Below are 52,985 nucleotides of genomic sequence, written 5' to 3'. Positions count from 1 at the left end.
CCGCCTTCGGCGTTTCGGTGATCCCTTGCGCTCCCGTCCTGCAAACCCAAACCCTGCCCTGGCGCAGCCAGGGCGGTTTCGCGTTTCCTGTCCACGCATTCGAGCAAGCTGGCGCGCTGGCCTTCGAATCCCGGAGGCGTAACGAAAAAAGCCACGTGATGGATTACCTCACCGCCTTCGGCGTTTCGGTGATCCCTTGCGCTCCCGTCCTGCAAACCCAAACCCTGCCCTGGCGCAGCCAGGGCGGTTTCATGCCCCTGGTCCCCGCGAACAAGCAAGCTTGACGCGGTTGCCAGGAATGGCAACCCCCTAACCATGCAGGCCATTTTCCAATTTGGCGGTTGGGCCTGCTGAAAACGGGATTACCTCTCCGCCTTCGGCGCTTCGGTGATCCCTGAAGATCCCGTCCTGCAAACCCAAACCCTGCCCCGGCTGCGCCAGGGCGGTTTCGCGTTTCCTGTCCACGCATTCGAGCGAGCTCGATGCGTTCCCAGAAAACACGAAACCCCGCCGGGAACCCGGCGGGGTTTGGGTTTGATCGTGGAGCCGGAGGGATTCGAACCCTCGTCCAAACAAGCAATAACAATGCTTTCTACATGCTTAGTTTTTGATTGGTTGTCGGCGCGCAACTGACCAAAAACCGCCTATTGCGCACTTAGCTTCTTTGGTTTTATACCGTTGCCGAAGCTACATCGGTACTATGTTGACTTTTATGGTGCCCCCTTGTGGGTCGCCGCCAACAAGGGCTACCCGGGGACATTTAGCCTTCCCGCCTTGCAGGAAAACGCCATGACTTACTGTAATTCAGTCAATTAGGCAGCTAAAGCGTAGTTAGACTCGCCATCTAAAAAGGTTGAGTCATGAGATTAACGAGCTGTATCCCAGCGCTCGGCATGCTTACATCGCCATTGGTCTCGCTGTCAAAACCAGTCGGCCCCAGAGTTTCAAAGATCGTTCCTGCCATTTCGGCTATTGCCTTTTACAGGATCAGGTCCGCCTTTGCAAGGCTTTGGCGGACGGGGTTGCAAAGATACCATTTTTTTCGCCAGGCGTGACCGGGGAAGTACCCCGGGGCCCATGGATTTGCATACCCTTTCAATTCCGCCTATTTTAGCGCAAATTTCATACCAAACCTGCTGATGAAATTCGGATTGATCAGGGAACGCAAGACCCCCCCGGACCACCGGGTAGTACTATCGCCCGCGACCTGCCAAAAAGTCGTGGCTAAATTTCCGCAGGCCGAAATCGCGGCCGAGGCATCCCCGATCCGCGTATTCACGGATTCGGAATATCGCGAAGCGGGGATTCCCGTAGTGGAAGATATGGGCGAATGCGATGTCTTGCTGGGGGTGAAGGAGGTTCCGGTTTCTGCCCTGATACCCAACAAGAAATATTTCTTTTTTTCCCATACGATCAAAAAACAACCCTACAACCGGGAGTTGCTCCGGGCCATCCTGGAACACCGCATCGAGCTTTACGACCACGAAGTGCTGACTAACCCCAGGGGGCAACGCCTGGTGGCGTTCGGCAGGTATGCGGGGATTGTTGGGGCCTACAACGGATTTAGGGCCTATGGGCTCAAAACAGGGGATTACAGCCTTCCCAAAGCCTCCACCCTTACCGATCAGGAAGCCTTGCTAAAAGAACTCAACACCCTGGACCTCCCCCCGATCAAAATCCTGCTGACAGGTAAAGGCCGCGTCGGCAGCGGGGCCCGGGAAATGCTCGATGGCATGGGGTTGGAACGGGTTTCCGTGGCAGACTACCTCCACCGGGGATTTGACCACCCGGTTTACTGCCAGATCGACGCCTCCCATTACAACAAGCGCAAAGACGGGGTGCGCGGCAGCAGGGAGGATTTCATCGCACACCCGGAAGCCTACCAGTCCGATTTTTTCCGGTTTGCCCGCGTTACGGACCTCTTTATTGCTGGGCACTTTTACGGGGAGGGGGCGCCTTACCTTTTTACCCGGGAAGATGCGCGCCACCCCGATTTCCGCATCCGGGTGGTGGCAGATATCAGCTGCGATATCGACGGCCCGGTGGCCACTACCCTTAGGGCTTCCACCATTGCCGACCCGGTCTATGGGTATGATCCTGTAACCGAAAAGGAGACGGATTTCAAACATCCCAATGCCATTGCCGTTATGGCGGTGGACAACCTGCCGGCGGAATTGCCCCGTGATGCCAGCGAAGGGTTCGGGGAGGCGTTTTACAGGCATGTGATCCCTGCCTTCTTCGATGGGGATTCGGAAGGGATCCTGGAGCGGGCGCGGATGACCTGCGATGGGAAGCTCACCCCCCGCTATGCCTACCTGCAGGACTATGTAGACGGTAAGGCTTAATTCCCCGGATGGGCGGGGACCACCACTTTCCAGGAAATTACCGGGTGTTCCTTAGGGGCCGTATAGGCCCCCAGGGCCTTTAGCTGCAATTCCAGGGAATCCCTGATTTCCAATGTTTTCACCTGCAGGGTATAGGTTCCCCGGGAAGGAATTTCAAAAACAGGGGAGCTGCTGTAAAACGTGTACGGCATGGTGTTCTCAAAGAGGAGGTCTGAACTGGTCTGGTTTTCCAGCACGATTTTCAGGATCTGCGACCCCGGGAGGTACCCGGCTTCCTTTATGCTCACGCTGGCCCGGAGCAGGGGCTGGAGCCATTCTTCCCTGCCGACCCATAACCCGTTGTATACGGCTACGGTGCGTTTGGCAAACAAGGCTTCCTTCAGGCTCTCCGCATCCCGTGCTTTGGCGAAGACCAGGGTGATGGGCCGGTGGTTCCCTTTTTCTGTATAGTCCCAGTCGATAAGGCCATGGATGTCGCTGGTTCCCAGGATTGTGAGGCCTTCTTTCAGGGCAAGTTCCAGGGCTTCTTCCGAATAATCGGTGGTATTGATTACCTCGATCCCGTGCAGTTCCCCGTCGCGGATGCGCGCTTTCTGGAAATCGCTTAAAACCGGATTCCCCTGCGGACTCTGGGCGTACCAGGCCGGGTGGTTCCAAAATATAAAGGCCCCCTGATTCTTGGCTTCCCGGAACGGGACCTCCGGGGCCCCGGCCAGAAGGGCATTGGCGTCGGTGATAAATATGGCATTGCTATGCCCCATGGGGGCGCTTCGGGTGATTTCAGACCCGTGGATGAGGATCAGCTCGTGGTCGCGGGCTTCCTCCATCGCGATTTCGAAAGAACGGTTCCTGTCGGGGTGGGGGATATCGGCCTGGTGCGGCTGGTATTCGAGGTGTTCGGTCAGAGAGATGGCATCCAGGCCTTCCCTGAGGGCCTCCATGACCCGGATGTCGGGCCAAACGCTCCCATCGGAGAACACCGTGTGCTGGTGGAGGTCAGTGGTCAGGGTAAGGTACCCGGGGATGTCCGGGAATTCAACAGGCGTGGCCGCCTGGTGGGTATGTGCCTGGGAAAAGCCTGCGATAGGCAACAGCAGCAGGGCGCAAAGGCCCAGGTAGGGCAAGAAGAAACGCGGCATGGGTTGGTGTTTAGAATCTCAAAAATAAGCCCCTGGATTGACATGGATGGAAATTTGGCATTAAGAAATGGTTTCCCCGCCAAACAAAGTCCACCCCCGTGGGGGCAAAAAAATGGTTCCCTTGAGATACATGAAATGAATTTTACTATCTTATCGGGCTATTTATTGTATTGACTTGCATTTTCACTGGATTTTTCAAGAAGGGCAGCAGCGGGCAGACCAAAGGTTCCTCATCGACCTGGAATACCGGCTCAGGCCCAGGATTACCCGGTTTTTGATGGACCGGCTGGGGATGGACTGTTGTGAGGACTTTTCATGCTTCCATTTTGAAGTGGATATGGTGCAGCGCGAAATCCGGATCTCGGATCAAACCCCCGAGCGGTACACCCGGTTGCTTTGTGTTGATTTCCAACGGGAGATCAGTACAGACTGTTGCTAGATGAACCCAGCCGAAGCCTATATCCTCGGGCAACAAGAGCCCTTCCGCACCCTTTTGCTCCAATTGCAGGTGCTTATTGAGCAGGGCGTGCCCGGGGCAACCCTGAAGTTCAAATACCGCATCCCTTTTTATTACCTCCACGGAAGCCCCTTTTGCTACCTGAACCAGTCCCGTGACTATGTGGATCTTGGATTCTACCGGGGAGCCTGGCTTACCCGGCATACGGAATTAATGGAATGCCGCGGCCGCAAAGCCGTGAAGTCCCTGCGCTATCGGCGCCCGGAAGACATAGACCCCGGGGTGCTTATTGAAGTGCTCGGGGAAGCTGTCGGGGTACAGTCCCGACCCTGGAAAAAACATGCCTGAAACCTCAGAAATCGTTAACCGTTTGCCGCAGGGCGGTCAGGCGGGTGAGCAGCCTTTCGAGCTGGTCGAGGGGCAGCATGTTGGCCCCGTCGCTTTTGGCGCTGGCCGGGTCAAAATGGGTTTCGATAAAGATTCCGTCAACCCCGGTGGCAATCCCCGCCCGGGCAATGGTTTCGATCAGTTCCGGACGCCCCCCGGTAACCCCTGAAGCCTGGTTGGGCTGTTGGAGGGAATGGGTGACATCGAGGACCACCGGCGCAAATTGCTTCATTACCGGGACCCCCCGGAAATCGACGATCAGGTCCTGGTATCCGAACATGGTCCCCCGGTCAGTGATCAGGACCTGCGAATTGCCGGAGTCGGTTACCTTGGCCACGGCGTGCTTCATGCTCTCCGGGCTCATGAATTGTCCTTTTTTCAGGTTAACCACCTTGCCCGTATTGGCCGCTGCCACCACCAGGTCGGTCTGCCGGACCAGGAAGGCCGGGATCTGGAGTACATCCACGTACTCTGCAGCCATGGCCGCATCGTCGATCTCATGGATATCGGTAACCGTGGGCACCCCGAAGTGTTCCGATACTTTTTTCAAGATACGCAGGGCCTTTTCGTCGCCGATCCCGGTGAAGGAATCCACCCTGCTGCGATTGGCCTTTTTAAAGCTGCCTTTGAAAATATAGGGGATTTTAAGGCGGTCTGCGATGCCGGTTACGGTTTCGGCAATCTGCATTGCCATGGCCTCCCCCTCAATGGCGCAGGGCCCGGCCAGCAGGAAAAAATTCTTTTCAGCAGTATATTTTAATTGCGGGATGGCGGAAAGGTCCATTTCATAAAGTTTTCGCAAAGATAGAAACTAATGGGGGAGCTTTTAATATCTTGAAATCCAAACCCTGAAAAACGATGGGCTTGCGATTTTTTGTCCTGTTGTTCATGATTCCGGTTGGGGGCATGCCCCCCCTCCCCATATCTAAGATAATCAGGTTTACTGCAAAAACCCCGCACCCGTCAACCTTCTTCCTGCCTTCATCTCCCAGTTGATTCAGGTCATTTCAAGAATTGCGCCCACAACCTACATTAAGGCCTCTAAAACGTGAGATATGAAAAGGTTAAATGACAAGGTGGCCCTTGTTACCGGGGCTGCCGCAGGTATAGGCAGGGAGACGGCAGCAATATTCCTGAGGGAAGGTGCCCGGGTAATGCTCGTGGATGTTAATGAGGAGGCTTTACGGGCCACCGTGGAGGAGTTAGGGAAGTTGAACACGGCGTATTGCGTAGCCGACGTATCGGATTCCGACCAGGTTAAGAAGTATGTAAAGGAGACCCTGGATGCTTTTGGCCGGATCGATGTGTTTTTCAATAATGCCGGCATCGAGGGAAACTCCTACCCGATGGCCGAATATCCGGAAGCGCTTTTTGATAAAGTCCTGGCGGTTAATGTGAAGGGGGTTTGGCTGGGGTGCCAGCACGTGCTCCCAGCCATGTCGGAAGGCGGTAGTGCTATCATTACCTCATCGGTAGCAGGCCTGAAGGGCATGCAGGGGTTGGGGGCGTATGTGACCAGCAAGCACGCCGTTATCGGCATAATGCGGGTGGCAGCCCTTGAATTTGCCGACAGGAAAATACGCGTCAACACGGTGCATCCGGGGCCGGTCAATACCGGGATGATGGAGAGGATTGAAGCCGACGTCTCTCCTGAAGATACCCGGAAGGCAAAACAAGGCTTCGAAGCCATGATTCCACTGAATCGTTATGCCGAAGCGGGGGAAATTGCGGATCTCGTCCTGTTCCTCGCGTCTGACGAAAGCAGGTATATTTCGGGAAATACCTATGTGATCGACGGGGGGATGATGGCGAAATAGGCCTTAGGCAGTCGCCGGGCATGGAATGAACCCCCCGGCCGCCTACATAACTGCAGGCGGCCTGGGGGATGTTGTTGAATCTGGCTGCCCTGGCAGCAGGGGGTGCAACCCCCTCCCCATTGCGAAGATAACCTGATTTCCTGCAGGAACCCCGCACCCTGTAAATGGTGCCGGAAGGGGCTAATGATACCCTTTCGTTAAATAAAACGGCACAATGGCAATTCAAGGAGAATTAGGCGTATCTTTGCGCGCTTAAAATCAGTGCCATGGCCGAGATAAAGAACATTGCCATTATCGCCCACGTTGACCACGGAAAGACCACCCTGGTAGACAAAATCCTCCATTTCTGCCAACTCTTCCGCGAGAATGAGCATACCGGGGACCTGATCCTCGACAACAACGACCTGGAGCGTGAAAGGGGAATTACCATTGTTTCCAAGAATGTCTCGGTGACCTACCGCGATACCAAAATCAATATCATCGATACCCCCGGCCACGCCGACTTCGGTGGCGAGGTGGAAAGGGTGCTTAACATGGCCGACGGGGTGCTGCTGCTGGTAGATGCCTTTGAAGGGCCTATGCCACAGACGCGTTTCGTCCTCCAGAAGGCGATCAGTATGGGGTTGAAACCCTGTGTGGTCATCAACAAGGTGGATAAGCCCAATTGTACCCCCGACGAGGTCCATGAAAAAGTTTTTGACCTGATGTTCGAACTGGGGGCCGAGGAATGGCAATTGGATTTCCCGACGGTCTATGGTTCCGCCAAGGAGAACTGGATGTCCCAGGACTGGAAGCACCGCACAAATTCCATTGCCCCCCTGCTCGACATGGTGCTGGAACATATCCCTGTTTTTGTACCTGAAGAAGGTTCCACGCAGATGCTGGTGACCTCCCTCGATTATTCCTCCTATACTGGCCGTATCGCCATTGGCCGCCTGCAGCGCGGGAGCCTGAAAGAAGGGCAGGATATCGCCCTGATCAAGCGCAACGGCAAGCAGGTGCGTTCCCGGATCAAGGAATTGCACACCTTTGAAGGGCTTGGGCGCACCCGCGTTTCCAGCCTTCAAGTGGGGGACATAGGGGCCCTGGTGGGCCTGGAAGGCTTTGAAATCGGGGATACGGTGGCCGATGTGGAGCGCCCGGAAGCCCTGGGCAGCATCGCCATCGACGAGCCTACCATGAGCATGCTGTTTACCATCAACGATAGCCCGTTCTTTGGCAAGGACGGGAAATTCGTAACCTCCCGGCATATCAAGGAACGCCTCGAACGCGAGCTGGAGAAAAACCTTGCCCTGAGGGTGGAGGAGACCGACAGCGCAGAGAAATTCATGGTCTATGGCAGGGGGGTGCTGCACCTTTCCGTGCTTATTGAAACCATGAGGCGGGAAGGGTATGAATTGCAGATCGGGCAGCCGCAGGTGATCCTGAAGGACATCGACGGGCAGCAGTGCGAGCCTGTGGAATCCCTGACCATAGACCTGCCTGAGGAAGTTTCCGGAAAGGCTGTGGAGATGGTCGCCATGCGCAAAGGTGAAATGACCCGGATGGAGTCCAGGGGCGGGCGGATGGTATGTGAATTCATCATCCCCTCCAGGGGCATCATAGGCCTTAGGAACCAGCTGCTGACGGCTACGGCCGGGGAAGCCATCATGGCCCACCGGTTCCTGGAATACCAGCCCCTGAAAGGGAACATCCCACAGCGACAAAACGGTTCCATGGTCTCCATGGAAATGGGTAAGGCCATTCCCTATTCCATCGACAAGCTCCAGGAGCGGGGCCGCTTTTTTGTGGATCCGGGCGAGGACATTTACGAGGGGCAGGTCATAGGGGAGAATTCCCGGGGCGACGATATGGTGGTGAATGTGACCAAGACCAAGAAACTCACCAACGTGAGGGCCTCCGGCTCAGACGATAAGGCCCGCATTGTACCCGCAATCAAGTTTTCCCTGGAAGAAGCCCTGGAATATATCCAGAAAGATGAGTATGTGGAGGTGACCCCCAAACACATCCGACTGCGAAAAATCCTTCTGAAGGAGACCGACCGGAAGCGGGCTAAGCCCGGTGCCTGATTACTGGAGGTAGAGTTCCGGGTGGTCGGCCAGGCAGGCCGTTGCCGCCCCGATAATGCCGGCCTGGTTCTGTAACCCGGCGGGGATTACGGGGGTTTCGATCCGGATGTAGCGTTGGTATTCCTCGAAATCCTTGGAGGTTCCCCCGCCCAGGATAATGGCGTCTGGGTTTACGACCAGTTCCACCAGTTCCAGGAATTTATTGAAACGCTTGCCCCATTTCTTCCAGGTGAGGCCTTCCCGCTCCTTGGCGGAGGCGGCGGCCCAGGTTTCGATTTTGTCGTATTTTTTATAGGGAATCTGCCCCAGTTCGAAACTGGGGATAAGTCGGCCGTCCAGGAAGGCCCCGCTGCCCAGGCCCGTGCCGATGGTAATCATGATCACAAACCCCTTCATCCCTCTTCCCACGCCGTAATTCATGGCTGCGTAGCCGGCGGCATCCGCATCGTTGATGACGGTAAAGTCGTTTCCCGAGGCCTTTTTGAAGAGTTCTTCCACGTTAACCTCAAGCCAGGAAGGATCGAGGTTCCCGGGGGATTTACACACCCCTTTTTTGATCAGGGTGGGAAACCCGCATCCAACCGGGCCCTGGTATTCGAAGTGCCGGACAATTTCGGCGACCACCCGGGCCATAGCCTCGGGCGTCCGCGGTTCCGGGGTGGGGATGCGGTAGCGTTCCGTAAGCATTTCACCGGTTTCCATGTGGACCAGGGCTCCTTTGATACCGGAACCACCCACGTCTATGCCAAGTACTTCCATGGAGGGGATGTTGTTTCGGCCCGCAAAATACAAAAAAGGATCTACTCCCTGCAGGTCATTGCAGGCCCCCCTTTTTTTGAAGGAAGTCAAAGACCAGCTGGTCAACCGGGGCCAGCAGGTCCCTGTCGGGGTAAGAGAGCCAAACGAGTTCCTCGATTTCAGCCGAGGGATGCAGGGTACCGGTGTACCTGCCCGTATAGCAGCTCAGGCGCACCTGGATGCCCGGGGGTTGCCCGTCTGCCTGGGCCTCAAAGACCCCCAGGGGCTCGATGCTGGGCCCGACCAGGCCAACCCCGAGTTCTTCCCGTATTTCCCGCTGCAGGGCCTGGACCTCGCTCTCATCCGGAAGGCGCTTCCCCCCCGGGATGTAGTACAGGCGCTTGCCCACGCTCCGGCTGCAGAGGATGCGGCCGTCCTCGAGGTGTACCCAACTTACCGCTTCAATGACCTGGCTGCTGGGCTCTATGTAATAGTCGATGGAATTCAGGGAGTGGTTGGGGTCAATGCGGTCCAGCAGGGCATCGATGGCCCTTCCGAAAGCGGTTAGGGTACCGTTGCGTTTGTTCCGGCCCAGGGCGTTGCTGATCGTTTCGTCCCGGTTGCCGAAGGGATAGCCCCCCCGCCTGACCCATAGCACGTTCAACAGGTGCTGCATCAGGACATTGCCCAGCTGGTCAATGGAAATGGCAACCTGCAGGAGGTATTCCCCGAGGCCCCTGAAGCCCTTTTTGAAAGTGCTGTGGAAAATCCCGTACAGGAACCCCAGGGGTCCGGTAACCACCAGCAGGACGATGGAGATCGCGAAAAGGAGTAACCCGATCAGGGGCGGGGTGCGGGTATCGGGCTGCCGGGGACGTTTTCTGAAGATCATGGGCGTTCGAAGGGGTGAGGTACCTTCCTAACCCGCCTTCTGGATGACTTCGAATACCTTGTTGCCATCGCATTTCAGGGTTTTGGAAGGGTATTTCAGGATCAGGGCGTAGTCGTGGGTGGCCATCAGGATGGTCCTGCCGGTTTTGTTGATTTCCTGCAGTACCTTCATGACCTCCACACTCGTCTGGGGGTCCAGGTTGCCCGTGGGTTCATCGGCCAGGATCAGTTCCGGGTCGTTGAGCAGGGCCCGGGCAATGGCGATCCGCTGCTGTTCGCCCCCGGAAAGTTCGTGGGGGAATTTAAACCCCTTGGTTTTCATCCCTACCTTGTCGAGGACGGCCTCGATGCGCTCCTTCATTTTTTCAGCGTCCTTCCAGCCGGTTGCCCGCAGCACAAAAAGCAGGTTGTTGAAGATGTTGCGGTCGGGAAGCAGCTTGAAGTCCTGGAAAACAATACCCAGTTTCCGCCTCAGGTGGGGGATATCTTTTTCCTTCAGGGTCTTCAGGTCGAAGCCCACGATTTGCCCTTCCCCGTGACCCAGGGGGAGGTCGGCATAAAGGGTTTTCATGAAGCTGCTTTTCCCGCTGCCGGTTTTCCCGATCAGGTAGACGAATTCCCCTGGCCTGATCTCCAGGGAAATATCATTGAGTACCATATTCTCCTGCTGGTATACGGCAGCATCTTTAAGGGAGAGCACGTTTTCGGCCATAGTCTGCTTGTTGATATAAAAGTAAAAAGTTCCGGGCAATCCATTGGCCATCTGCCCCAAAATTCCCTTAATTCGCCTCAAGGTACATACTTGCCTGCGGATATTGCCGTTATTAATGGAAATTCGCTAACTCCTGAGAACACTATGCGAAAACGACTCACCCTGTTGCCGGTGCTCCTGCTCGCTATGGCTTATGGCCGGGGACAGGAATCCCTGATTTATACCCACCCCGGGAGGGAATTCCAGCAGGCCCTCGACCTGTACCACAACAGGCAGTACCAGGCGGCCCAGAACCTGTTTCAGCAGTTCCTGGACCAATCCAGCGATGCGGAAACCCGGGCCGATGCGGCCTACTACATCGCCAATGCGGCCGTGCGCCTCAACCAGTTGGGGGCCGACCACCTCATGGAAGCCTTCGTGGAAAACCACCCGGAGTCCCCCCGCAGGAATACGGCATACCTGGATGTGGGCAATTACTACTTCGACCAGGGCCGGTATCCCCAGGCCCTGAAATGGTTCCAAAAGGCAGATCCCGGAACCCTCGACCGAAAGGAGCGGGAAGCATTTGATTTCCGGATGGGGTATGCCCTGTACAGTTCCGGCAGGCCGGGGGATGCGGAGCCCTACCTGAAGCGGGTGGCCAATTCCGGGCAGTATGGTTCCCAGGCAAAATATTACCTTGGGTACATCGCCTATGAGCAGGACGATTATAAGCAGGCCAACGAGCGCTTTGACCAGATTGCCGACCAGGAGGTACTCAGGGAAAAGCTTTCCTATTACCAGGCCGACATGAATTTCAAGCTCGGCAATTTCGAGCAGGCCATTGAGCAGGCCAAAAAGCAGCTCCCGAAGGCCGATCGCAGCGAGGCCTCCGAATTGAACAAGATTATTGGGGAGAGCTACTTCAACCTGGGCCAGTACGGCAACGCCATCCCCTACCTGGAACAGTACCAGGGGAGGCGCGGCCGCTGGTCACATACCGATTATTACCTCCTTGGGTATGCCTATTACCAGATGAAGGACTACCCGAAGGCCATTGGGCAATTCAACAAAATCATCGACGGGCAGGACGCTGTGGCACAAAACGCCTATTACCACCTGGCGGAATGTTACCTGAACCTCGATCGGAAACAGGAAGCCCTTAATGCGTTCAGGAATGCCTCGCTCATGGAGTTCAGCCCGGAAATCCGAAAGGATGCCCTGTTGAACTATGCCCGGCTGAGCTACGAAATCGGGAATGCCTTTGAACCGGTGCCCGTTGCCCTGCGCGGTTACCTCGAGGCGTATCCGGGTGACGCCAATGCAGACGAGGTGCGGAAATTGCTGGTGGATTCCTACCTTACCTCCCGCGATTTCCAGGGGGCCCTGGAGCTCCTGGAGGGGTCCCGCGGCGCTGCCCGGGATGAAACGTACCAGAAGGTAGCCTTTTACCGGGGGGTGGAATATTTCCTGGAAGACCAGCCTCAAGAAGCGCTGACGCTTTTCGGGAAATCCCTGGACGCGGCCTTCGACCCCATTTTTGAGGCCCGTGCCCGGTTCTGGCAGGCAGAGGCGGCCTATGCGCTGGAACGATATGAGGAGGCCCTGGCCGGGTACCTGCGTTTCCGGGACCTCCCCCGGGCCTCTTCCCTTGAGGAATACCAGGGGCTGGAATACCAGATCGGGTATGCTTATTTCAAGTTGAAAGAGTACGGGAAGGCCGCCGGGCATTTCCGCACCTTTTCGGGCAGGGCCCCAGCCGGGACCGCGAAGGCCGATGCACTCATGCGCCTGGGGGACAGCTATTTTATGGGTCGCCAGTACCGGGAAGCCATGGCGGCCTACGAAGACGCCAAGGGATCGGGAAGCCCTGAGAAGGATTATGCCGATTACCAAAAAGCCCTGGCCCTGGGTTTCCTCGGCCGGGAAGGGGAGAAGCAGAAGGCCCTGGAGGCTTTCACCCGGGCCTACCCAACCAGCACCCTTAAGGATGATGCCCTTTTTGAACTGGGCAACTCCCGCGCCCAGGAAGGGGAAGATGTGGCGGCCATACAGGCTTACGACCAGCTTTTATCGGAATACCGCATGAGTTCCCTGGTCCCGGCTGCCCTGATGCGCAAGGGGCTGGTGTACTACAACAGCGGGAGGAACCAGGAGGCCCTGGGGGTCTTCAAGGAGGTGGCTTCGCGCTTCCCGGGGACCCAGGAAGCCGCCCAGGCCGTTCAGAGCGTGAAGCTTATCTATATGGACCTGGGGGAGGTGGACCAGTATGCCACCTGGGTCAGGGGCCTGGGCTTTGTGGAGGTAAGCGACCAGGAACTTGAGGCCGCTTCTTTTCAGGCCGCTGAAAAACAGCGCCTCGAGGGGAATGCCCAAAGGGCCGTGAAGGCTTACGCCGCCTACCTCGAACAATTCCCGGGCGGGCCGGCAGCCCTGGAAGCCCGGTTCAGGCTGGGCCAGTTGTATTTCGACGGGGGCGAGCCCGAAAAGGCCCTGGAGCAATTCAAGGTTGTTGCCCAGTCGGGAAGGGGCGATATGGCAGAGCAATCCCTTACCCGGATTTGTGAGGTCCTCCTCGCGGGCGAGGATTTTCCCGCAGCCCTTCCCTACCTGAAGAAGTTGGAGGAAATGGCAGATATCACCCAAAACAGGACTTTTGCGCAATCGAACCTCATGAAGGCGTATTTCCGCGAGAAAGACTACCAACAGACTCTTTCTTATGCCCGAAAGGTCCTGGAGAATCCTTCCCTCGACCCAAGGATCCGTTCCGATGCCCGACTGATGATCGCACGGTCCGCCCGGGAGACCGGGGACCAGGAGGCCGCCAGGGCTGCCTATGCCGAAGTCCTGGGGGAAGCCTCCGGGGCCGCAGCCGCAGAGGCCCTTTATTACCAGGCTTATTACAGCCGGCAGGATGGGGACCTTGAGGCCTCCAATGCTGCGGTGCAGCAGTTGGTACGCGATTTTTCGACCCATAGGGAATGGGGTGGGAAAGGGCTGCTTTTGATGGCGCGGAATTTTGATCAACTCGACGACGTGTTCCAGGCCACCTACATCCTGGAGAACGTGGTGAAAAGTTTTACGGATTTCCCGGACCTGGTCTCAGAGGCAGGGGAGGAGCTGGCCAGGATCAGGGCAAGGGAAGCCAGCCCGAATACCCCCGGGAACCCCCAGGGAAATTAACCAAGTATGCACCGAATGAAAACAAGCCATTTATGCTGCCTTTACGCAGTATTCCTGTTTGCGGGGGGACTGACCGCCCAGGAAAAGGACCTGGGCACTGAAACGGTTACCGTTGTGAGGCCCTATGATCCGGCGGTAGCCGATGCCGCGAAAATCCGCCCCCTGCCACAACTGAGCGACAGCATCCTCGGAAAGAAAATCGCGGTGGCCTACACCATATATTCTGTGCCGGTCGCTTCCACGTTTACCCCGGCCAAGGGGAGGGCGGCAGAGGTGGCCCGGACAGCTCCCGAAAAGCTTTACAACACCCAGGCCACGATGGGCCTGGGGAATTACAACAATGCCCTGGCAAGCCTGTACACCAGCCGGGATTTTGACCGGGGCAAACAGCGACTCGACTTCGGCCTGGACCATTTTTCATCCAGGGGGGAGATCGAAGGGACCCCGTTGGACGCCGATTTTTACAATACAGCCCTGGACCTTGCGTATTCCAGGAAAGCGCGTGACCTGGACTGGAAGGTGGGGACGGCCCTTGAGCACCGCCGATACCATTGGTACGGCGCCCCGGAAAACCTTTTGGACGACCCGGACCTCCTGGGGGCAGATGCCGCCCAGGATTATTTCCGGGCTGCCCTGAACGGCAGGGTGGCCCTCTCCGATTCCTATTTCCGCGAAGCGGCTGTTTCCATGTACCGGTTTTGGGATGCCGCAGGCTCCGGGGAGAACCGACTGGTCCTGGAGACGGAATTTGAGTTACCTGTAAGCGAGGAAACGTTTACGCTCGGGGTGGTGCTCGACTATGTGGGCGGGGAGTTCGAAAATGCCCCCCTGACCAGCCTGCAGTCGGGTCCCGGGGTGGCCTATGGGAATTTCCAGGCTGGGGTGCAGCCTTCCCTCTTGCTGCAGCGCGACGACCTTAGGCTCGAACTGGGGGCGAAGCTGGTGTATGGGCTGGATGCGGAGAACAGCGAGAGCAATTTTTATATTTACCCGGCTGTAAAGGCTTCCTACCCGGTGGGTGGGGAGGCGGCTATTGCCTATGGCGGGGTGGAAGGCGGGTTGGTTCAGCAATCCTACTACGGGTTTACCGGGGAAAACCCCTTTGTATCCCCCACCCTTGAAGTGAGACCCACAGACCGGCAGTACGAGGCGTATGTGGGGTTGCGGGGCACCCTGCTCCCCCAGTTGAGCTATAACCTCAAAGGGATATACCGGGCCGAGAACTTCCTGCCCCTCTACCTGCTGAACCCCCAGCACCTGCAGCGCGCCGATGAGAAGGGGTATACCTTTGGAAACTCCTTCAGGGTTTTCTACGATGACGTGAGGACCCTTGGGGTTTTCGGGGAACTGCAACTGGTGCTGGGCCGGGAGTTTACCCTCGGGTTGAATGCTGCCGTAAATGATTACGACACGGAGACCGACAACCCTGCGTGGAACCTGCCGGCCCTGCAGGCTTCCCTTTTTGCGGACTACCAGGTGGGGGAACACTGGTCCTTCGCGGCCAACCTGTTCTACGTTGGGGAGCGGGACGACCTTTTTACCCAGGCCCAGGCCAATACGGCTCCGGAGGATTTCCCTGCCGTAGCCCTCACCCTGGACCCTTTCCTGGATCTCAACGCCCGTGTGGGATACCAGGTCAACCCCCAGGTTTCGGTCTTTCTGAAAGGGAATAACCTTGCCGGGAATGCCTATCAGCGGTGGGCGAATTTTCGGGTACAGGGCCTGCAGGTACTCGCCGGGGTGAGCTATTCCTTCGACTGGTAAAATGCTTTAAATCAGCGGTGTGCTGGCGCCTCACAGGATTTCTTTGCGGTTGGTCGAGGTCTTTTGCCCTGATGGCTGGTTTTTGGCCCGGAATAGGTATCTTGAGGCAAAACAGGCTTTTGGATGCGGTTTGGCAGTGGCGCTTCGGCCGGGTTTTTGATCCTGGCCCTTGTAGGGATTTCCGGCCTTCGGGCCCAGGGGAACCTCATCCCCAACCCGGGTTTTGAGGCCTTCGTGAAGTGCCCCGATTACCTGGGAAACTTTCATGGAGATGTCTCCGACTGGACGTGCCCGACGCAGGGTTCCACAGATTACTTCCACCGGTGCAGCGACCAGATGGGCAGCCCTTCCAATTTCAACGGCTCCCAGGAACCCCGGGAAGGGCAGGCCTATGCCGGCCTGTATGTCTATGCGCCCGGCGACTACCGCGAGTATATCAGTACCCGCCTCAGGGAACCCCTCCGGGAAGGAGTCCGTTATGAATTATCCTTTTATGTAAGCCTTTCTGAACGCTCCGATTACGCCATAAGCGAATTCGGCGCCCTACTGGCCAGTGCACCCCTCTCAGTACCCATCAAAAAGGAGCTTTCCAAAAGGCACTGGTATGCCCGGGAGGGTAATGCCTTTCATTTTCTTAAAGCGGGGGGGCACGATTTCCTGGGGGATACACGGGAATGGGTACGCCTGGCAGTGACTTTCGAGGCCCTTGGCGCTGAACGCTACCTGATCCTTGGAAATTTCAGTGCCAACCGGCAGACCCCGGTCCGAAAGACGGGCCGGAGCTCCAATAAGGGGGCGTATTATTACATCGACCAGGTGGAACTACGCCGGGCCGCAGGGGAGGATCCACTCGCCGCGACAGCAGCCGACCCTGTGGCGCGCGAGGGCTTTTCGCTCGATAGCCTTCAGGCTTTCCGGTCGGTACTTTTTGAATTCGACACGTATAGCCTTTCCGGGCCCGGGAAGGAAGAACTCCAATCGCTGTTCAGTTTTTTAAGGGAAAACCCCGACCTGCACCTCTTCCTTGGGGGCCATACCGATGCCAGGGGCACCAACGCCTACAACCAAAAACTTTCCGACCTGCGCTGCCAGGCGGTGGTTTCCTACCTGAAGCAACTCGGGTTGGATGGGCAACGGATCCGGTGGGAAGGCTTTGGGGCCTCCCGGCCGGTGGCCGGTAACGACACCGAAGCAGGCCGCAGGGCAAACCGGCGGGTTGAATTCCTGATTCGACGGCAAAGCTTCGCGGCGGAAGGGGAATAGCTTTATAAATCGAACAGCCGGTATGCCCGGTGAACGGGATCCGGGTGGCCTGACCCGGGCTGAAGCCGCGGCCGGCGGCAAAAAAAAACCGGCGCAAAATGGCGCCGGTTTGATAGTTCTCAAGGTGGGGTCCCTTTACATGACGATGGGAACTGCCACCCGCGTATTGCCCCATCCCATGACCAGGTGTACGGCATTGCCTACTTCCTGGAAGGCGATGGAAAAGGCATCCAGGGACTCTTCCCCCGAGGCGGCCGGCACGCTGACCCGAAGGACATCGGCGGCTTCCTCATAGGTATAAGCCCCCCACTGGTTGAGGTTGTTGTTAAGGATCACCGTCCACTGATCGGCACCGGGGATGGTAAACAGGGAATAGGTACCTGCTTTGACCTCCTGCCCCCCAAAAGTTACATCCTGGTAGAAAGTGATTTCCGGGGCCTCGTTGGCACCGGTCCTCCAAACCTGTCCGGCGGGGGCCAGGTCGGCGAGGGAACGCCCCTTCAGTTGCGGGCGGCTGTAGGTGATGCGCACCACTTTTTCGGAAACCCTGTAGCTGGACGGATAGCTCGCCATATCCATCGGGCTTTTATCAAGGCCGCTGAATTCCTGGGCTAGCAGGGAGGTACAGAGAATCGTGGAAAAGAAAAGGGTGGTGAGGGTAAAAATAGGTTTCATGCTAGTGTTTTTAGTTTTGTTAAAATTACAGTGTTTTGGGAACTCCCCGCTTAAAAATGGCGTTAAAATTTTTCGCCCTTACAATTCACGGTTTTTCAGGGGGTAAAAAACAATATGAACTAACATTAAACTGTAATAAATTGTTTTATAGTTATAGATATTCGACAATTATGCGATAAGTATTTCTTTATTGGAAGTATATAAAGACATTTGGCTTCTAAATATTAATAAGCAAATTTATGTGTGGAATTGTTTGTGCGTTCGACCTGAAGCAGCCCGCTGCCCTCCTGCGGCCCCGCCTGTTGGAAATGTCCCGGAAAGTCAGGCACCGCGGGCCGGACTGGAGTGGGATCTACGACGGGGAAAAGGCCATCCTCACCCATGAGCGCCTGGCGATAGTGGACCCTGCCTCCGGGAAGCAACCCCTGGTGAGCCCCGATGGGGAATTGATACTTGCAGCCAATGGCGAAATTTATAACCACCGGGAGCTACGTCGTCCGTTCGAAGGGTCCTATGCCTTCAGGACCCAATCGGATTGCGAGGTGCTGCTGGCCCTCTACCAGGAAAAGGGGACCGGGTTCCTCGATGAACTCAATGGTATTTTTGGGTTTGCCCTGTACGACCAGCGCAATGACCGGTATTTCATTGCCCGCGACCACATGGGCATCATCCCGCTCTACATCGGGTGGGACCGGGAGGGGACCTTTTATGTGGCCTCGGAGCTGAAAGCCCTGGAGGGGACCTGCACCCGTATCGAGCCGTTCCCCCCGGGCCATTTCATGACCAGTGACACCCCGGGGTTCCAGCGGTGGTATTCCCGGGATTGGATGGAGTATGAGGCCGTGGAGGGAAATGAGACCGAAATCAGTGCCCTGAGGACGGGGCTGGAAGCGGCCGTGCATCGGCAATTGATGTCCGACGTACCTTATGGGGTACTCCTTTCGGGCGGTCTGGATTCTTCCATTACCTCGGCCATAGCCAAAAGGTATGCCGCGCGGCGCATCGAAAGCGATGATACTGCGGAGGCCTGGTGGCCCAGGCTCCATTCTTTTTCCGTGGGCCTGGAGGGCTCCCCTGATCTGGAAGCTGCCCGGAAGGTAGCCGAACACATCGGCACCGTCCACCACGAGGTCAAATTTACGCTTCAGGAGGGGCTCGATGCCCTTCGGGACGTGATCTACCACCTGGAAACTTACGACATCACCACGGTGCGGGCAGCTACCCCCATGTACCTGCTGGCACGCGTCATCAAATCGATGGGGATTAAGATGGTCCTCTCCGGGGAAGGGGCCGACGAGCTTTTCGGCGGATACCTGTATTTTCACAAGGCCCCCGGCCCCCGTGATTTCCATGAGGAAACCGTCCGCAAACTCGGGAAATTGCACCAGTACGATTGCCTTCGGGCAAACAAGGCCCTTGCCGCCTGGGGCATTGAAGGGCGCGTGCCTTTCCTCGACAAGGAATTCATGGACATCGCCATGCGGGTTAACCCCAGGGACAAAATGGCGGCCGGGGGGCGTATAGAGAAATGGGTCCTGCGGAAGGCCTTTGAGGATTATCTCCCCGAATCGGTGACCTGGCGGCAAAAGGAACAGTTTTCCGATGGCGTGGGCTATAGCTGGATCGATACCCTGAAAGCCGTGGTGGCAGGGGAAGTCAGCGACGAACAGATGGCTAACGCCCATTACCGTTTCCCCCTGCAGACCCCCGCCAACAAGGAGGAGTATTATTACCGGAGCCTGTTTGAATCGCATTTCCCCAGTGACGCTGCTGCCCTTAGCGTACCCCAGGAACCTTCGGTGGCCTGCAGTACCCGGGTGGCCCTTGAGTGGGACGAGGCTTTCCGGAACATGAACGATCCTTCGGGGAGGGCGGTGGCCCGGGTACACGGCGATGCCTATGTGAAATAGGGGTGCCCCCCTGCTACCTTCAGGCGGTGGCCCGGGACCTTCCGGGAACCCGAATCGGAAAAACCCTTCCCTTTGTAAGGGCCCTGCCTTCAGAACAGGGCCGTGGAAAGCAGTACGAACAGGGTTATGATGAGCGGGGAGAGCAGGCCCATAGCCATACCCCCGAACCGGAAGTCTTTCTGCGACAGTTTCCCGGTGCTGTAGGCGATGGCGTTGGGCGGGGTGGAAATGGGCAGGAAAAGGGCTGCCGAAGCGCACAGGCCGATAACCAGGGGGAGGACGACAGGGTTTTGGAAGGTCAGGATGATCCCTATTGGGATCAGGATGGAGGCCGTGGCGGTATTGCTCATCACATTGGACAGGATCAGGGTGAGGAACCCAAAGAAGAGCACCAGCACGTAGAAGTTCAGGTCGAATTCCTGAATCCGTTCCACATAGAAACTGGCCAGCCCGGTTTCCTTGATGGCAAGGCCCAGGGCAAGCCCCCCGGCCACCAGCATCAGGGTGTCCCACGGAAGCCTTCGCACATCGTCGGCGTTGATGATGCCTGACATTGTCAGCAAAATGATCGGCAGCAGGGAAACTACCGAAGCGGGGATCCCGTGCAATTTTTCAGTGAGCCACAACAACAGGGTCAGGCCAAGCACCGCCAGGACGATCCGTTTTTTAAGGCGTTCCAGGCGGTTGAGCGAATCGGGTTGCCCGGTATCGTCGTGCTCAAACCGGATTGGTGTTTCTTCCGTTCCCCGGAGAAACCTCCTGCTGAGCAGCCCCCAGAACAACAAGGTCAGCAAGATGGCCAGCGGAAAGCCGACCACCATCCATTCCAGGAAGCCCACGGCAACCCCGTGGTTGTTCAGGGCCTCCACGGCAATGGCATTGGGGGGGGAGCCGATAACCGTCCCCATCCCCCCGATGGAGGCTGCCCCTGAAATCCCCAGCAAAATGGCTTTGGTCATGGGAGAACCCTCCTTAAGGGTACCGATGAAGGGCATCACGGAGGCGATCATCAGGGCCGAAGTGGCCGTGTTCGACATTACCATGGATAAAAGGGCTGTGGTCAGCATCAGGCCGAGCAATATGAATTTGGGCTTCGTCCCGAACCGGGAGATGGAAAGCCTGAACACCAGCTGGTCCAAATTGGTTTTTCTGAGGGCTTCCGCGATAAAGAACCCCCCGAGCATCAGCCAGATGACGCTGCTCGACCAGGAATTGATATACCCCGCGTAATACGACTGTACATTTTCCGGGTCTACTTTGGAATAATAGCTGTTCATGGCAAAGATGAGGAACCCGAAAACCATAAGTCCCACCGCAAAGGGGGGAATGGCCTCTGTGACCCAAAGCCCTATGGCCAGGAACAGTAAAAAAAGGACATATACCTGGGCCTGGTTCATGGCCGGCTCATAAAGGGCGTAGGTCAATCCGAAGGAAAGCACCACAGAGAACAAAAAAAAGATAATCTTTTCCTGTATGTCCACCACCCGCTGCATGTTTGGGATCAGTTTTTGGGAAGCGGTCCTGGAATCTGCCATGTCAACAAGGAATTTTGGTTCTTTTCCACGACAAAAGTACATTCAAAATCAAGGTGAAAAGCTAATAATTATCACCCGCCCGAAATCGCATTCCCAGGGGGGAGTGCCACCTGTGGAATTGTTGTTAAATTGTTGATAACTTAAAACCTCCTCAGCTCAGCCAAAGGCATATTTTACGGGCTATTCCGTATATTTGTAGGATTGAAAAAACGCAGCTAAAAACAACCAAAAAGCGCATGAGCGAAGAACTTAAAGGCAAGGGGTATTCCGCTGACAGTATACAGGCCCTTGAGGGCATTGAACACGTGCGGATGCGCCCCTCCATGTATATTGGAGATGTAGGGGTTCGGGGCTTGCACCACCTGGTTTACGAAGTGGTCGACAATTCCATTGACGAGGCCATGGGTGGGCATTGCGATACGATCCACGTAACCATTAATGAAGACAATTCCATTACCGTGGAGGACAATGGCCGGGGAATCCCGGTGGACCTGCACAAGAAGGAAGGGGTTTCCGCCCTGGAAGTGGTGATGACCAAAATCGGTGCCGGCGGGAAATTCGACAAGGATTCCTATAAGGTTTCCGGGGGGCTTCACGGGGTAGGGGTTTCAGTGGTAAACGCCCTCTCTGACAACCTCAGGGCCACGGTTTACCGGGATGGGAAAATATGGGAGCAGGAATACAGCAGGGGAAAGGCCCTGTATCCGGTCAAGAGCATAGGGGAGTCCGACAAAAGGGGGACCACCGTCACCTTCCACCCCGACGACCAGATCTTCCAGCAGACCATAGAGTTCAGTTATGATACCCTGGCCAATCGGATGCGGGAGCTCTCCTACCTGAACCGCGGGATTACCATTACCATCCAGGATCGCAGGACAAAGGACAAGGAGGGGAATTTCCTCGGGGAAACCTTCCGGTCCGAAGAGGGCCTGAAAGAGTTCATCCGCTTTCTGGATGGAAACCGGGAACCCCTGATCCAGAACGTCATTGCCATGGAAGGGGAGAAAAACGACATCCCCGTGGAAGTGGCGATGGTCTACAACACGTCCTACACCGAGAACCTGCATTCCTATGTAAACAATATCAATACCCACGAAGGGGGTACCCATTTGTCGGGCTTCCGAAGGGGGTTGACCACCACCCTGAAGAAATATGCAGACAACTCCGGGATGCTCGACAAGGTGAAATTCGAAGTTTCGGGCGATGATTTCCGGGAAGGGCTTACTGCCATTGTGTCGGTGAAGGTCGCCGAACCCCAGTTCGAGGGGCAGACCAAAACCAAACTGGGCAACCGCGAGGTTTCCGCTGCAGTCAGCCAGGCGGTTTCTGAAATGTTGACCAATTACCTGGAAGAGCATCCGGATGATGCGCGAATTATCGTCCAGAAAGTCATCCTGGCCGCCCAGGCGCGGCATGCCGCCGCGAAGGCAAGGGAGCTCGTGCAGCGCAAGAACCCGATGAGCGGGGGCGGCCTGCCGGGTAAACTGGCTGACTGTTCCGAACAGGACCCGCAGCGGTGCGAATTGTTCCTGGTGGAAGGGGATTCCGCAGGGGGTACGGCTAAAATGGGCCGTGACCGGAACTTCCAGGCCATCCTGCCCCTGAGGGGAAAAATCCTCAACGTGGAAAAGGCCATGCAGCACAAGGTCTTTGAGAACGAGGAAATCAAGAATATCTATACCGCCCTTGGGGTTACCATAGGCACCGAAGAAGACAGCAAGGCCCTGAACCTCGATAAGCTCAGGTACCACAAAATCGTAATTATGTGCGATGCGGATGTGGATGGAAGCCATATCGAAACCCTGATCCTCACCTTCTTTTTCCGCTATATGCGCGAACTGATCGAGGGAGGGCATGTTTACATCGCAACCCCTCCGCTGTATTTGGTTAAAAAGGGCACCAAAAGGCGCTATGCATGGAATGACAGGGAGCGCGACACCATTGCCGACGAATTCGGCGGTGGGGTTGGGATCCAGCGCTACAAGGGTTTGGGTGAAATGAACGCCGAACAGCTTTGGGAAACCACCATGAACCCGGAATACCGGACCCTGCGGCGGGTCACTATTGATAATGCCACCGAAGCAGACCGGATCTTTTCCATGCTTATGGGAGACGAAGTCCCTCCGAGGAGGGAATTCATTGAGCGCAATGCCGTTTATGCGAACATTGACGCCTAGAATTAGCTGTTTCTCCGAACAGAAGCCCCGGCAATTTTGCCGGGGCTTCTCTTTTTTCCTGCCTTGCCAGTACCCGGGGGTCCAAAAAAGAGGACAGCCGTGCGGGGCACGGCTGTCGAGGGTATATATAGAGAAATTAGGGGTTACTCGCGATAGGCCAGCACCTGGCCCTGAAGGTCGATAAGGAGGGTGGTACCTGCACTTTCCTTGATAGTTACCCGGTCGGCTCCCTTGGCCAACCCCGGATAGCTGATGGTGTAAACCCCGCTTTCCGATTTCCACTGGAAATCAGTTGAAACCATGATTTCGTTGCCCTGGTAGACGTGGTATCTCCCCAGGTAGGCATCGTTAAAGATCCACTCCTCCCGGTCCATATGCTTGGCGCTGGCTTCTTTCGGGGCCTGCAATTGTGCCCAGATCCCGATCACCGGATCATCATTTTCGGGGATCTCAGAACAACTGATTCCCAGGGCCATCAAAAAAAGCAACGACTTTGCGATAATTTTGTGCATGGTATAATGCTTTACAGATCGGGTCTTCCTTTAAGGCAACGGCGGCAGGTAACTCCCTATTGCTATTTTTTCGACGTACGGTTGGCATGACCCCCGGGATTTCGACCAGCAACACTTTTTTTTAACATTTCCGGCAAATTCCCGGTTCCGGTTGTATACAGGCACATCGGTCCGGAAAGTGCGATTTTTCAATGGAATTTGCCTATTTTTGGACTTCCGATAAAACCATAAATCCTAAGGTATGAAAGTAACCATTGTTGGGGCTGGCGCGGTTGGTGCCAGTTGTGCCGAGTATATTGCCATAAAGAATTTTGCGTCTGACGTAGTCCTGGTCGACATCAAGGAAGGGGTGGCTGAAGGAAAAGCCATGGACCTGATGCAATGTGCCTCCCTGAACGGGTTTGATACCCGCATCTCTGGGGCCACCAATGACTATTCCAAAACAGCGGGCAGCCATATTGTAGTCATTACTTCCGGGATCCCGCGCAAACCGGGGATGACCCGGGAAGAACTGATCGGCATAAACGCGGGCATTGTGAAGTCCGTTACCGCCAGTCTGCTCGAACATTCCCCTGAAGCTATCGTTATCGTGGTCAGCAACCCAATGGATACCATGACGTATCTGGTCCATAAAACTTCGGGGCTTCCCAAGAACCGAATTATCGGCATGGGGGGTGCCCTGGACAGCGCCCGCTTCCGGTACCGCCTGGCTGAGGCCCTTGGGGCGCCTATTTCCGATGTGGACGGGATGGTCATCGGGGGGCACAGCGATACAGGAATGGTACCGCTTACCCGCCATGCCACACGAAACAGCGTGAAAGTTTCGGAGTTCCTTTCGGAGCAGCGCCTGCAGGAAGTAGAGGAAGCCACCAAGGTGGGGGGTGCCACCCTGACCAAACTGCTGGGCACCAGTGCCTGGTATGCTCCCGGGGCAGCGGTTTCAGCCCTGGTACAGGCCATTGCCTGCGACCAGAAGAAACTTTTCCCCTGTTCCGCCATGCTCAACGGCGAATACGGCCTTGAGGACCTCTGCATCGGGGTACCGGTCATCCTGGGCAGAAATGGCATTGAGCGCATCGTAGAAGTAGACCTCAATGCTGATGAAAAAGCGAAAATGAAGGATAGCGCCGAAGGGGTATCCAAAACCAACGCCCTGCTGGAACTCTGAGAGATGCCGCAGGTTAAGCCCGAAAGCACCCCTGCCCGGGGGTGCTTTTTTTTTGCCGGGTCAGCAGAGGGGACATCCGTGCGGGCAGCCCTGGAATCCGGTAGGTACAAAAGCCTTGTTTTTATTGGCAGTTCATAGTGGAAATGATATATTTGCACGCTGTTTGCACAAACCATCGATTATTCAGATAACCAGTTAACTCATGCAGAATAAAGGACTTATACGGCTGTTTGCCTTGTTGTTCGGCCTGGTCAGTATTTACCAACTTTCCTACACCTTCATCACTTCCAAAATAGAATCCGACGCCAAGGCCTTTGCCGAGGCAGCCGTCCCCGCCACCGAGGAAGATTATGTCGCGCGCAGGGAGCAGGTCGGGGCCCAGTACCTCGACTCCATAGGCAAAAACCCCATCCTGGGGTTTACTTCCTATGAGGATGCCAAGAAAAAGGAGCTGAACAAGGGGCTTGACCTTAAAGGGGGGATAAATGTCACCCTGCAGATTTCCGTAAAGGACATCCTGAAGGGCCTGGCCAACAACAGCAAGAATCCGGTTTTCAACAAGGCCCTGGCCGAGGCTGACGAGGCTTCCAAAAACAGCGATGAGACCTATCTGGAATTGTTCTTTGACGCTTTTGATCGCCTCAAGGGCGATACCAGGCTGGCTTCGCCTGAGATCTTTGCCAACAAAGGGCTCAGCAATGAGGTGAATTTTGAGATGAGCGATGAGCAGGTAAAGTCCGTCATCCGCCGCAAGGTAGATGAGTCGGTGATTTCTGCTTTTGAGGTCCTCCGCGAACGGATCGACGGGTTTGGGGTGACCCAGCCCAATATCCAGCGCGAGGGGAATTCGGGGCGTATCCTTGTGGAGTTGCCCGGGGCCCGCGATATCGCCCGTGCCCAGGACCTCCTTTCCAGCACGGCCCAACTGGAATTCTGGGAAACCTATGAACCCGGAAACCAAAGCCTGCTTACTTTTTTCATCCAGGCCAATGAGGAATTGAAGTCCCTCGTGGAGCGTGAAGACACCCCCGCAAAGGAAGAAACCGAAATCGATTCCCTGCTTTCGGACGTGGCCCAGGATTCCCTGGACCTCGCTGCCCAGAGCAACCCGCTCTTTGAAAAGCTTTCCCTCAATGGCCCCGGCTTTGCCGTAGGCCTCGCCGCCATCAAAGATACAGCCGAAATCGGGTCCTGGCTGCGCATGCCCAGTATCCGCAGGCTCTTGCCCTCAGAGGTACAATTCACTAAATTCATGTGGGAGCGCCCATCCCAGGGCACCGAGGTTGCAGCCCTTTATGCCCTGAAATCAAACCGCGACGGCGTGCCGCGCATGAGCGGGGATGTGGTCAGCGATGCCCGCGACCAGTTTGACCAGTTCAACCGCCCTGCAGTGGGGATGGATATGAACGTACGGGGTGCACGTGAATGGCAGCAGCTTACCAATGAGGCGAACCTGAACAATACCGGGATTGCCATTGTCCTCGACAACCGCGTATACACGGCTCCGGGGGTATCTACCCCGGGTGGGATTGCCGGAGGCAGTTCCGAGATCACCGGGACCTTTACGGTCACCGAAACCAAGGATATAGCGAACGTGTTGCGGGCGGGAAAACTTCCGGCCTCCGCGGAGATCATCGATTCATTCGTAGTGGGCCCCTCCCTCGGGCAGGAAGCCATTGACAGCGGTTTTATGTCGTTCCTGATCGCCATGGTCTTCGTGTTGCTCTGGATGATTTTCTATTACGGCCGTGCCGGGTGGTTCTCCGATATCGCCCTGGTGTTCAACATTTTGTTGATCTTCGGGGTGCTGGCCAGCCTGGGTGCTGTGCTTACCCTGCCCGGGATTGCAGGGATTGTGCTGACCATCGGGATGTCGGTGGATGCCAACGTGCTGATCTTTGAACGGGTTAAGGAGGAATTGCAAAAGGGCAAAGGGATGGCCCAGGCGGTATCCGACGGGTTCGGCCATGCCCTTTCATCAATCCTGGATGCCAACATTACCACAGGCCTGACGGCCCTGATCCTGCTGGTTTTCGGGACCGGCCCGATCAAGGGCTTTGCCACCACCCTGATCATAGGTATCCTCACCTCACTTTTCACGGCGATTTTCGTAACCCGGCTCCTGATTGAGGCCTACCTGGCCAAAAAGGGCCGGAAGCTCGATTTTTCGACCGCGATCACCAAAAATTTGTTCCAGAACCTCAATATCGACTTTTTGGGCAAGCGCAAAATGGCATTCCTGATTTCCGGGATCCTGGTGGTGCTGGGGGTGGTATCCCTTTTCACGAAAGGGCTCGATCAGGGGGTTGATTTTGTCGGGGGCCGGAATTACCAGATCCGCTTTGTGGACCCGGTTAGCCCCACGGAGATCACCGGGGAATTGACCCAGGCCCTTGGAAGTGCCAGTGCCAAGACCTATGGAGACGCCAACCAGATCATGGTTACCACCAAGTACAAAGTCGACGAGCAGGGGGCTGAAATTGATGAGGAGATTTTGGGAATCCTCTTCCAGTCGCTCCAGAAATACTTCCCGGATGGCACGAGCTATGAGGATTTTGTGCCCGGGGGCACCAATGAGGATGTCGGGGTGATGAAATACCGGAAAGTGGGCCCCACCATTGCCGACGATATCAAGAAAAATGCAGTTTGGGCCGTGTTTGGTTCCCTGGCGGTGGTATTCCTCTACATCCTGCTGCGGTTCCGCAGGTGGCAGTTTTCCCTTGGGGCGGTGGTTGCCGTATTCCATGATGTACTGATCGTATTGGGGATTTTCTCGGCCACCAGTGCCCTGATGCCCTTCAGCATGGAAATCGACCAGGCCTTTATCGCGGCCATCCTTACGGTTATCGGATATTCCCTTAACGATACGGTGGTGGTTTTCGACCGCATCCGGGAAATTATCGGCGAGAAAGGCTGGCGTGGGGGCGAGAATGTCAACCAGGCCCTGAACAGCACCCTGAGCCGGACCCTGAACACCTCCCTTACCACCCTGGTTGTACTGCTTTCCATCTTCATTTTTGGAGGGGAGACCCTCAGGGGCTTTATGTTCGCCATGATCGTAGGGGTCGTGGTCGGGACATACTCCTCTGTATTCATCGCCACCCCGGTGATGTTCGATACCCTGAACAAGAAAATGACTGACGGCAAGAAATAAGCTTTCAGGATAGTACATGCAAAAACCGCAACCCGTCAGGGATTGCGGTTTTTCTTTTAGTGCCCGGTTTGGCGCCCCCTTTCCCCCGCCTTCTTATGGTGGATCACAATACCAGTGGAGCCTTCCGGACCGGGGTGTAATTCCAGGATGCGTTCGGCTTGCAGGCCGGGTTCTTCCCGGTGCGAGACAAAGACGATTGCGGTTTCGCTTTCGGTGGCCATCTTCCGGATCAGGGCCACCACCAGGGCGGCCGAATCGTCGTCCAGGCCGGCGGTGGGTTCGTCGAGGATCAGCAGGGCAGGGTGTTTGATCATGGCCCGGGCACACATAAGCAGACGCTGCTGGCCTTCGGTCAGGTCGTTGAACAGGGCGTCTTTCCCCGCATCGAGCTGTAGCAGGCGAAGCCAGGCCATGGCCAGGGAACGCTGGGCATCCGTGGGCTGGATATACAATCCCACGGAATCGGTCAGGCCGGAGATCAGCATATGATCCAGGGTATGGTATCCCCTGAAGCGGTCGGTCATGGCCGGGGTGAAATACCCGATCCGTTCCTTGATCTCCCATACGCTTTCGCCGCTCCCTTTACGGCGGCCGAACAGGTCTATTTCCTGTCCGTAGGCCTTAGGGTTATCGCCGTTGATCAGGGTGATCAGGCTGGTCTTCCCGCTGCCGTTCGGCCCCCGGAGTTCCCAGAAGTCCCCCGGCTCAATGGTCCAGGTAAGGGCCCTTAGCACCGGTTTCCCGGAATAGGAAAGGTGGACGTTGCGGAAGGCCACCAAAGGCCCTTTTGGGCAGGGGGCGCGCTCAGGGGCAGGGGGCAGGCTCCCTTGGAAGGGTCCCCCGGGGGCGATTGGGGCCGGTTGGGGTTGATAGTCGGGAAACCCCTCCAGCTTCGACCCGTTCAGGAAGGCATACTGGTGGATGAAGGGGAACAGGTCGCCCTGGCGGCTGAGGAACTGGATGACCAGCGTCTGTGCGCTCAGGTTTTCCAGGAGTTCCAGCAGTTCTTGCTGGTAGTTGCGGTCGAGGTGGTCCAGGGGATTGTCTGCGATGAGGAAGTCAGGGGATGTGGATAGCAAGTGCTTAAGCAGGGCTTTCTTGCGTTCCCCGCTCGAAAGGGTAGCCAGTTCCCGGTCGGCCGGGGTATTTAGGCCAGCGCGGCCGTGCCGGGCTTCCTCCTCCAGCAGCGAGGCCACCCGGGCGTTGGAAAACAATTCCCCGCGGCGCCCCTCCAGAAAACGGAGTTCGGGTGGGGGGGTCCCCTGGAGCAATTCCCGGCAGAGGGCTTCTTTCCCGGAACGGTTATCGGTGTAAATGGCGGTATGCGGCAGGACCGGCATGGATCGGGTGATTTTTGCTAATTTAGGGGAAACCCTCCTGGAGTCAAAATCAGGGAATTCAAGGAAAGGAATATGAAGGACTTGTTATCCAGCCTGCCGGCCGCGCTCGGCAGGGAACTGATGGATCGGTGCGAACGCCGCTCCTTCCCGGCGAAGGTTGAATTGCTGAGGGAAGGGCAATACGTGCAGGCGATTCCCATTGTACTCAAAGGGCTGATCAAAGTCTGTACCCGGTACGAGGACCGGGAATTACTGCTGTATTATATTGAACCCGAAGAAAGCTGTATCATGTCTTTCTGGGCCGGCTTTTCCGAAGAACCCAGCCGGGTTTTTGCCCTCACCGAGGAAGACAGCGAATTGCTTATGGTGCCTGCGGCGGGCCTGCAGGGATGGTTGAGGGAGTATCCGGCATTCGGTTCCCTTTTTTTTCAACAGTACGCCAAGCGCTACAGCGAGTTGCTCGATACCATACACCATATCCTTTTCAGCCAGCTCGATGTTCGCCTCTACCAGCATTTGCTAAAAAAGGCGCGTTTGCACAAATCGGGACTGATCTCCATGTCGCACCAGCAACTGGCCGACGAACTGGGCACCGTACGGGAAGTGATCAGCCGGACCCTGAAGAAATTGGAGCTGGAAGGGATGGTGAAGCAAAGCGGGCATCGCATCGAACTTTTGAAAATGTGACCCGGGTCACTGCCTGGCAGGGCACTGACCCCTACCTTTGGATTGATATGAAACGAAAAGTACTGAAACTCGCCCTGGTTTGCCTGATCTGTATCGGGGTGGTTTTCCTTGTCGCAATGCTCATAGAAACCGTTATCCAATCCCCTTAAAAACAGAGAAAATGAAAAAAAACATGGGAACTGCGGACCGCGTGATCCGCCTGATTATCGCCGCTATCATTGGTGTATTGTACTATACCGGCACCATTTCAGGAACCCTGGGCATCGTGCTGCTGGTGCTGGCCGGGGTATTCGTGCTGACGAGCTTTATCAGCTTCTGCCCGCTTTACGCCCCTTTTGGGCTGTCTACCTGCCCTTCAAAAAAGCCCTGATCACTTTGGGGAATCCCATTCGTTTCGTGTGATCCACCGATGCGTGGCTTCCCAAAGGGTTTCCCTGAAGGCAGGCCTGAAATACCCGAAATGCCCGGGCTTTTTTCCTTCCCGGGTATAATGGACCCTGGTGACCCTTGCCTGGGCATACTGCCTGGTCAGCCAGTCGACTGCCACAGGGGGGGCCAGGGAGTCTCCCGGAAAGCTGAGTGAGAGGAGCGGCATTTTCATTTGCCTGAAATGAAAACCCTCCTGCTTTTCTGCCGACATCATATAGTCGGGATGTTTGCCCCATCGGCTCCATTGCAGGGCCATTTCCCGGGGCAGGTTTTCGAACAGGCCCAGGGGTTTGGCAGGAAAGTACCCAAAGAGCGGGGTAAGCCAGGGGATCAGCACATGCCAGAATTTCCATAGCTTCCATTTATGCCACCCGGAGTAAAGCCTCCAGTAGCCGCTTTGCGAAGCTACCAGGATGATACGGTCAATGTTGGCGAATTCCGCGTTGAAGCCGCACAACTGGCCCCCGATGCTATGGGTTACCAGGGTCAGGGGGGCCTCAGGATATCGGGTTTTGAGGTAACGTACCGCCCCGGCCTGGTCATTGGATCCCCAGTGAACCAGGTCGAAACGGTTTGTCCGCAATTCGGAAACTTTACCCCCGGAAGCGCCGATCCCATGGTAATCGAAGGTGAGTACGGCATAGCCCCTGCTGGCGAAATGACGGGAAAAGGCGCGGTAGAATTTTTGCAGCATCCCGGTTGCGGAGGAAATCACTATGGTTTGTACGGGTTTCCCTTCAGGGAGGAACAGGGTCCCGCCAAGACTGTGCCCTGCCCGTGTGGGGATTTGCACTTCCAATTCCCTCAGCTCCATTTACTCCATGGTTTCGTAGCGGATCCGGTCGCCTTCCCTGATGTCCCAGCGCCCGGCCAGGCCCGCCTTGATTTCCAGGACATACTGCGCAGGCTGCCCGGAAGGGATGCCGCTTTCATTCAAAGGTTCTGCATCGGGACGAATGGAAACCACCCTAAGGTCGCTGTCCAGGTAAATGATGTCAAGGGGGATCAGGGTGTTTTTCATATAAAAGGACCTCGGGGCTTCCTCTTTAAAGATAAAAAGCATGCCCTGGTGGTCTTCCATGGAAGGGCGATACATTAACCCGGTCTGGATTTCGTATTCCGTGCGGGCCAGTTCGATGTCGAGGGTGGCCAGCAGGGAATCGGATTCGGCCCTATAGATTTGAAGTTTCCCTTCCCGGGTAAATACAACAGGTTCTGTCTCCAGGCGGCGGGTATTTTCTTCCCTGCACCCGGCGGGCCCAAGCCAGAGGATGGCCAAAACGGGCAGCAGGCAGGCGAGCCGCGCTATGTTCCTCAGTCTAGGCATGCGTCCGGCTTTTTCTGAACATGAAGTACAGGCCCAGGAGAATAAAGGGAATGCTGAGCCATTGCCCTGTGGAAAGGTATCCCAGGCTTTGCTCAAAGCCTCCCTGGCTTTTTTTGACAAACTCCACTACAAACCGGATACTCCAAAGCATTACCAGGAACAGGCCAAAAAAGTATCCCGGCTTGTCTTTGAGGGGGGTTTTCCAGTACAGGAAGTACAGCAGCGCAAAAACCCCCAGGTATAGCGCTCCTTCATAGAGTTGTGCCGGGTGCCGGTAGGGAATAGCCTCGAGGTATTCGGCAAACTTGGGGTTGTCGGTCAGGGCCCGATACGCCGCATTGGGCGTTTTTTCCCCCGTCAGGGAAAGGGCCCTGCCGGCAGGCATGTCATCGGAATCCCGCACGAAACGCGTGGCCAGGAAAAAGGAACCATCGGTAACCTTCCCGTTGATTTCCGAGTTGAAGAAATTCCCCAGACGCACCAGGAATGCCCCCAGGGCCACCGGGATCACGATCCGGTCCAGGATATAGAGCATGGAAAACTCCCGGTATTTCCGGGTGAAGAAGTACATGCCCAGAATTACCCCTATGGCCGCCCCATGTGAGGCGAGGCCGGTAAACCCGGTAAATTCGTACCCGTTGATGATCCCAAAAAGGGTGCTTCCGGCCCTTTCGCGTATTGGCAACAGGATTTCCAGGAGGTGGTGCTGGTAATACTCCCAGTCATAAAAGAACACATGGCCAAGGCGGGCGCCAAGCATGGTGGCCAGTACGGTGTAAACAAATAGGGAATCCAGCAGCTCCCTGCTCCTGTTTTCCCGGTCGAAGATCCGCTTCATGATGTACCACCCCAGCACAAAGGCGATGATCCACAGCAGGTTGTAATACTTGATCTGCAATACCCCGAGTTTTAATAGGGTATCATCCGGGTTCCAGGTAAAACCTAAGTACAGCATAGTCCGGGCTTTGGCGGCTAATATACTAAATCCCGGGCCGGTGTAGGGGGTCAAAACGGCCATTTTCGGCATGTCGGCTCAAAACAGGACCCTTGTCGGGAGGTTCTGCAAGCCGGGTGCGGGCCAGGGGGTGCCGGGGATGGGGCAAGCCTGGCGGGGTTGTTTTATATGGGGGTACCCCCTCCCTCCCCATTACCAAATATAATTGGATTCCCTGCACCCACCTGGCAGGAACAGCGTTATTTCAGAACCATTGGAGCATTGGGGGAGGGTTAACGGCAACGGTATGGGCTACCCCTGCCAGTAGTACTTTTTAAGGGGACTTGTGGTCATCCTTTTCAGGAACCGGGTCATAGCCGGAGCCGCCCCATGGATGACAACTCCCGATCCTTTTTATGGCCAGCCAGCCACCCTTCAGCAGTCCATGTTTCTGCAAGGCCTGAATGGTGTACTCCGAGCAGGTGGGGGCATAACGACAGCTCGGGGGGGTAAGGGGGGAAATATACTTTTGATACGCCCTTACCAGCCAGATAAAGGGTAAAACGATCTTGCGTGCCATGGCGGGTTCCCTTTCAACATGCGCAAGGTACACTTTATGCGGCACTCCGAAAGCATCATCCGGGTTTATCGGGAGCCGCAAAAACCGGTTGTAAGGCTTTGCTTTCAGCCTCGGAAAATAACCTTGAACGAATCAGGAACCTTACCCCAAGGGGGATTTCCAGCGAAAAGCTGGAACCCCTTCCCGGGACCACATCCACCGTGAGCTGAGTGTGTTTCCAGTATTCGAACTGATCGCGCGACATATAGAAGTCGCAACCGGCAATCTTTCCAAGCCAGATGTCGGAATCATCCAGTAGCAGTTCCCCTTCGGCATAGCACATCGGAGAGGAACCGTCACAGCATCCTCCGCTTTGATGGAACATCAGCGGGCCGTGGGCGCTGCGAAGCGCCTTAATCACTTCTGCGGCAGCCTCCGTGACGATTACTCTCTCAGTGTGCATTTGCATGGAATTTTCCGGATTGAATCCTAAAAGAACCCAAGGGCGTTCTTATCGTAGGAGATCAGCATGTTTTTAGTCTGCCGGTAGTGGTCCAGCATCATTTTGTGGGTTTCCCTTCCGATACCGGATTTCTTGTATCCGCCGAAAGGTGCATGGGCCGGGTACAGGTGGTAGCAATTTACCCAGACCCGTCCGGCTTTGATCCCCCTTGAAATCTGGTATGCCTGGTGGGTGTCCCGAGTCCAGACCCCTGCGCCCAGTCCATAGAGGGTGTCGTTGGCGATTTCCAGAGCTTCGGCTTCATCCTTAAACGAGGTTACGCAGACTACCGGCCCGAATATTTCCTCCTGGAAGACCCGCATCTTGTTATTTCCTTTAAGGATGGTAGGCTCTATATAAAAGCCACCCTTCAGCTCATCATGGTAGGCTGGCTTACCCCCGGTGAGCACTTCGCAGCCCTCCTCTTTCCCTATTTCGATATAGCTCAGGATTTTTTCGTACTGGTCGTTGGACGCCTGGGCACCCATCATGGTTTCCGGGTCGAGGGGGTGCCCCAGCTTAATCGCTTTGGTCCGTTCCACTACGCGTTCGATAAAGGCGTCAAAGATGCTTTCCTGGACCAGCATCCTCGACGGACAGGTACAGACCTCCCCCTGGTTCAGGGCAAACATCACCGCCCCTTCCAGGCATTTGTCGAAGAAGGCATCGTCGGCGTCCATGACGCTTTCGAAGAAAACATTGGGTGACTTGCCGCCAAGCTCGAGGGTTACCGGAATGATGTTTTTGGAAGCATACTGCATGATGAGTTGGCCGGTGGTCGTTTCCCCGGTAAAGGCAATTTTACCAATGCGCGGACTCGACGCCAGCGGCTTCCCCGCCTCTATGCCAAACCCGTTGACCACATTGAGCACCCCGTCAGGCAGGATGCCCTCTATCAGCTCCATCAGGATCAGGATCCCCACCGGGGTTTGTTCTGCCGGTTTAAGGACCACGCAGTTCCCGGCAGCCAGGGCCGGGGCTACCTTCCATGCAGCCATCAGCAGGGGAAAGTTCCATGGGATGATTTGCCCGACCACCCCAAGGGGTTCCCACACATTCAGGCTTACGGTTGAGGCATCCAGTTCGCTGACAGTGCCTTCCTCGGCCCGGATCACGCCTGCAAAATACCGGAAATGGTCTATGGCCAGGGGGAGGTCTGCCGCCATGGTTTCGCGTACCGCCTTTCCATTGTCCCAGGTTTCTGCCCGTGCGAGGTCTTCCAGGTTGGCTTCCATCACATCGGCAATTTTCAGCAACAGGTTGCTCCGCGTGGCGGCAGCTGAATTGTTCCATTCGGGGGCCGCCTTCCAGGCAGCATCCAGGGCCAGTTCGATATCCTCGGCCGTGGAACGCGCCACCCGGGTAAAGGCATTGCCGTCAACCGGCGAAATATTGTCAAAATACTGGCCTTTTACCGGGGCTGTCCATTTTCCACCGATATAGTTTTCATACTGGTCCTTGAAACGGGGTTTGGACCAGGTTTTCCTTTCTTTGCTAACAGTTGTACTCATTGTTTTTGGTTTTAGGATTAATACACTTTACCACCTTCCGTCCGGGGAGTTGGCAGAAGATCGATCCACAAGGTACCCGAAGCTCAGGTAAAGTGCCTGACCAATTCTGCCGCTTATGTGACGGATTCTATCATCAATATGATTTTAACAGAAAATAGCGGAATATTTTTTAAATTTAAAATCTTGAATGTTAAAATATTGCGGCAATAAAGGGTTTTAATGCAACTTCCTGCCAACTTCCTTAAAAACCGAAAACTCGAATCCCTGGTCGAAAACCAGTCCACCTTTACCATGGACCAGGCGGCCATGCATATTTTCGAGACCCACCAGACGGCCGACAGGGTATTGCTGCAGTTTGACCAACCGGTGCTGGCCAGCATGATCCAGGGGAAGAAGGTGATGCACCTGAGGGATTATGAATCCTTCCAGTTCCTGCCGGGGGAATCCCTTATCCTGCCATCCCATGAATTGATGTGCATCGATTTTCCGGAAGCCCAAAAGGAGGCGCCAACCCGTTGCCTCGCCCTGGCCATCTCAGAAACGCTGATCGACCAGGTCCTGGAACGGATGAATGAGGCCATGCCCAAGTCCGACGGGCGGCAGTGGGGGCTGATGGATTATAATTTCCATTTTGTCAACGATGCGGCGGTATTCCAGATCCTGCAGCGGCTCCTGTTCCTTTTTACCGAAAACCACCCCTACAAGGAGTTCTTCGTTGACAATATGTTGCGGGAACTTATTGTGCGGGTCCTGCAGACCAATCAGCGCAGGATTTACACGGACGATACGTTACAACTGAAGCAGGACAGCAGGTTGTCCTATGTGGTGCGGTACATCAGGAACCACCTCCACGAGCCGCTTGACGTGGAATCCCTGAGCAAGGTAGCCTGCATGAGCCCTTCCCATTTCCATCGCATTTTTAAGAACGAAGTCGGGGTGTCCCCGGTGGAATTCATAAACGCCGAACGCATTAAACTGGCGGTAAGCCTGTTACAGGACCCAAACAGGAGTATCAAAGAAGTGTATATGTGTTGCGGGTTTGAAAGCCGGTCTTACTTCAACCGCGTCTTCAAGAGCAAAAAGCAGGTAGCGCCAAAGGCGTTTCAGCAGCTGCTGCAGCGGGAAATGTTCTGATTAGAGGCTGTAGGTAGTGCCTTCTTTCCCATCCTTGAGCTGAATGCCCAGCTCCCCAAGGGCATCGCGGATCCGGTCGGAGGTGGTGTAATCCTTGTCGGTCCGGGCCTTGTTGCGAAGCTCGATGAGTAGTGCCATTACCCCGTCGAGGGTTTGGCCCTGTCCCGATCCGGAAATCGCCTTTTCCAGCCCCAGGACGTCAAGCACGAAGCCATTGAGCGTTGCTCCCAGCAGGAGCTTGTCTTCCCCTGAAAGGCGTATTTTTCCCTCGCTGACCTGGTGGATCCACCTTACGGCTTCAAAAAGCTGTGCAATCAGCACCGGGCTGTTGAAGTCGTCGTTCATGGCATCGTAGCACCGTTGCCGCCATTGGGCGACCTCCACTTCGGAAGCCGGCGATTCGGGCAGGCCTTCCACCAGTTCCATGGCGTCCATCAGGCGGTGATATCCCTTCTCGGCTGCCTGAAGGGCTTCATCGCTGAGGTCCAGGATACTCGTGTAATGGGCCTGCATCATGAAGAACCGGACCACAGCTGGTGAATAGGGTTTGCTAAGGATCTCGTTTTCCCCGCTAAAAATCTCATCGGGCAACAGGTTGTTCCCGGTTGACTTGGCCATCTTTCGCCCGTTGAGCGTCAGCATATTGGCATGCATCCAGTACCGTACCGGGCTTTTCCCGTATCCGGCTTCGGCCTGGGCGATTTCACATTCGTGGTGAGGGAACTTCAGGTCCATTCCGCCCCCGTGGATATCGAAGGTTTCCCCCAGGTATTTGGTGCTCATTACCGTGCATTCCAGGTGCCAGCCGGGAAAGCCTTCTCCCCACGGGGAGGGCCACCTCATGATGTGTTGCGGTTCTGCCCGTTTCCAGAGCGCAAAATCCTGCGGGTTGTTTTTTTCGTCCTGGGCGGCCAGGTCGCGGGTGTTGGCAATCATATCCTCTATCCTCCGGCCGCTCAGTTTCCCGTAGTCGTAATCCTTATTGAATTTGAGCACATCAAAATAGACCGAACCGTTTTTCTCGTAGGCATAGCCCTTCTGCAGGATGAGCTTTATGGTTTCGATCTGCTCCACGATATGGCCGGTAGCCGTGGGTTCAATACTTGGGGGGAGCAGGTTGAATTTGCGCAGGATGTTGTGGAAATCCACCGTATAGCGCTGGACCACCTCCATGGGTTCGATTTTTTCAAGCCGGGCTTTTTTGGAGATTTTGTCTTCCCCCTGGTCGGCATCGTCTTCCAGGTGCCCGGCATCGGTAATGTTCCGCACATAACGGACCCTGTACCCCAGGTGGACCAGGTAGCGGTACACCATGTCGAAAGACATAAAGGTGCGGCAGTTGCCCAAGTGCACCTTGCTGTATACTGTCGGTCCGCAGACATACATCCCCACGTGGCCCTGGTGCAGGGGCTCGAAAACTTCCTTTTTGCCAGTCAGCGAATTGTAGATACGCAACGTCTGTTCCTTGTAGAGGGCCATAGCGGGTGGCTTAGAATTCGGTCTGCAGGTTGATGTAATCAAGGAATTCACGGCGGACAGCCTCTTCCCTGAAGCGACCCCCGTATTCGGCGGTTACCGTACTGCTGTCCACATCCCTGATGCCCCGGGAGTTGACGCACAGGTGTTTTGCGTCGATCACACAGGCCACATCCTCCGTGCCCAGGACCTTTTGCAGTTCCCTGACGATCTGTATATTCATCCGTTCCTGAACCTGGGGCCTTTTTGCGAAATAATCGACGATGCGGTTCATCTTGGAAAGGCCTACCACAGAACCATTGGAGATATAGGCGATATGGGCCTTCCCCACGATGGGCAACAGGTGGTGTTCGCAGGTGCTGTATACGGTGATGTTCTTCTCCACCAGCATCTCCCCGTACTTGTATTTGTTCCGAAACGTGGAGGCTTTCGGCCTGCGGTCGGGATGGAGCCCCCCGAAGATTTCCCTCACATACATTTTGGCCACCCGCAGGGGGGTTCCTTTCAGGCTGTCGTCTTCAAGGTCCAGGCCAAGGGTGAGCATAATGTCCCTCACATTTTCGGTAATCCGCTCGATCTTGTCGGGATCGCTGAGTACAAAGGCATCCTCCCGCAGAGGGGTTTCTTCGGAAGCAGAAAAATGGTCTTCCCCGAAGGGATCCCTGGAGGCGTCCAAAGCAGGGTCAATTTTCATCTGGCAGGCAGTTTACAAAGGGCAAAGATATACATTAAATGGCACTTTATGCCCTGTATCCGGGCTTACACAACATAAATTCCTGTTAACCCGGTACCCCATTTAACTTTAGGTTTCCAAGTCTTTTTAAAGCCTTATGAGGCCAAATCTGTCTGTCTTTTTTGCCCTGATGCTGGGGGCCTGCTTTGGGGTTGCCGGCCAGGTTTCGCCGGATTGCGCCACGGCCATCCCCATTTGCAGCAACACCCCTGTCAGCGGGGGGGTACAGGGCTTCGGCTATGACGATTTCGGGGGGGCAGCCACGAGCGGGTGCCTTGAGCTGACGCTTTCGGGGAACATCGAGTCCAATTCTGCCTGGTACCGGTTCCGTACCGCAGCCTCCGGCCAGTTGGGCTTCAATATTGGTTTTGACCCTTCGGAAGACTGGGATTTCGCCCTTTACCGGGCTTCCGATTGCGGGGACCTGGGAGAACCCATACGGTGCAATTTCTTCGACAACCAGGACCAGGAGACGTATATGGGGGTGGGGGAGGACCCTAACGGAAACCCCGACTCCTACCTGTACGAAGCCTGGCTCGAGGTGAATCCTGGTGAAGACTACTACCTGATGATCAACAACTTCAGCAATAACAATACGGGGTTTTCCATCCAGTTTACCGGGCAGATTTTTGAGGCCCACCCCTTTGATGCCCTCGATTGCAGCATCGTGGATAACCTCCTGGGCCCCCCGGTGGCCGGTTGCGAGGGAAGCGTAGAACCCCTGGATGCCACAACCCCGGGTGCTACCGCTTACCAGTGGTTTATGGATACGGGCACGGGGTTCGCCCCAATCCCGGGGGAATCCGGGCCGATCTTGCAGGCGGCGATTTCGGCCCTGTACCGGGTACGGGTCGCCCTGGCAGACGGGTCGCAACTCATCAGCGATGTCCAGGTCGGTTTCAGCCCGGCCCCCCAGAGTTTTCCCCTGGCAGACCAGGTTGTTTGCGGCAGGCTGGAATCCCCGGGATTGCATGGGTTTGATTCAGGGGCCCTGGGCACCCAGGACCCATCGGATTTTCGCGTGAGTTACCACCTCACCCAGGCAGAGGCCCATTCCGGGGCCAATGCCCTGCCCCCGGAGTGGGTTCCGGCTATAGGCGGCCAAACCGTGTTCTACAGGGTAACGTCCCTTGAAAACCCGGCCTGCTACGCGGCCGACCACCACTTTGAACTTACCAACCTTCCCGTGCCCCAGCTCGATTTTCCGGCCCAGGCCTACATCTGTTCGGAAGGGGGTAGTGTAGTGATCGGCCAACCCACTCCGGAACCAGGGGTAAGCTACCAGTGGGATACCGGGGAGCAGGCGCCCTCGATCTGGATAACCTCCCCGGGGGTCTATACCCTTACGGCCCGAAGAACGGAATCGGGGGAGGTCTGCGAAGCCTCCAGGAGCGTTGAGGTTATCAGGGCGGTGGCCCCAGCAATAGGGGAGATCGCCATAGAAGACCTGAGCGCTTCGAATCAGGTTACCGTGGTGCCCCGGGAGGATGGCCCTTTTGAGTATTCCCTGAATGACGGACCTTTCCAGGGGAGTCCGGTTTTCACAGGAGTGCCCGCGGGTACCCACCAATTGCATATGCGCAGTACCCAGGGGTGCGGCAGCCTTACGGAAACCATCACGGTAGTCGGCTTTGGTACCCTGTTTACCCCGAACGGGGACGGGCTGAACGACCTTTGGCAGATTGCCGGCCTGGAACGCCTGACAGACCCGGAGATTTTCATTTTCGACCGGTATGGCAAGCTGTTGAAACAACTGGATGCCACCAGTGCCGGATGGGATGGTACCTTCAACGGCAGGCCAATGCCTGCCACGGATTACTGGTTCCGCCTGAATTATACCAATGACCAGGGGCAGCGCGTGGAAGCCCGATACCTCAAAACCCACTTTTCCCTGGTGCGCTAGGTGCTTTATGGACCAGTCGGAAAGAGCAGCGCCATTGGTCTAAAACAGGGGGGTATGGAATACTAAAACAGAACCCTTTCAGTTATATACTTCAAAGCCTGCCTGCCTGCGATGAGAAACTCGTTGCTTTTTATTTTGATATTTGTGGTTTTTGCCCAGGCGGCAAAGGCCCAAAACTCCCCGGATTGCCGCTCTGCCATCCCCGTGTGTGCCGATTCGGTCATGACCTGGGTGGCCGATGGGAGCGGGGTCATAGACGATTTCGACCCGGATGTCATCCGGCAGACAGGCTGCCTGGAAAAGGGCAGCGTCAGCTCGGCCAATATTGAAAATAACACTTCCTGGTTCGTTTTCCGCGCCGGTACGGACGGACAGATAGGGTTTGATATCGAGGCCCTGCCGGTCCTTCCCGGGGGGAGCATCACGGCCGAATGGGATTTTGCCCTCTACGGGCCCGATGTGGACTGCGGCGCCATCAGCAATGGCACGGCCCAGCCCATCCGATGTAACTATGAAGTGAACAGCACCGGGTTTACAGGCATCGGGGTAAACCCCGCCAACGGCCAGGAGGGCCAGCCCTTTATCAAGGGCAGCCAGAACACCTACGACGAGTGGCTGCAGGTACAGGCCGGGGAGGTCTATTACCTGCTGGTGAACAACTATAATACCAACTTCGATGGCGACCCGGAAGCTTTTACCCTGACCTTTACCGGTTCCTCGGTGGATGCGGACCAAAACAATGCCCTGGACTGCACCCTGCGGGACGAGTTCCTCGGGCTAGATATCGCCGCCTGCAACGGGGACCCCGACATTGTGCTGAGTGCCCTGAATTCCCCTGCGGGCCCCGACATTGCCAACGTGACCTGGTCGGTCGATTTTAACGACGACGGGGTTGTGGACCAGGTGCTGGCCTCAGGCCCGGCGGCTACCACCCTGACGGTGAGCAGCCCGGCTTCCGGAAGGTATTTTGTTCAAATTGAACCGACCACGGGAGGTACTATAGAGGACGACATCCTGATCACGTTTTACGGGGTTCCCGGGCCGGTGGGGGTGAACATCCTGGATAGCCTTTCGGACCAGAACAATGTGGAGATCACCGTGCTGGGCGGGGGCAGTTATGAATATTCCCTCAATGGGGGGCCTTTCCAGGATTCCCCGGTGTTCCTCGACGTGCCCCCCGGGCAAAACACCGTGGTGGTGAACGACACCAACGGGTGCGGTACCACCAATCCTATCCCTTTCCTGGTGGTGGGCTACCCGAAATTCTTTACCCCGAACGGGGATGGCATCCACGACGCCTGGAACGTGCAGGGGATCGAAACCCTGACGAATCCCGTAGTGTTTATTTTTGACCGGTACGGGAAACTGCTCAAGCAGCTTGACCAAACCAGCCCTGGCTGGGATGGGACCTTCAATGGCCGGCCCCTTCCTTCCTCGGATTACTGGTTCCGGCTGGAATACCTCCGGCAAGACAATGGGCAGCCGGTGCAGGAGGTGGTGCGCGCCCACTTTTCCCTGAAGCGATAAAAAGAAACGGCCCCGTGGGGCCGTGTGGTATTCGCGGGGGTTTTGCTTAAAAATTCAACGTATAACTGAGGGTGTAAAACCGGTTGACCCGGTTTACGGAGGCGTTGCTCAGCCCAATATCATAAATGGATTCCTGAACGTCCTGTTCGGCCCGGCTGAAGGAAAAATCGAGGCGGCTGCCGCCCCAGCTGTAACCAATCCCGCCGGAGAGGGCCTCCAGGTCGCCCCAGTTGGGGTTGTCGCGAAACGGGCTTTCTTCATAGCGGTACCCCCCCCGCAGGCTCACCGGGCCCAGGCGGTATTCCCCGCCCAGGCGGAAGGTGGAAACCCCCCCGAGCTGTTGGGAGATAAACGCATTTTCCGAATTGAAGCTTGGGTCTGAATTGGGCCTCAGCTCTGCCCGCGAGAAATCCTGGTAGCCGTAGTCGAAGCTCAGCAGGCCATTCAGCCCAAAAACCAGGGCCATGCTGCCCATAAACCTCGCCGGGGTTTTCACGGTGTATTCCTCGAATAGGTTTACAATGCCGAAGTCGATAAAGGTGATGTCGGGGTTTTTGCCGTCAAAGTCCGTATTGGTACGCTGCGAAAAGTCATCGGCCAGGCGGTACCAGGTAGGCGACTGGTAACTCGCCCCCACACGGACCAATTCGCTCAGTTTGGCAATGGCCCCGAGTCCGAAAGAAAACCCCGCCCCTTCGCTCCTGAGGAAGGTGTCGAAGGAAGACGCCTGGATTTCAGATGCCGGGTCGTACCCGGTTTCATCGAGCAGGGTCAGGCGTTCGTAAATGACCGAATGGAAGTTCAGGGACGCCCCCAGGTAGAGGTTTTCCTGATATTGCCCGGCGAAGTTCATGGTGAATTTGCCGTTAAACCCATTGGTCCTCTGGAGGTATTCCTGGGAAACCGTATTGTAGGCCGCATTGGAAAAATACTGGGTATTGTTGTCGTTGTCGGGGTCCTCCGGGTCGATAAACCCTGCCTGGAACCCCAGGAAAGCCTGTTGGTCTGCAAACCCCAGGCGCGACCCGATGTCGAGGTAAGCCTCCTCGATGAATTCTCCGTCCTGTACCCTCAGGGGCCCCAGGGGTACGCCCTGGGCGAACGTAAGGAAATACTGGTCGGTCCCTACCGGGGAATTTCCCCGGACCAGGAATTCGTTGTCGAAATTTTCAACCAGGTCATAATTGATGGCCAGGGCGAGTTTTTTCCAGGGCGAGCCACCGGTACTGCGGAAGACGAAGACCCCGCCCACCTGGTTTAGCTCCAGGGCATTGAGGCTTGTTCCCGTGCGCGTCCCGAAGAAATCGGCAGTGTTGTTCCGGTTGTAATTGGAAGCCGTGAGGGCGAACAGGCCATTGTTGAAGACGGCAGAACCGGCAGGGTTGGCCGAAAGGGCGGAGAGTTCGCCCCCCAGGGCCCCGAAGGCCCCACCCATGGCCTGGTACCTGGCCGTTCCCTGGAGGTCTTCCAGGCCATATCTGAGGACATCGTTAATGGTTTGGGCGCTGCCGATGGCGCATACCCAGAAGAGTATGAAAACAGCAATACGTTTCATAAGGACGAAGGGTTAAGGTTTAGTGAGATGGTGGTCAGCGTTAGTTGCCCCTGCCGGACGAACGGCCCCCTGAGGAACGTCCGCCTGAGCCTGAAGAGCGACCCCCGCCCCCGCTGCTGCGCATGCTTCCCGAGGAACGGCTACCGCCTGACGAGCCGCCGAAATTCCCTGAGGACCGGCTGCTCCCTGACGAGCCGCGGTAACTTCCGGAGGAACGACCGCTACTGGAACCCCTGTACCCGGGGGAAGTCCCATAAGACCTTCCGCTCCTGGAGCCGGGGTTTTGGTATGACCGCCCGGGGTTACTGCCTGTCCTTCCGGAATAGGTGTCGCCGGCCCGGCTGCGATATCCGTTGTTGCCATAGGTATTCCCCCGTGCATTATTATAAGGCCTGGGCGCGCCGGTGTAGGTTCTCACTGAACGGCTCCGGTCGGCATAGGCCGGGGTAGCCCTGGTAGTGCGGGTAGTGCGGTAGGCCCGGTTGCGGGCAGCTGCATCGACGGTGCTCCGATTGGTGCGTGCAGAGGTGTACCGGCTGTTGGTCCTCAGGTTGGAACGCCCGCTGTTGGTGCTCAGGTTGGAGCGCCCGCTATTGGTCCTCACCCGGGCGTTGTTATTGGCAGCCATGACCGAACGCGCCCCTAGGGCATTTATGTTGTTGTACCGGTTATAGTATCCCCGGCGGCCGGCTACAAAACCGTAATTCCTGTAATGGGGGTAGCCCCAACCCCAGCCAGGATAGCCCCAGCCCCAGCCGGCGCCCCAGCCCCAACCAGGATAGCCCCAGCCCCAGCCGACGCCCCAACCCCAGTTGTTCCAGCCAAGGCCCCAGCCCCAGTTGTTCCAGCCAAGGCCCCAACCCCAGTTGTTCCACCCGGGTCCCCAGCCCCAGTTGTTCCAGCCCCATCCGTTCCAGAGCCAGGGGTCGTAAAAGCCCCAGTTGTTCCATCCGGCCCCGCCGTAGAAGTTTATGCTGACGTTGTCGCCCCGGTCGCCCCACCCCGGGCTACCGGCGTAATCGTTATTGTAGTCCTGGAAGTAATTCCCCTGCACCTGGCCCAGGCTGTCTGCCTCCCGGCCACTGGAATAGGAATCAGCATCCGTGAAAATCTCGCCTTCCAGTACCTCGTCGAGCTGGCGGGCCTTTTCCCCGAAGTAGTTCTGGTAAAAACCATCCTGTACCTCCTGGTTGCCCGGCTGGGGCGTCCGGTTGTCCCGTACGACAACCCGTTCCGTTACCCGCTCTGTGCCCCCGGTATAGATCCCGTCCGGATCGTAATAGGAAGCCTGCTGGTAGGAACCACAGGATGCCAGGAGGAGCCCCAACATCCCGAGAACACCGGTTAATCTGAATTTTTTTGGGGTGATTATAGGTATCATGGCGAGAATTTTATATTGTTGAACATCTTAAAAATAGTTAGTTTTGTCAACTATTTCTGTTAACAAATTAACAAGATTTGTGCCAAACTCCTGCCCATGGGTAAAAATTTGACTACGCGATCGGAGGATTACTCCAAATGGTATAATGAATTGGTGGTAAAGGCCGACCTCGCGGAGAACTCCGGGGTTCGGGGCTGCATGGTGATCAAGCCCTACGGTTATGCCATCTGGGAGAAGATGCAGGCGGCCCTGGACAGGATGTTCAAGGAAACCGGGCACCAGAATGCCTATTTCCCCATCTTCATCCCAAAGTCGTACCTGAGCAAGGAGGCGAGCCATGTGGAGGGGTTTGCCAAAGAGTGTGCGGTGGTTACCCATTACCGGCTCAAAAACGCGGAGGACGGCAGCGGCCTGGTAGTGGATGAGACGGCTAAACTCGAGGAGGAGCTCATTGTGCGCCCGACTTCGGAAACCATCATCTGGGACACCTACCGCCGGTGGATACAATCTTACCGGGACCTCCCCCTGAAAATCAACCAGTGGGCCAACGTGGTCCGCTGGGAAATGCGCACCCGGTTGTTTCTCCGCACCTCGGAGTTCCTCTGGCAGGAAGGGCACACCGCCCACGCCACCAGGGAAGAGGCGGTTGAGGAGGCCGAGACCATCCTGGGGGTTTATACCCAATTTGCCGAAGGCTATATGGCCGTACCGGTCATCCGGGGCACCAAAACGGCCAGCGAGCGGTTTGCGGGGGCTGAGGAAACCTATTGTATCGAGGCCCTGATGCAGGACGGGAAGGCCCTGCAGGCCGGGACGTCCCACTTCCTGGGCCAGAATTTTGCCAGGGCATTTGACGTGCAGTTCGACACCCGCGAAGGGGACCGCGATTTTGTGTGGGCGACCTCCTGGGGGGTCTCCACCCGCCTGATGGGGGCCCTGGTAATGACCCACAGCGATGACAATGGCCTTATCCTGCCTCCCCGCCTGGCCCCGATACAGGTGGTTATCATACCCATTTACAGGGGCGAGGAACAGCTTGTGGCCATCAGCGATGCCGCGCGGCCGGTGATGGAAGCCCTCAGGCAGAAGGGGATTTCTGTGCATTACGACGATCGCGATACCCACAAGCCCGGATTCAAATTCAATGAGTATGAGCTGAAGGGCGTCCCCGTAAGGCTTGCCCTGGGGCCGAGGGACCTGGAGAACGGCACTTTTGAGGTGGCCCGGAGGGACACTCTGGAGAAGGAGGTCGTGAAGGCTGATGCCGTGGTAGACCATATCGCCGCCCTCCTGGATGCCATTCAGGAGAACATCTTCCAACGGGCCCTTGCCTTCCGGGAAGCGCGCATTACCCCGGTGGATTCCTACGAACAGTTCAGGGAAGTCCTGGAAGCCAAAGGCGGATTCCTGTCGGCGCACTGGGATGGCACCGAGGAAACGGAACAGCGCATCAAGGAAGAGACCAAAGCCACGATCCGCTGCATCCCCCTGGACCCGAAACCGGACCCCGGACGGTGCATGGTAACCGGAAAACCATCCCCCTATCGGGTCTTGTTTGCAAAAGCCTATTGAGGGGATAAAAAAACCGGGAGAGTAGTTGGTCTAGTAAAAAATAATTGTATTTTTGCACCTGCCTATTTGGAATCGATTTCTTCATCAGGCGGATGGCCCGTTCGTCTAGGGGTTAGGACGCCAGGTTTTCATCCTGGTAACAGGGGTTCGATTCCCCTACGGGCTACTAAGTTCTGCAGGACGCTTGCATGTGCTGCTAACTGCCACTGCGAACTGTTTTGAAATAACGGCCCGTTCGTCTAGGGGTTAGGACGCCAGGTTTTCATCCTGGTAACAGGGGTTCGATTCCCCTACGGGCTACCAAGTAAGAATTGAGAGATCTGTAAGAAAGATATTTATGGCAAATCATAAATCCGCATTAAAACGCATCCGCCGCAACGAAGCTGTTCGCCTGCGCAACCGCTACCAGCACAAGACTACGCGTAATGCCATCAAAAAGCTGCGCAACGAAACCGATAAGAAGAAAGCGGAAGCCCTGCTGCCTTCTGTGGTTAGCATGATCGACAAGCTGGCCAAAAGGAATATCATCCATGGCAACAAGGCCTCAAACCTCAAGGGCAAACTCATGAGGCAGGTGGCAGGCCTGTAATAAAGGGGATGCTATATAACGTAAGCCCGGCCTATGGCCGGGTTTTTTTATGGCTTTTCGGGGCTATTGTGCGGGGGTTTCATGGGTTGCATCCGCAGGAACCCGAGGAGGAAACACCCGTAAAGGGTGTAGATAAGCCCGAAATGTACCGGCCCCATCCAGGTTGGATAAAAACTGCTATGGCCATTTACCACCAGGTATTTAAGGTATTTAATTGGGGTATACCCGAGGTAGAAGAGAAAAATCCCGGCACTGATCCAGACCAGCAGGTTTCGGCCCACCGGTATCGGCCCCCCGGCTTCCAGCTCCTGGCGCAGATAGGCCAGGGCACTGCCCATCAGTACCAGGCCCCCCACCCCATAGGCATATACCTGCGATTGCGTCTGGAAATCGTCTAAAATCCCGTTCAGCAGGGCGGCGACCCCGTAGGCCAGGCCCCCGTAGCGCAACAGGGCTTGGGCCCCCTTCCCTTTCAGGTACCGGGAGTAAACAAAATAGAAATACAGGAAAAACAACAGCGAATAGACATTGAAAATCAACCAGTTGTTGTTGTAATACACCTCCCTGAAGACAATGCTGAAATCGGGGTTCAGCCGTATGATCAGCCCGAGGGTCTCCGTGAGCAGGGTATACATCAGCAATACCGGGAGCCATCGGAGGGGGGTTTGAAAATAAGCGGGATAACGCCACAGGGAGGTTGCAAACACCACCACATAGAGGATCATAAAGTGGTTTTGCCAAAGCAATTCGGGAAGGTTCGCCAGGAAAGCCAAAGGAATTTGCCGGTTGGTTTACTGGTATGGGGGAGGACTGCTTTGTCCCTCGTTCAGGATGAGGCTGCCCCCGCGGCCCTGCTGGGGCGGGACGGGAACCATGGAAGCTTCGGCCCTGGGAGGGCCCTGGTATACCTCCAGCCCGCCGTTGAGGTAGCCCGGGCGGTCCCCATCGATGAAGAGCCCCCACTGTTTCCCTTCCATTTCCACAGCCGGCAGCAGGAAGACCGAATTCTGCCTGGGGTGGGTGCGCCCGGCTGCATCGGGATAGGTCGCAAAATAAATGCGCAGGCTATGGATGTCGGTATTTACCCGTGCCGCTTCCTGTTCGATAAATGCCATATACTCCTTCAGCACCTGGTAATCAAAACTCACATAGCGCGCCACGTCAAACGGCTTGCCTTCCGGGTTGGTTGCCTGGCTTACAGAGTCTTCATACCTGCGGATAAGGGGTACGCGCCGGGTGCCGTAATTCTGGTAGTACTCCCGGGCGGTTTCAAGGGAAATAAGCTGTTTCGGAGGGACGACCTTCTCCGTGGCTTCCCGGGTCTGCTGTTCGCTGCTGTCGGGTTTGCATCCCGCCGCAAGCAGCAGGAGCATCCAAATTACAGCACTTGTAGCGGTAACCAATCGATGTTTCATAGGGATGGGTTTTTCAAGTGACGGGACCGTTGGGGGTACCGGGCCCATATGGTCTAATTTAAAGATTTTAATCCGAACCGGGACCCAACCATAAAAAAACCCGGCGCGCAGCCGGGTTTTTCAAGAAAGTTTTTCCTTTTCCTATTCGTTCATGGTCATCAGGAACTCCTCGTTCGAACGGGTCTGTTTGATGCGTTGCTCCATGAATTCCATAGCCTCTATAGGGTTCATATCGGCCAGGTATTTGCGCATGATCCACATCCGCTGCAGGGTAGTCTCGTCCAGCAGGAGGTCGTCGCGACGGGTGCTGGATGCCACCAGGTCGATGGCCGGGAAGATCCGGCGGTTGGAGATCCGTCGGTCGAGCTGCAGTTCCATGTTGCCCGTACCCTTGAATTCCTCAAAGATCACTTCGTCCATCTTCGATCCGGTTTCGGTAAGGGCTGTGGCGATAATGGTCAGCGACCCGCCGTTTTCGATATTCCGGGCTGCCCCGAAAAACCGCTTGGGCTTGTGGAGTGCATTGGCATCCACCCCCCCGCTGAGGACCTTTCCGGAGGCAGGTTGTACGGTGTTGTAAGCCCTGGCCAGGCGGGTGATGGAATCGAGCAGGATCACCACGTCGTGGCCGCATTCGGTCAGGCGTTTGGCCTTTTCCAGGACAATGTTGGCCACCCGAACGTGTTCGGAAGCTTCCTTGTCAAAAGTGGAGGCTACTACCTCGCCCCGCACGTTGCGCTGCATATCGGTCACTTCTTCAGGGCGCTCGTCGATCAGCAGGATGATTTGGTACACCTCGGGGTGGTTGGCGGCAATGCCGTTGGCGATATCCTTCAACAACATGGTCTTCCCCGTTTTGGGCTGGGCCACGATCATCCCCCGCTGCCCTTTGCCTATGGGGCAAAACAGGTCGATGATGCGGGTGGAGATATTGCTTTGCCGTTCGGCCAGCCGGAATTTTTCCTTCGGGAACAGCGGGGTCAGGTGTTCAAATGCCACCCGGTCGCGGACTACATCCGGATCGAGCCCGTTGATTTTGCTGACCTTGATGAGCGGGAAATATTTCTCCCCTTCTTTGGGGGGGCGTACCGCGCCGAGGACCGTATCGCCCGTCTTCAGGCCAAATAGCCTGATCTGCGACTGGGAAACGTAAATGTCATCGGGGGAGGAGAGGTAGTTGTAGTCCGAAGAGCGCAAAAACCCATAGCCGTCGGCCATGATATCCAGTACGCCTTCGCTTTCGATAATGCTGTCAAACTCGTACTCGGGTTGCTTGTATTTGTTTTTCAGCTCCTTGTCAAAATTGCTGCTTTTCTTTTCGTGCCCGCCGCTATTCTGGGAACGGTCTTTATTGAATTCCTTTTTGCGGTGCTGGGGTTTATTGGGTTGGCCATCCGATCCCTGGTCTTTCCTGGGGCGGTTGTCATCCCTGGATTTGGGGGCGTGTTCCCTGGAACTTTCCGCCTTTTCCTGTTTATCCTGGGGTTTTTCCTGGTTATCCTGGTGCTTTTCTGGTTGCTCCTGGGGCTTTTTCTGGTTATCCTCGGGCTTGTCCTGTTGTTTCGCCTGGCCATTCTGGGAAGGCCTGCGAGAATCAGGTCTCCGGGGTTCCCTTTTGGGACGGGGCCTTTGGGGTTTCTGATCTTCCCCTGATTCCGTTTTTTCCTGAACGGCCGAAGGGTTGGTGGCCTGCAGGTCCAGGATCTGGTAAACCAGGTCCATTTTTTTAAGGGTACGGTATTTTTGGACATTCAATCCTTTGGCAATGTCCTGAAGCTCAGGAAGCTTCATTGCCTTTAATTCGGAAATCTCAAACATGGAGTTTTAAAAAATAAATACGTTATTGGTGCGATACTTTGTCAGTAAAAAAGAAGAAATGATATTAGGATATTGCCTGGGAATGGATTCCCCTAACTCGGAAGTGCTAGTGCTAATAACGTCACAAACATACGAATATTTTTTCATTTCCCATTCAAAAGGCAATAAATCAGTGCAATCCGAAAGGGCCGGCGCAATTCGGCAGTAAAGGCAATCCCCGGAGAATCTCCATAAATATTGGGCGTGAAAAATGAAAATTCGTGTATTTTTGCCTTCGGAATGAATAATCCTTCCATGATCCAGCGTATTCAAACGGTTTACCTCTTGCTTTCGGCCCTGCTGACCGGGATTTTGCCGTTCTGGCTCCACCTGTGGACCGAAGGGGGAGGCCAGGCCGTCTATGCACGGCAGGAATTGTGGGTTTCCGCAGCCTTTTATGCCTCAACCGTGCTGGCCGTAATTTCCGTGCTGAGTTTTAAAAACCGAAAACAACAATTTGTGTTGAACCGCTTCAACCTCTTGTTGAACCTTTTTTTACTAGGATTTTTCGTGGTTCGGTCCCTAAGCATATCCGGAGGAACTTCGGTTTCTGAGAAGGGTATTGGGATGCTTATTCCTGTGTTTTCTATCGTTTTCTTAGTGCTGGCCAACAAGGCCATCAAAAAGGACGAGGATCTCGTAAAATCTGTGGACCGTTTGCGATAAGCCTTTTAATCTTAGTAGTATTAGTGCGTTGACCCCGGCAGAGGTGCCGGGGTTTTTGCATTTGGGCTGGAGGGTTGTAGGTCATTGGGCGGGAAGTGTCCGGATTCATTCCAGCACCTCGTAAACGGAAAGCTTTTCCGCTTTGTTTTTCAGTGCCAGTTCCCCGATTTCCCGGCATTTGAAGGATTCCTTTACCTGCTGGTAGCAGGACCCTGCAATAAGGATCTGGTTTTCCTCCGCGGCACCCTGAAGCCGGGCTGCCACGTTTACCGTGTCGCCGATGACGGTGTAATCGAGACGTTTGAGGCTCGCCGAACCGATGTTGCCCGAGACCATCTCCCCGCTTTTGATGCCGATGGAAACCTTGGGCCGGTAATGGGAATCCCCATCGATTTCGGGCAGTTGGTTGACCTGTTGACGGATGGCCAGGGCGGCATCGATGGCCCGGTCGAGGTGGTAGTCGCCCCGGAAAACGGCCATGACGGCATCCCCGATAAATTTGTCCACATAGCCTTCCTGGGCGATAATCTCTTTAACGATGGTGTCAAAATACGTGTTCAGCATGCCCACCACCACCTCCGGGGGCGCCTGTTCGCTGATAGAGGTAAATCCGCATACATCGATAAACATCACAGTGGCTTCAATGTGTTCGCTGGCGGTGATCTGGGATTCGTATTCGCGCCCCCCCATGAAATTCAGCACATTTTCGTCTACATACATCCGCAAAATGTTGTTTTCCTTTACCGCCCTGAGGGTATCGCGGATCTGTCGGACATGTTTCAGGGTCTTTTCCATGGTGATGATCAGGTCCTCAAAATTGATTGGCTTGGTAATGAAGTCGAAGGCCCCTCGGTTCATGGCCGTGCGGATATTGTCCATATCGCCGTAGGCAGAGACAATGATGGATTTCAGTAAGGGGTTCAGTTCCTGGAGCCTGGAGAGCAGGGTAAGCCCATCCATCTCCGGCATGTTGATGTCGCTCAATACCAGGTCCGTATCGGGTTCCTGCCCCAGTTTTTCGAGGGCTTCCCTGCCATTGTAGGCAAAGACGAATTCGTATTCGTTATTGCGGATTTGTTTGCGGAATTTTTGTTTGATGAGTACCTCCAGGTCGGTTTCATCATCCACTACCAGTATTTTTACCATCATTCCAGGGTTGTAAGTTTTTCTTTTAGGAGGTTAAAATCCAGGGGTTTGGTGAGGAAATCGTCGGCCCCCAGGCGGTTGGCCGCACTGCGGTTTTGTTCGTCCCCATAGGCGGTAATCATCATCACCACGGGAGGCGGCTTGTCGTATTCCCGCCTGATTTTTTCCAGGAGTTCCAGCCCGGTCATCCCGGGCATGTTTATATCCGAGAGGATTAGCACGGCTTTCTGCGCCATGGCATTCATCACCTCCAGGGCTTCTTCCCCTGAAAAGGCGAAGTGGAAATCGAGCTGCCCGTTTCGTATTTCCTTCCGGAACCTTTGTTGGAACAGGACCTGTACATCCCGTTCATCATCTACAACCAGTATTTTCATTGCGTTGTTTTTATGGTTATACCTTATTTATCGGGCAGGGCCAGGGTGAATGTAGTCCCTTCCCCTTCTTTTGAGCTCACGTTCAGTTTCCCCCCATGCCCCTTGGTCACAATGTCGTAGCTCATGCTTAGCCCCAATCCCGTGCCCTGCCCGGTGGGTTTGGTGGTAAAGAAAGGCTGGAAGATCTTCTCCCGGATGGCTTCGGGGATGCCCCCCCCGTTATCGCGCACCGTGAGTTCCACCCCCCCGGCGGAACGGTGCGTCCGGACCCATACGGTAGGGGTGTAGGGCCCCGATTCTTTTTGTTTTCTCTCGCTCACCGCATGGAAGGCGTTGGTGAGCAGGTTCAGCAGTACCCTCCCAATGTCCTGGGGGACCAGGGCTACGGACCCCACCGTGTCGTCAAACTCGGTTTCCAGGGTGGCGTTGAAGCTTTTGTCTTTGGCGCGCAGGCCGTGATAGGCCAGGCGGAGGTATTCCTCGGCCAGGGCGT

At 55.8% G+C, this 52,985-nt stretch carries 46 protein-coding genes, 2 tRNA genes and 1 other RNA gene; 23 read left to right on the top strand and 26 right to left on the bottom strand.

Translation table 11 applies throughout. The annotated features are described in order from the left end of the window. A partial coding sequence (locus NG653_RS13770; protein ID WP_252742299.1) for a hypothetical protein occupies window positions 1–284 on the top strand: 284 nt, incomplete at its 5' end. Between the two features lie 254 nt (window positions 285–538). On the opposite strand, the gene ssrA is transcribed toward NG653_RS13770, so the two are convergent. Then, window positions 539–938, bottom strand: a transfer-messenger RNA (tmRNA) gene (gene ssrA / locus NG653_RS13765). Window positions 939–1,139: 201 nt separating this feature from the next. Here ssrA and NG653_RS13760 point away from each other — a divergent pair. After that, on the top strand, window positions 1,140–2,345 hold the full coding sequence (locus NG653_RS13760) for an NAD(P)-dependent oxidoreductase (RefSeq protein WP_252742298.1): 1,206 nt from the start codon (window positions 1,140–1,142) through the stop codon (window positions 2,343–2,345). Here the strand turns inward: NG653_RS13760 and NG653_RS13755 are convergent. After that, window positions 2,342–3,484, bottom strand: coding sequence for an Sb-PDE family phosphodiesterase (locus NG653_RS13755; protein ID WP_252742297.1), 1,143 nt, complete (start codon window positions 3,482–3,484; stop codon window positions 2,342–2,344). The two genes, NG653_RS13760 and NG653_RS13755, sit on opposite strands and share 4 nt — an antisense overlap. 175 nt (window positions 3,485–3,659) lie before the next feature. Here NG653_RS13755 and NG653_RS13750 point away from each other — a divergent pair, with 175 nt between their 5' ends. Further along, window positions 3,660–3,923 carry a hypothetical protein gene (locus NG653_RS13750; RefSeq protein WP_252742296.1) on the top strand — a complete coding sequence of 88 codons (264 nt, stop codon included), beginning with the start codon at window positions 3,660–3,662 and terminating at the stop codon, window positions 3,921–3,923. Continuing rightward, a complete protein-coding gene (locus NG653_RS13745) occupies window positions 3,924–4,289 on the top strand; it encodes a DUF1801 domain-containing protein (protein WP_252742295.1) in 366 nt (121 codons plus the stop codon). It begins immediately after the preceding gene. Between the two features lie 4 nt (window positions 4,290–4,293). Here NG653_RS13745 and kdsA read toward each other — a convergent pair whose 3' ends face one another. After that, window positions 4,294–5,112, bottom strand: coding sequence for a 3-deoxy-8-phosphooctulonate synthase (gene kdsA / locus NG653_RS13740; RefSeq protein ID WP_252742294.1), 819 nt, complete (start codon window positions 5,110–5,112; stop codon window positions 4,294–4,296). A 271-nt stretch (window positions 5,113–5,383) separates the two neighbouring features. Here kdsA and NG653_RS13735 point away from each other — a divergent pair, with 271 nt between their 5' ends. Together NG653_RS13735 and typA are read left to right on the top strand one after the other, a co-directional pair. Continuing rightward, window positions 5,384–6,145, top strand: a complete 762-nt coding sequence (locus NG653_RS13735) for an SDR family NAD(P)-dependent oxidoreductase (protein ID WP_252742293.1) — start codon at window positions 5,384–5,386, stop codon at window positions 6,143–6,145. A 266-nt stretch (window positions 6,146–6,411) separates the two neighbouring features. Beyond that, window positions 6,412–8,214, top strand: a complete 1,803-nt coding sequence (gene typA / locus NG653_RS13730; protein ID WP_252742292.1) for a translational GTPase TypA — start codon at window positions 6,412–6,414, stop codon at window positions 8,212–8,214. On the opposite strand, the gene ppgK is transcribed toward typA, so the two are convergent. Genes ppgK through NG653_RS13715 form a run of 3 tightly spaced genes read right to left on the bottom strand, consistent with a single transcriptional unit; the run spans window position 8,215 to window position 10,555 of the window. Then, window positions 8,215–8,973, bottom strand: coding sequence for a polyphosphate--glucose phosphotransferase (gene ppgK / locus NG653_RS13725; protein WP_252742291.1), 759 nt, complete (start codon window positions 8,971–8,973; stop codon window positions 8,215–8,217). Window positions 8,974–9,028: 55 nt separating this feature from the next. Next, window positions 9,029–9,844, bottom strand: coding sequence for an NUDIX hydrolase (locus NG653_RS13720; RefSeq protein WP_252742290.1), 816 nt, complete (start codon window positions 9,842–9,844; stop codon window positions 9,029–9,031). Window positions 9,845–9,871: 27 nt separating this feature from the next. Continuing rightward, window positions 9,872–10,555, bottom strand: a complete 684-nt coding sequence (locus NG653_RS13715; protein WP_252742300.1) for a cell division ATP-binding protein FtsE — start codon at window positions 10,553–10,555, stop codon at window positions 9,872–9,874. 144 nt (window positions 10,556–10,699) lie between these two features. On the opposite strand from NG653_RS13715, the gene NG653_RS13710 reads away from it, so the two are divergent. The 3 genes from NG653_RS13710 to NG653_RS13700 all read left to right on the top strand — a co-directional run bounded on the left by NG653_RS13710 (window position 10,700) and on the right by NG653_RS13700 (window position 16,744). Then, window positions 10,700–13,717 carry a tetratricopeptide repeat protein gene (locus tag NG653_RS13710; protein WP_252742289.1) on the top strand — a complete coding sequence of 1,006 codons (3,018 nt, stop codon included), beginning with the start codon at window positions 10,700–10,702 and terminating at the stop codon, window positions 13,715–13,717. A 15-nt stretch (window positions 13,718–13,732) separates the two neighbouring features. Then, window positions 13,733–15,481, top strand: a complete 1,749-nt coding sequence (locus tag NG653_RS13705) for a porin family protein (RefSeq protein ID WP_252742288.1) — start codon at window positions 13,733–13,735, stop codon at window positions 15,479–15,481. Between the two features lie 123 nt (window positions 15,482–15,604). Further along, window positions 15,605–16,744 carry an OmpA family protein gene (locus NG653_RS13700; RefSeq protein WP_252742287.1) on the top strand — a complete coding sequence of 380 codons (1,140 nt, stop codon included), beginning with the start codon at window positions 15,605–15,607 and terminating at the stop codon, window positions 16,742–16,744. 135 nt (window positions 16,745–16,879) lie between these two features. Here NG653_RS13700 and NG653_RS13695 read toward each other — a convergent pair whose 3' ends face one another. Then, complete coding sequence (locus tag NG653_RS13695) at window positions 16,880–17,419, bottom strand: DUF2911 domain-containing protein (RefSeq protein ID WP_252742286.1); 540 nt, start codon at window positions 17,417–17,419, stop codon at window positions 16,880–16,882. 239 nt (window positions 17,420–17,658) lie between these two features. On the opposite strand from NG653_RS13695, the gene asnB reads away from it, so the two are divergent. Beyond that, on the top strand, window positions 17,659–19,329 hold the full coding sequence (asnB, locus tag NG653_RS13690) for an asparagine synthase B (RefSeq protein WP_252742285.1): 1,671 nt from the start codon (window positions 17,659–17,661) through the stop codon (window positions 19,327–19,329). A gap of 89 nt (window positions 19,330–19,418) precedes the next feature. Here the strand turns inward: asnB and NG653_RS13685 are convergent, their stop codons facing one another. Next, on the bottom strand, window positions 19,419–20,864 hold the full coding sequence (locus tag NG653_RS13685; RefSeq protein ID WP_252742284.1) for an SLC13 family permease: 1,446 nt from the start codon (window positions 20,862–20,864) through the stop codon (window positions 19,419–19,421). A 236-nt stretch (window positions 20,865–21,100) separates the two neighbouring features. On the opposite strand from NG653_RS13685, the gene gyrB reads away from it, so the two are divergent. Then, a complete protein-coding gene (gyrB, locus tag NG653_RS13680; RefSeq protein ID WP_252742283.1) occupies window positions 21,101–23,041 on the top strand; it encodes a DNA topoisomerase (ATP-hydrolyzing) subunit B in 1,941 nt (646 codons plus the stop codon). 143 nt (window positions 23,042–23,184) lie between these two features. Here gyrB and NG653_RS13675 read toward each other — a convergent pair whose 3' ends face one another. After that, window positions 23,185–23,553: a hypothetical protein gene (locus NG653_RS13675; RefSeq protein ID WP_252742282.1), complete on the bottom strand. Its 369-nt coding sequence runs from the start codon at window positions 23,551–23,553 to the stop codon at window positions 23,185–23,187. Between the two features lie 241 nt (window positions 23,554–23,794). Here NG653_RS13675 and mdh point away from each other — a divergent pair, with 241 nt between their 5' ends. After that, complete coding sequence (gene mdh / locus NG653_RS13670; protein ID WP_252742281.1) at window positions 23,795–24,721, top strand: malate dehydrogenase; 927 nt, start codon at window positions 23,795–23,797, stop codon at window positions 24,719–24,721. Window positions 24,722–24,923: 202 nt separating this feature from the next. After that, window positions 24,924–27,875 (top strand): protein translocase subunit SecDF, encoded by a 2,952-nt coding sequence (gene secDF, locus NG653_RS13665; protein WP_252742280.1) that lies wholly within the window; start codon window positions 24,924–24,926, stop codon window positions 27,873–27,875. Between the two features lie 56 nt (window positions 27,876–27,931). On the opposite strand, the gene NG653_RS13660 is transcribed toward secDF, so the two are convergent. Then, window positions 27,932–29,215, bottom strand: a complete 1,284-nt coding sequence (locus NG653_RS13660; RefSeq protein WP_252742279.1) for an ATP-binding cassette domain-containing protein — start codon at window positions 29,213–29,215, stop codon at window positions 27,932–27,934. Window positions 29,216–29,287: 72 nt separating this feature from the next. On the opposite strand from NG653_RS13660, the gene NG653_RS13655 reads away from it, so the two are divergent. Both NG653_RS13655 and NG653_RS13650 read left to right on the top strand, forming a co-directional pair. Continuing rightward, complete coding sequence (locus tag NG653_RS13655) at window positions 29,288–29,902, top strand: Crp/Fnr family transcriptional regulator (protein WP_252742278.1); 615 nt, start codon at window positions 29,288–29,290, stop codon at window positions 29,900–29,902. 160 nt (window positions 29,903–30,062) lie between these two features. Further along, entirely contained in the window at window positions 30,063–30,272 is a 210-nt protein-coding gene (locus NG653_RS13650; RefSeq protein ID WP_252742277.1) for a YgaP family membrane protein, read from the top strand. On the opposite strand, the gene NG653_RS13645 is transcribed toward NG653_RS13650, so the two are convergent. The 6 genes from NG653_RS13645 to NG653_RS13620 form a co-directional block, all read right to left on the bottom strand. Beyond that, window positions 30,273–31,145: an alpha/beta hydrolase family protein gene (locus tag NG653_RS13645; RefSeq protein ID WP_252742276.1), complete on the bottom strand. Its 873-nt coding sequence runs from the start codon at window positions 31,143–31,145 to the stop codon at window positions 30,273–30,275. After that, entirely contained in the window at window positions 31,146–31,658 is a 513-nt protein-coding gene (locus NG653_RS13640; RefSeq protein ID WP_252742275.1) for a DUF192 domain-containing protein, read from the bottom strand. Then, complete coding sequence (gene lgt / locus NG653_RS13635) at window positions 31,651–32,613, bottom strand: prolipoprotein diacylglyceryl transferase (RefSeq protein ID WP_252742274.1); 963 nt, start codon at window positions 32,611–32,613, stop codon at window positions 31,651–31,653. The genes NG653_RS13640 and lgt overlap by 8 nt, the downstream gene beginning before the upstream one ends. A 313-nt stretch (window positions 32,614–32,926) precedes the next feature. After that, entirely contained in the window at window positions 32,927–33,172 is a 246-nt protein-coding gene (yidD, locus tag NG653_RS13630) for a membrane protein insertion efficiency factor YidD (RefSeq protein ID WP_252742273.1), read from the bottom strand. A 55-nt stretch (window positions 33,173–33,227) separates the two neighbouring features. Beyond that, window positions 33,228–33,614 (bottom strand): DUF779 domain-containing protein, encoded by a 387-nt coding sequence (locus NG653_RS13625; RefSeq protein WP_252742272.1) that lies wholly within the window; start codon window positions 33,612–33,614, stop codon window positions 33,228–33,230. 26 nt (window positions 33,615–33,640) lie between these two features. Next, window positions 33,641–35,164, bottom strand: coding sequence for an aldehyde dehydrogenase family protein (locus NG653_RS13620; RefSeq protein ID WP_252742271.1), 1,524 nt, complete (start codon window positions 35,162–35,164; stop codon window positions 33,641–33,643). A 219-nt stretch (window positions 35,165–35,383) separates the two neighbouring features. On the opposite strand from NG653_RS13620, the gene NG653_RS13615 reads away from it, so the two are divergent. Beyond that, window positions 35,384–36,298, top strand: coding sequence for an AraC family transcriptional regulator (locus NG653_RS13615; RefSeq protein WP_252742270.1), 915 nt, complete (start codon window positions 35,384–35,386; stop codon window positions 36,296–36,298). On the opposite strand, the gene cysS is transcribed toward NG653_RS13615, so the two are convergent. Both cysS and folE read right to left on the bottom strand, forming a co-directional pair. After that, window positions 36,299–37,777: a cysteine--tRNA ligase gene (gene cysS / locus NG653_RS13610; RefSeq protein ID WP_252742269.1), complete on the bottom strand. Its 1,479-nt coding sequence runs from the start codon at window positions 37,775–37,777 to the stop codon at window positions 36,299–36,301. Between the two features lie 10 nt (window positions 37,778–37,787). Continuing rightward, entirely contained in the window at window positions 37,788–38,468 is a 681-nt protein-coding gene (gene folE / locus NG653_RS13605) for a GTP cyclohydrolase I FolE (RefSeq protein WP_252742268.1), read from the bottom strand. Window positions 38,469–38,604: 136 nt separating this feature from the next. Between folE and NG653_RS13600 the strand changes: the two genes are divergently transcribed. Continuing rightward, complete coding sequence (locus NG653_RS13600) at window positions 38,605–40,410, top strand: T9SS type B sorting domain-containing protein (protein WP_252742267.1); 1,806 nt, start codon at window positions 38,605–38,607, stop codon at window positions 40,408–40,410. 111 nt (window positions 40,411–40,521) lie between these two features. Beyond that, window positions 40,522–41,937: a T9SS type B sorting domain-containing protein gene (locus NG653_RS13595; protein WP_252742266.1), complete on the top strand. Its 1,416-nt coding sequence runs from the start codon at window positions 40,522–40,524 to the stop codon at window positions 41,935–41,937. Window positions 41,938–41,983: 46 nt separating this feature from the next. Here NG653_RS13595 and NG653_RS13590 read toward each other — a convergent pair whose 3' ends face one another. Beyond that, window positions 41,984–43,492, bottom strand: a complete 1,509-nt coding sequence (locus tag NG653_RS13590; RefSeq protein WP_252742265.1) for an OmpP1/FadL family transporter — start codon at window positions 43,490–43,492, stop codon at window positions 41,984–41,986. A gap of 40 nt (window positions 43,493–43,532) precedes the next feature. Continuing rightward, a complete protein-coding gene (locus NG653_RS14785; RefSeq protein ID WP_305882149.1) occupies window positions 43,533–44,873 on the bottom strand; it encodes a hypothetical protein in 1,341 nt (446 codons plus the stop codon). A gap of 96 nt (window positions 44,874–44,969) precedes the next feature. Between NG653_RS14785 and proS the strand changes: the two genes are divergently transcribed. From proS to rpsT, 4 genes are all read left to right on the top strand, one after another. Further along, the gene (gene proS / locus NG653_RS13580) at window positions 44,970–46,445 is read left to right on the top strand and encodes a proline--tRNA ligase (protein ID WP_252742264.1); all 1,476 of its coding nucleotides are present in this window, start codon (window positions 44,970–44,972) and stop codon (window positions 46,443–46,445) included. Between the two features lie 94 nt (window positions 46,446–46,539). After that, window positions 46,540–46,611 (top strand) — tRNA-Glu (locus NG653_RS13575). 62 nt (window positions 46,612–46,673) lie between these two features. Then, window positions 46,674–46,748 (top strand) — tRNA-Glu (locus tag NG653_RS13570). 34 nt (window positions 46,749–46,782) lie between these two features. Further along, window positions 46,783–47,034, top strand: a complete 252-nt coding sequence (gene rpsT, locus NG653_RS13565) for a 30S ribosomal protein S20 (RefSeq protein ID WP_252742263.1) — start codon at window positions 46,783–46,785, stop codon at window positions 47,032–47,034. Window positions 47,035–47,081: 47 nt separating this feature from the next. On the opposite strand, the gene NG653_RS13560 is transcribed toward rpsT, so the two are convergent. The 3 genes from NG653_RS13560 to rho all read right to left on the bottom strand — a co-directional run bounded on the left by NG653_RS13560 (window position 47,082) and on the right by rho (window position 50,267). Continuing rightward, on the bottom strand, window positions 47,082–47,807 hold the full coding sequence (locus NG653_RS13560) for a hypothetical protein (protein ID WP_252742262.1): 726 nt from the start codon (window positions 47,805–47,807) through the stop codon (window positions 47,082–47,084). An 18-nt stretch (window positions 47,808–47,825) separates the two neighbouring features. Then, window positions 47,826–48,449 carry a hypothetical protein gene (locus tag NG653_RS13555; RefSeq protein WP_252742261.1) on the bottom strand — a complete coding sequence of 208 codons (624 nt, stop codon included), beginning with the start codon at window positions 48,447–48,449 and terminating at the stop codon, window positions 47,826–47,828. Between the two features lie 141 nt (window positions 48,450–48,590). Next, a complete protein-coding gene (rho, locus tag NG653_RS13550; RefSeq protein ID WP_252742260.1) occupies window positions 48,591–50,267 on the bottom strand; it encodes a transcription termination factor Rho in 1,677 nt (558 codons plus the stop codon). Window positions 50,268–50,561: 294 nt separating this feature from the next. Here rho and NG653_RS13545 point away from each other — a divergent pair, with 294 nt between their 5' ends. Then, the gene (locus tag NG653_RS13545; RefSeq protein WP_252742259.1) at window positions 50,562–50,972 is read left to right on the top strand and encodes a DUF4293 domain-containing protein; all 411 of its coding nucleotides are present in this window, start codon (window positions 50,562–50,564) and stop codon (window positions 50,970–50,972) included. Between the two features lie 105 nt (window positions 50,973–51,077). Here the strand turns inward: NG653_RS13545 and NG653_RS13540 are convergent, their stop codons facing one another. From NG653_RS13540 to NG653_RS13530, 3 genes are all read right to left on the bottom strand, one after another. After that, window positions 51,078–52,121: an adenylate/guanylate cyclase domain-containing response regulator gene (locus NG653_RS13540; RefSeq protein WP_252742258.1), complete on the bottom strand. Its 1,044-nt coding sequence runs from the start codon at window positions 52,119–52,121 to the stop codon at window positions 51,078–51,080. Further along, on the bottom strand, window positions 52,118–52,492 hold the full coding sequence (locus NG653_RS13535) for a response regulator (protein ID WP_252742257.1): 375 nt from the start codon (window positions 52,490–52,492) through the stop codon (window positions 52,118–52,120). The genes NG653_RS13540 and NG653_RS13535 overlap by 4 nt, the downstream gene beginning before the upstream one ends. 23 nt (window positions 52,493–52,515) lie before the next feature. Then, window positions 52,516–52,985: sensor histidine kinase (locus tag NG653_RS13530; protein ID WP_252742256.1), on the bottom strand; the 470-nt coding region annotated here is incomplete at its 5' end.

It is taken from the genome of Robiginitalea marina (assembly GCF_024006985.1).
Classification (GTDB): Bacteria; Bacteroidota; Bacteroidia; order Flavobacteriales; family Flavobacteriaceae; genus Robiginitalea; species Robiginitalea marina.
The sequence above is the reverse complement of the archived record's forward strand: the minus strand, read 5'-3'. Positions and strand labels throughout refer to the sequence as shown.

Bases quoted from the DNA above. Each gene is read 5' to 3' on its own strand.
- NG653_RS13615 (WP_252742270.1), top strand. From the start codon at position 35,384: ATGCAACTTCCTGCCAACTTCCTTAAAAACCGAAAACTCGAATCCCTG.
- NG653_RS13720 (WP_252742290.1), bottom strand. From the start codon at position 9,844: ATGATCTTCAGAAAACGTCCCCGGCAGCCCGATACCCGCACCCCGCCC.
- NG653_RS13760 (WP_252742298.1), top strand. From the start codon at position 1,140: ATGAAATTCGGATTGATCAGGGAACGCAAGACCCCCCCGGACCACCGG.
- kdsA (WP_252742294.1), bottom strand. From the start codon at position 5,112: ATGGACCTTTCCGCCATCCCGCAATTAAAATATACTGCTGAAAAGAAT.
- typA (WP_252742292.1), top strand. From the start codon at position 6,412: ATGGCCGAGATAAAGAACATTGCCATTATCGCCCACGTTGACCACGGA.
- ppgK (WP_252742291.1), bottom strand. From the start codon at position 8,973: ATGGAAGTACTTGGCATAGACGTGGGTGGTTCCGGTATCAAAGGAGCC.
- NG653_RS13535 (WP_252742257.1), bottom strand. From the start codon at position 52,492: ATGAAAATACTGGTTGTAGATGATGAACGGGATGTACAGGTCCTGTTC.
- mdh (WP_252742281.1), top strand. From the start codon at position 23,795: ATGAAAGTAACCATTGTTGGGGCTGGCGCGGTTGGTGCCAGTTGTGCC.
- NG653_RS13705 (WP_252742288.1), top strand. From the start codon at position 13,733: ATGAAAACAAGCCATTTATGCTGCCTTTACGCAGTATTCCTGTTTGCG.
- NG653_RS13625 (WP_252742272.1), bottom strand. From the start codon at position 33,614: ATGCACACTGAGAGAGTAATCGTCACGGAGGCTGCCGCAGAAGTGATT.
- NG653_RS13645 (WP_252742276.1), bottom strand. From the start codon at position 31,145: ATGGAGCTGAGGGAATTGGAAGTGCAAATCCCCACACGGGCAGGGCAC.
- NG653_RS13655 (WP_252742278.1), top strand. From the start codon at position 29,288: ATGAAGGACTTGTTATCCAGCCTGCCGGCCGCGCTCGGCAGGGAACTG.
- NG653_RS13540 (WP_252742258.1), bottom strand. From the start codon at position 52,121: ATGATGGTAAAAATACTGGTAGTGGATGATGAAACCGACCTGGAGGTA.
- NG653_RS13640 (WP_252742275.1), bottom strand. From the start codon at position 31,658: ATGCCTAGACTGAGGAACATAGCGCGGCTCGCCTGCCTGCTGCCCGTT.
- secDF (WP_252742280.1), top strand. From the start codon at position 24,924: ATGCAGAATAAAGGACTTATACGGCTGTTTGCCTTGTTGTTCGGCCTG.
- NG653_RS13700 (WP_252742287.1), top strand. From the start codon at position 15,605: ATGCGGTTTGGCAGTGGCGCTTCGGCCGGGTTTTTGATCCTGGCCCTT.
- cysS (WP_252742269.1), bottom strand. From the start codon at position 37,777: ATGGCCCTCTACAAGGAACAGACGTTGCGTATCTACAATTCGCTGACT.
- NG653_RS13590 (WP_252742265.1), bottom strand. From the start codon at position 43,492: ATGAAACGTATTGCTGTTTTCATACTCTTCTGGGTATGCGCCATCGGC.
- yidD (WP_252742273.1), bottom strand. From the start codon at position 33,172: ATGGCACGCAAGATCGTTTTACCCTTTATCTGGCTGGTAAGGGCGTAT.
- NG653_RS13735 (WP_252742293.1), top strand. From the start codon at position 5,384: ATGAAAAGGTTAAATGACAAGGTGGCCCTTGTTACCGGGGCTGCCGCA.
- NG653_RS13620 (WP_252742271.1), bottom strand. From the start codon at position 35,164: ATGAGTACAACTGTTAGCAAAGAAAGGAAAACCTGGTCCAAACCCCGT.
- rho (WP_252742260.1), bottom strand. From the start codon at position 50,267: ATGTTTGAGATTTCCGAATTAAAGGCAATGAAGCTTCCTGAGCTTCAG.
- NG653_RS13695 (WP_252742286.1), bottom strand. From the start codon at position 17,419: ATGAAACCTATTTTTACCCTCACCACCCTTTTCTTTTCCACGATTCTC.
- NG653_RS13675 (WP_252742282.1), bottom strand. From the start codon at position 23,553: ATGCACAAAATTATCGCAAAGTCGTTGCTTTTTTTGATGGCCCTGGGA.
- NG653_RS13755 (WP_252742297.1), bottom strand. From the start codon at position 3,484: ATGCCGCGTTTCTTCTTGCCCTACCTGGGCCTTTGCGCCCTGCTGCTG.
- NG653_RS13600 (WP_252742267.1), top strand. From the start codon at position 38,605: ATGAGGCCAAATCTGTCTGTCTTTTTTGCCCTGATGCTGGGGGCCTGC.
- NG653_RS13650 (WP_252742277.1), top strand. From the start codon at position 30,063: ATGAAAAAAAACATGGGAACTGCGGACCGCGTGATCCGCCTGATTATC.
- NG653_RS13660 (WP_252742279.1), bottom strand. From the start codon at position 29,215: ATGCCGGTCCTGCCGCATACCGCCATTTACACCGATAACCGTTCCGGG.
- NG653_RS13545 (WP_252742259.1), top strand. From the start codon at position 50,562: ATGATCCAGCGTATTCAAACGGTTTACCTCTTGCTTTCGGCCCTGCTG.
- rpsT (WP_252742263.1), top strand. From the start codon at position 46,783: ATGGCAAATCATAAATCCGCATTAAAACGCATCCGCCGCAACGAAGCT.
- NG653_RS13745 (WP_252742295.1), top strand. From the start codon at position 3,924: ATGAACCCAGCCGAAGCCTATATCCTCGGGCAACAAGAGCCCTTCCGC.
- asnB (WP_252742285.1), top strand. From the start codon at position 17,659: ATGTGTGGAATTGTTTGTGCGTTCGACCTGAAGCAGCCCGCTGCCCTC.
- gyrB (WP_252742283.1), top strand. From the start codon at position 21,101: ATGAGCGAAGAACTTAAAGGCAAGGGGTATTCCGCTGACAGTATACAG.
- NG653_RS14785 (WP_305882149.1), bottom strand. From the start codon at position 44,873: ATGATACCTATAATCACCCCAAAAAAATTCAGATTAACCGGTGTTCTC.
- NG653_RS13710 (WP_252742289.1), top strand. From the start codon at position 10,700: ATGCGAAAACGACTCACCCTGTTGCCGGTGCTCCTGCTCGCTATGGCT.
- NG653_RS13555 (WP_252742261.1), bottom strand. From the start codon at position 48,449: ATGAAACATCGATTGGTTACCGCTACAAGTGCTGTAATTTGGATGCTC.
- folE (WP_252742268.1), bottom strand. From the start codon at position 38,468: ATGAAAATTGACCCTGCTTTGGACGCCTCCAGGGATCCCTTCGGGGAA.
- NG653_RS13685 (WP_252742284.1), bottom strand. From the start codon at position 20,864: ATGGCAGATTCCAGGACCGCTTCCCAAAAACTGATCCCAAACATGCAG.
- proS (WP_252742264.1), top strand. From the start codon at position 44,970: ATGGGTAAAAATTTGACTACGCGATCGGAGGATTACTCCAAATGGTAT.
- NG653_RS13595 (WP_252742266.1), top strand. From the start codon at position 40,522: ATGAGAAACTCGTTGCTTTTTATTTTGATATTTGTGGTTTTTGCCCAG.
- NG653_RS13715 (WP_252742300.1), bottom strand. From the start codon at position 10,555: ATGGCCGAAAACGTGCTCTCCCTTAAAGATGCTGCCGTATACCAGCAG.
- lgt (WP_252742274.1), bottom strand. From the start codon at position 32,613: ATGCTGTACTTAGGTTTTACCTGGAACCCGGATGATACCCTATTAAAA.